The 57,671-nt window shown below is 66.5% G+C and carries 49 protein-coding genes and 2 pseudogenes (3 of these 51 running past the window's edge); 23 read left to right on the plus strand and 28 right to left on the minus strand.

The window, feature by feature from the left end:
• A protein-coding gene (locus tag ABE464_RS07190; protein WP_346471373.1) for an AraC family transcriptional regulator crosses the window boundary here: on the plus strand, positions 1-8 show its end. Its footprint begins 844 nt before the window's first position; only the last 8 of its 852 coding nucleotides appear in the window; its start codon lies off the left edge, out of view; it ends in the stop codon at positions 6-8.
• A protein-coding gene (locus ABE464_RS07195; protein ID WP_346471374.1) for an alpha/beta fold hydrolase crosses the window boundary here: on the plus strand, positions 1-1,087 show its 3' portion. It extends 2 nt beyond the left edge of the window; the window shows 1,087 of its 1,089 coding nt (coding positions 3-1,089); the start codon is cut by the window's left edge — 1 of its three bases falls inside, at position 1; it ends in the stop codon at positions 1,085-1,087. Before ABE464_RS07190 ends, ABE464_RS07195 begins: the two co-directional genes overlap by 10 nt.
• Before the next feature lie 53 nt (positions 1,088-1,140).
• A complete protein-coding gene (locus ABE464_RS07200) occupies positions 1,141-2,019 on the plus strand; it encodes an EamA family transporter (RefSeq protein ID WP_346471375.1) in 879 nt (292 codons plus the stop codon).
• 11 nt (positions 2,020-2,030) lie between these two features.
• Here ABE464_RS07200 and betA read toward each other — a convergent pair whose 3' ends face one another.
• The 7 genes from betA to ABE464_RS07235 all read right to left on the minus strand — a co-directional run bounded on the left by betA (position 2,031) and on the right by ABE464_RS07235 (position 10,644).
• Positions 2,031-3,701, minus strand: a complete 1,671-nt coding sequence (gene betA, locus ABE464_RS07205) for a choline dehydrogenase (protein ID WP_346471376.1) — start codon at positions 3,699-3,701, stop codon at positions 2,031-2,033.
• Between the two features lie 26 nt (positions 3,702-3,727).
• Positions 3,728-5,200, minus strand: a complete 1,473-nt coding sequence (gene betB, locus ABE464_RS07210) for a betaine-aldehyde dehydrogenase (protein ID WP_346471377.1) — start codon at positions 5,198-5,200, stop codon at positions 3,728-3,730.
• A 34-nt stretch (positions 5,201-5,234) separates the two neighbouring features.
• A complete protein-coding gene (gene betT / locus ABE464_RS07215; protein ID WP_346471378.1) occupies positions 5,235-7,214 on the minus strand; it encodes a choline BCCT transporter BetT in 1,980 nt (659 codons plus the stop codon).
• Positions 7,215-7,334: 120 nt separating this feature from the next.
• Positions 7,335-8,102: an endonuclease/exonuclease/phosphatase family protein gene (locus ABE464_RS07220; protein WP_346471379.1), complete on the minus strand. Its 768-nt coding sequence runs from the start codon at positions 8,100-8,102 to the stop codon at positions 7,335-7,337.
• A 20-nt stretch (positions 8,103-8,122) separates the two neighbouring features.
• Positions 8,123-8,950 carry a thiol:disulfide interchange protein DsbA/DsbL gene (locus ABE464_RS07225; RefSeq protein WP_346471381.1) on the minus strand — a complete coding sequence of 276 codons (828 nt, stop codon included), beginning with the start codon at positions 8,948-8,950 and terminating at the stop codon, positions 8,123-8,125.
• 122 nt (positions 8,951-9,072) lie between these two features.
• A complete protein-coding gene (locus ABE464_RS07230; protein ID WP_346471382.1) occupies positions 9,073-9,717 on the minus strand; it encodes a thiol:disulfide interchange protein DsbA/DsbL in 645 nt (214 codons plus the stop codon).
• Positions 9,718-9,846: 129 nt separating this feature from the next.
• The gene (locus tag ABE464_RS07235; RefSeq protein WP_346471383.1) at positions 9,847-10,644 is read right to left on the minus strand and encodes a c-type cytochrome; all 798 of its coding nucleotides are present in this window, start codon (positions 10,642-10,644) and stop codon (positions 9,847-9,849) included.
• A gap of 155 nt (positions 10,645-10,799) precedes the next feature.
• Between ABE464_RS07235 and yihA the strand changes: the two genes are divergently transcribed.
• Entirely contained in the window at positions 10,800-11,423 is a 624-nt protein-coding gene (gene yihA / locus ABE464_RS07240) for a ribosome biogenesis GTP-binding protein YihA/YsxC (RefSeq protein WP_346471384.1), read from the plus strand.
• Positions 11,424-11,490: 67 nt separating this feature from the next.
• Here yihA and ABE464_RS07245 read toward each other — a convergent pair whose 3' ends face one another.
• From ABE464_RS07245 to ABE464_RS07255, 3 genes are all read right to left on the minus strand, one after another.
• The gene (locus ABE464_RS07245; RefSeq protein ID WP_346471385.1) at positions 11,491-12,468 is read right to left on the minus strand and encodes an MBL fold metallo-hydrolase; all 978 of its coding nucleotides are present in this window, start codon (positions 12,466-12,468) and stop codon (positions 11,491-11,493) included.
• Positions 12,469-12,564: 96 nt separating this feature from the next.
• Positions 12,565-13,398 carry a helix-turn-helix domain-containing protein gene (locus ABE464_RS07250; RefSeq protein ID WP_346471386.1) on the minus strand — a complete coding sequence of 278 codons (834 nt, stop codon included), beginning with the start codon at positions 13,396-13,398 and terminating at the stop codon, positions 12,565-12,567.
• A gap of 3 nt (positions 13,399-13,401) precedes the next feature.
• Positions 13,402-14,100, minus strand: coding sequence for a VIT family protein (locus ABE464_RS07255; protein ID WP_346471387.1), 699 nt, complete (start codon positions 14,098-14,100; stop codon positions 13,402-13,404).
• Positions 14,101-14,263: 163 nt separating this feature from the next.
• On the opposite strand from ABE464_RS07255, the gene ABE464_RS07260 reads away from it, so the two are divergent.
• Positions 14,264-15,628, plus strand: a complete 1,365-nt coding sequence (locus tag ABE464_RS07260) for a glutamate--cysteine ligase (RefSeq protein WP_346471388.1) — start codon at positions 14,264-14,266, stop codon at positions 15,626-15,628.
• Positions 15,629-15,865: 237 nt separating this feature from the next.
• Here ABE464_RS07260 and ABE464_RS07265 read toward each other — a convergent pair whose 3' ends face one another.
• Together ABE464_RS07265 and ABE464_RS07270 are read right to left on the minus strand one after the other, a co-directional pair.
• Positions 15,866-17,107: an RHS repeat-associated core domain-containing protein gene (locus tag ABE464_RS07265; RefSeq protein ID WP_346471389.1), complete on the minus strand. Its 1,242-nt coding sequence runs from the start codon at positions 17,105-17,107 to the stop codon at positions 15,866-15,868.
• A gap of 520 nt (positions 17,108-17,627) precedes the next feature.
• Complete coding sequence (locus tag ABE464_RS07270; protein ID WP_313209118.1) at positions 17,628-18,686, minus strand: NAD(P)-dependent alcohol dehydrogenase; 1,059 nt, start codon at positions 18,684-18,686, stop codon at positions 17,628-17,630.
• Between the two features lie 107 nt (positions 18,687-18,793).
• On the opposite strand from ABE464_RS07270, the gene ABE464_RS07275 reads away from it, so the two are divergent.
• From ABE464_RS07275 to fghA, 6 genes are all read left to right on the plus strand, one after another.
• Entirely contained in the window at positions 18,794-19,678 is an 885-nt protein-coding gene (locus ABE464_RS07275; protein WP_346471390.1) for a LysR family transcriptional regulator, read from the plus strand.
• A 125-nt stretch (positions 19,679-19,803) separates the two neighbouring features.
• Positions 19,804-20,190: a hypothetical protein gene (locus ABE464_RS07280; RefSeq protein WP_346471391.1), complete on the plus strand. Its 387-nt coding sequence runs from the start codon at positions 19,804-19,806 to the stop codon at positions 20,188-20,190.
• A gap of 97 nt (positions 20,191-20,287) precedes the next feature.
• Positions 20,288-20,665 carry a hypothetical protein gene (locus tag ABE464_RS07285; protein ID WP_346471392.1) on the plus strand — a complete coding sequence of 126 codons (378 nt, stop codon included), beginning with the start codon at positions 20,288-20,290 and terminating at the stop codon, positions 20,663-20,665.
• Between the two features lie 87 nt (positions 20,666-20,752).
• Positions 20,753-21,028: a metal/formaldehyde-sensitive transcriptional repressor gene (locus ABE464_RS07290; RefSeq protein ID WP_088432391.1), complete on the plus strand. Its 276-nt coding sequence runs from the start codon at positions 20,753-20,755 to the stop codon at positions 21,026-21,028.
• A 55-nt stretch (positions 21,029-21,083) separates the two neighbouring features.
• Positions 21,084-22,193: an S-(hydroxymethyl)glutathione dehydrogenase/class III alcohol dehydrogenase gene (locus tag ABE464_RS07295; RefSeq protein WP_102788236.1), complete on the plus strand. Its 1,110-nt coding sequence runs from the start codon at positions 21,084-21,086 to the stop codon at positions 22,191-22,193.
• Positions 22,194-22,241: 48 nt separating this feature from the next.
• Entirely contained in the window at positions 22,242-23,072 is an 831-nt protein-coding gene (fghA, locus tag ABE464_RS07300) for an S-formylglutathione hydrolase (RefSeq protein ID WP_346471393.1), read from the plus strand.
• A gap of 129 nt (positions 23,073-23,201) precedes the next feature.
• Here the strand turns inward: fghA and ABE464_RS07305 are convergent, their stop codons facing one another.
• From ABE464_RS07305 to ABE464_RS07325, 5 genes are all read right to left on the minus strand, one after another.
• Positions 23,202-23,537, minus strand: a complete 336-nt coding sequence (locus tag ABE464_RS07305) for a hypothetical protein (protein WP_123730213.1) — start codon at positions 23,535-23,537, stop codon at positions 23,202-23,204.
• Between the two features lie 112 nt (positions 23,538-23,649).
• Positions 23,650-24,594 (minus strand): DegV family protein, encoded by a 945-nt coding sequence (locus ABE464_RS07310; protein ID WP_346471394.1) that lies wholly within the window; start codon positions 24,592-24,594, stop codon positions 23,650-23,652.
• An 88-nt stretch (positions 24,595-24,682) separates the two neighbouring features.
• Positions 24,683-25,315 carry a DsbA family protein gene (locus ABE464_RS07315; RefSeq protein ID WP_346471444.1) on the minus strand — a complete coding sequence of 211 codons (633 nt, stop codon included), beginning with the start codon at positions 25,313-25,315 and terminating at the stop codon, positions 24,683-24,685.
• Between the two features lie 73 nt (positions 25,316-25,388).
• Complete coding sequence (locus ABE464_RS07320) at positions 25,389-26,669, minus strand: amidohydrolase family protein (protein WP_346471395.1); 1,281 nt, start codon at positions 26,667-26,669, stop codon at positions 25,389-25,391.
• Positions 26,666-28,072 (minus strand): amidohydrolase, encoded by a 1,407-nt coding sequence (locus ABE464_RS07325; RefSeq protein ID WP_346471396.1) that lies wholly within the window; start codon positions 28,070-28,072, stop codon positions 26,666-26,668. The genes ABE464_RS07320 and ABE464_RS07325 overlap by 4 nt, the downstream gene beginning before the upstream one ends.
• Positions 28,073-28,327: 255 nt before the next feature.
• Here ABE464_RS07325 and ABE464_RS07330 point away from each other — a divergent pair, with 255 nt between their 5' ends.
• From ABE464_RS07330 to ABE464_RS07340, 3 genes and pseudogenes are all read left to right on the plus strand, one after another.
• Positions 28,328-31,924, plus strand: a complete 3,597-nt coding sequence (locus ABE464_RS07330) for an autotransporter domain-containing protein (protein ID WP_346471397.1) — start codon at positions 28,328-28,330, stop codon at positions 31,922-31,924.
• Positions 31,925-31,992: 68 nt separating this feature from the next.
• A pseudogene (locus ABE464_RS07335) lies at positions 31,993-32,769 on the plus strand (AMP nucleosidase).
• A 50-nt stretch (positions 32,770-32,819) separates the two neighbouring features.
• Entirely contained in the window at positions 32,820-33,359 is a 540-nt protein-coding gene (locus ABE464_RS07340) for a DUF924 family protein (RefSeq protein WP_346471398.1), read from the plus strand.
• A gap of 81 nt (positions 33,360-33,440) precedes the next feature.
• Here the strand turns inward: ABE464_RS07340 and grxD are convergent, their stop codons facing one another.
• Entirely contained in the window at positions 33,441-34,367 is a 927-nt protein-coding gene (gene grxD / locus ABE464_RS07345; RefSeq protein WP_346471399.1) for a Grx4 family monothiol glutaredoxin, read from the minus strand.
• A 58-nt stretch (positions 34,368-34,425) separates the two neighbouring features.
• Between grxD and ABE464_RS07350 the strand changes: the two genes are divergently transcribed.
• The gene (locus ABE464_RS07350) at positions 34,426-35,202 is read left to right on the plus strand and encodes a polysaccharide deacetylase family protein (protein WP_346471400.1); all 777 of its coding nucleotides are present in this window, start codon (positions 34,426-34,428) and stop codon (positions 35,200-35,202) included.
• Positions 35,203-35,232: 30 nt separating this feature from the next.
• Here the strand turns inward: ABE464_RS07350 and ABE464_RS07355 are convergent, their stop codons facing one another.
• From ABE464_RS07355 to ABE464_RS07375, 5 genes are all read right to left on the minus strand, one after another.
• Positions 35,233-35,556 (minus strand): hypothetical protein, encoded by a 324-nt coding sequence (locus tag ABE464_RS07355; protein WP_346471402.1) that lies wholly within the window; start codon positions 35,554-35,556, stop codon positions 35,233-35,235.
• 34 nt (positions 35,557-35,590) lie between these two features.
• A complete protein-coding gene (locus ABE464_RS07360) occupies positions 35,591-35,956 on the minus strand; it encodes a hypothetical protein (protein ID WP_346471403.1) in 366 nt (121 codons plus the stop codon).
• A 68-nt stretch (positions 35,957-36,024) separates the two neighbouring features.
• Complete coding sequence (locus ABE464_RS07365; protein ID WP_346471445.1) at positions 36,025-36,708, minus strand: class I SAM-dependent methyltransferase; 684 nt, start codon at positions 36,706-36,708, stop codon at positions 36,025-36,027.
• A gap of 17 nt (positions 36,709-36,725) precedes the next feature.
• On the minus strand, positions 36,726-37,346 hold the full coding sequence (locus tag ABE464_RS07370) for an SGNH/GDSL hydrolase family protein (RefSeq protein WP_346471404.1): 621 nt from the start codon (positions 37,344-37,346) through the stop codon (positions 36,726-36,728).
• Entirely contained in the window at positions 37,346-38,620 is a 1,275-nt protein-coding gene (locus tag ABE464_RS07375) for a pyridoxal phosphate-dependent aminotransferase (RefSeq protein WP_070473632.1), read from the minus strand. Before ABE464_RS07375 ends, ABE464_RS07370 begins: the two co-directional genes overlap by 1 nt.
• A gap of 174 nt (positions 38,621-38,794) precedes the next feature.
• On the opposite strand from ABE464_RS07375, the gene rsgA reads away from it, so the two are divergent.
• The 3 genes from rsgA to ABE464_RS07390 all read left to right on the plus strand — a co-directional run bounded on the left by rsgA (position 38,795) and on the right by ABE464_RS07390 (position 43,653).
• Positions 38,795-39,901: a ribosome small subunit-dependent GTPase A gene (gene rsgA / locus ABE464_RS07380; RefSeq protein ID WP_346471405.1), complete on the plus strand. Its 1,107-nt coding sequence runs from the start codon at positions 38,795-38,797 to the stop codon at positions 39,899-39,901.
• A 29-nt stretch (positions 39,902-39,930) separates the two neighbouring features.
• Complete coding sequence (locus ABE464_RS07385; RefSeq protein WP_346471406.1) at positions 39,931-41,184, plus strand: flavohemoglobin expression-modulating QEGLA motif protein; 1,254 nt, start codon at positions 39,931-39,933, stop codon at positions 41,182-41,184.
• A 177-nt stretch (positions 41,185-41,361) separates the two neighbouring features.
• Entirely contained in the window at positions 41,362-43,653 is a 2,292-nt protein-coding gene (locus tag ABE464_RS07390) for a TonB-dependent receptor (RefSeq protein WP_346471407.1), read from the plus strand.
• A gap of 1,099 nt (positions 43,654-44,752) precedes the next feature.
• On the opposite strand, the gene phbB is transcribed toward ABE464_RS07390, so the two are convergent.
• From phbB to ABE464_RS07405, 3 genes are read right to left on the minus strand one after another with little or no spacing between them, the layout of a single operon-like run.
• Entirely contained in the window at positions 44,753-45,493 is a 741-nt protein-coding gene (gene phbB / locus ABE464_RS07395; protein WP_346471408.1) for an acetoacetyl-CoA reductase, read from the minus strand.
• A gap of 25 nt (positions 45,494-45,518) precedes the next feature.
• Entirely contained in the window at positions 45,519-46,847 is a 1,329-nt protein-coding gene (locus tag ABE464_RS07400) for a CitMHS family transporter (protein ID WP_346471446.1), read from the minus strand.
• A gap of 40 nt (positions 46,848-46,887) precedes the next feature.
• The gene (locus tag ABE464_RS07405; RefSeq protein ID WP_346471409.1) at positions 46,888-48,069 is read right to left on the minus strand and encodes a porin; all 1,182 of its coding nucleotides are present in this window, start codon (positions 48,067-48,069) and stop codon (positions 46,888-46,890) included.
• Between the two features lie 156 nt (positions 48,070-48,225).
• On the opposite strand from ABE464_RS07405, the gene ABE464_RS07410 reads away from it, so the two are divergent.
• The 4 genes and pseudogenes from ABE464_RS07410 to ABE464_RS07425 all read left to right on the plus strand — a co-directional run bounded on the left by ABE464_RS07410 (position 48,226) and on the right by ABE464_RS07425 (position 52,184).
• Positions 48,226-48,924 carry a response regulator transcription factor gene (locus ABE464_RS07410; RefSeq protein WP_346471410.1) on the plus strand — a complete coding sequence of 233 codons (699 nt, stop codon included), beginning with the start codon at positions 48,226-48,228 and terminating at the stop codon, positions 48,922-48,924.
• Entirely contained in the window at positions 48,914-50,296 is a 1,383-nt protein-coding gene (locus tag ABE464_RS07415; RefSeq protein ID WP_346471447.1) for a sensor histidine kinase, read from the plus strand. The genes ABE464_RS07410 and ABE464_RS07415 overlap by 11 nt, the downstream gene beginning before the upstream one ends.
• Positions 50,293-51,342, plus strand: a pseudogene (locus ABE464_RS07420) (ABC transporter substrate-binding protein); the annotation flags it as partial. The gene ABE464_RS07415 and the pseudogene ABE464_RS07420, both read left to right, overlap by 4 nt.
• A 191-nt stretch (positions 51,343-51,533) precedes the next feature.
• Positions 51,534-52,184 carry a response regulator transcription factor gene (locus ABE464_RS07425; RefSeq protein ID WP_346471411.1) on the plus strand — a complete coding sequence of 217 codons (651 nt, stop codon included), beginning with the start codon at positions 51,534-51,536 and terminating at the stop codon, positions 52,182-52,184.
• A gap of 22 nt (positions 52,185-52,206) precedes the next feature.
• Here the strand turns inward: ABE464_RS07425 and ABE464_RS07430 are convergent, their stop codons facing one another.
• On the minus strand, positions 52,207-54,858 hold the full coding sequence (locus ABE464_RS07430) for a PAS-domain containing protein (protein ID WP_346471412.1): 2,652 nt from the start codon (positions 54,856-54,858) through the stop codon (positions 52,207-52,209).
• Between the two features lie 56 nt (positions 54,859-54,914).
• Positions 54,915-56,081 carry a porin gene (locus ABE464_RS07435; protein ID WP_346471413.1) on the minus strand — a complete coding sequence of 389 codons (1,167 nt, stop codon included), beginning with the start codon at positions 56,079-56,081 and terminating at the stop codon, positions 54,915-54,917.
• 261 nt (positions 56,082-56,342) lie between these two features.
• Here ABE464_RS07435 and ABE464_RS07440 point away from each other — a divergent pair, with 261 nt between their 5' ends.
• A protein-coding gene (locus ABE464_RS07440) for a dicarboxylate/amino acid:cation symporter (protein ID WP_346471414.1) crosses the window boundary here: on the plus strand, positions 56,343-57,671 show its 5' portion. Its footprint extends 21 nt past the window's final position; only the first 1,329 of its 1,350 coding nucleotides appear in the window; its start codon is at positions 56,343-56,345; its stop codon lies beyond the right edge, outside the window.

The raw sequence follows: 57,671 nt of genomic DNA on the forward strand, positions 1-57,671 counted from the left end.
GCGAATGACCGCCCGTTGTTGTACCGCGCTGCTGGCGCTCTGCCTGCCCCTGTTTGCCGTTGGGGCCGTGCCGCCCGTGGGAGAGCGACAGGGCGTGGCACACACGCCCAGTGCGGCCGTGCGTGATGCCGACCACCGCGACAGCGTGCGCTACACCGTGTGGTACCCGGCGCACCCCGAGGCACAGGAAACCGCGCTGACGATCGGTCCGCCGGGCGCGCCCCTGTTCGAGGTGGGCACGGCTGCCGCGGATGCCGCCATCGCCGAAGGTCGCTGGCCGGTCCTGCTGCTCTCGCACGGCAACGGTGGCAGCGCCCGGATGATGGGCTGGTTCGGCACCGCGATGGCGCGGGCAGGCTACGTGGTGATCGCGGTGGACCATCCCGGCAACAACGGTGTGGACCCCATGACCGAGGCTGGCAGCATACTGATGTGGAACCGCGTGGATGATCTTGCTGCCGCGCTGGCGGCCGTGCAGGCGGATCCCGCGCTTGCTGCGCAGATCGATACCCAGCGGTTGGGCATTGCGGGATATTCGGCTGGCGGGTTCACCGCGTTGGTCGCCGCAGGGGCACGCCCGGAGGTGCAGCGCCTGCTGGCGTTCTGTCGCACGCACCCCGATGACGGCGTCTGCGCGCCGCAGGCAGAGACTCCGTCACTGACCCTGGCGCGGCGGTTGACCGCCGCAGGGACGCCGGAACTGGCGCCGTGGGTTGCCCAGGCCGGTGACGATCGCGCCATTGCCGGCGTGGGCGCCGTGTTCCTCATCGCGCCGGCGATGGTGCAGGCCTTCGCGCCGGGAGATCTGGCGAAGGTAAGGCAGCCGGTGTCGATCATCGTCGGTGCGGCCGATACGGTGGCCTCGCCGGCCACCAACAGCGACATCGCCGCCACGGCACTGCCGAAGGCGACGCTGACCACCCTGCCAGCCGTCGGGCACTACGACTTTCTGTCCAGCTGCACCGCCCTGGGCCAGACGCGCGTCGGCGCACTCTGCCAGGTGGCGGCCGACAAGCAGGCCACGCACGGGGCCGCGATCTCGGAAGCGACGGCGTTGTTCGATGCTGCGCTGTCGGCCACACGCTGAGTCAGAGCAGAAAAGCAGCGGTATTGCCGCGCCTTCGGCCCTATCCTGTGCGGATGTCGACCTCCCGCCTTTCTACGCTTTTTCCTGCTCTGGCCGTCCTGGGCTCGGTCACCTCGCTGGCCGTGGGCACCTCGTATGCCAAACAGCTGTTCCCGCTGATTGGCGCGCAGGGTACCAGCGCACTGCGCGTGGGCTTCTCGGCGCTGGTGCTGCTGATGGTGTTCCGGCCGTGGCGCTGGACCACCTCCCGCGCGGATGCCGGGGCGATCATCCGCTATGGCATCACGCTCGGGGTGATGAACCTGCTGTTCTACATGGCGCTGCGCACGATCCCGTTCGGCATCGCGGTGGCCATCGAATTCTGCGGACCTCTGGCGGTGGCGATGTGGTCCTCGCGGCGGCCGGTCGACTTTGTGTGGGTGGGCTGCGCGCTTGTCGGGTTGTTGCTGCTGCTGCCGCTCGGCCACGGCGAGCCACTGGATCCGGTCGGGGTGATGTTCGCCCTGGGCGCGGCGGTCTGCTGGGCGATGTACATCATCTTCGGCAAGCGCACCGGCCATCTGCCGGCCGGGCATACGGTATCGCTGGGGCTGTGCGCGGCGGCCCTGGTGGTGGTGCCGGTGGGCGTGGCGCATGCCGGCATGGCCTTGCTGGACCCGAAGATCCTGCTGTTCGGCCTGGGCGTGGCGATCGTCTCCAGCGCGATTCCGATGTCGCTGGAGATGATGGCGCTCAAGCGGCTGCCGAAGGAGACCTTCGGCATCCTGATCAGCATGGAGCCGGCGGTCGCGGCGCTGCTGGCGATGGGCCTGCTGGCCGAGCACCTGACCCCGCTGCAGTGGGCGGCGATCGGCTGCACCGTGGTGGCCTCGGTAGGCAGTACGCTGACCGCGAAACGGGCGGTAGTGCCGTTGCCGGGTGCGCCAGCGTAATCACGCAGGCCTCAGCGCCGGGCCGGTGCATCCCCGGCGACGTAATACGCCGCAGTGCTGCGCGGCAGCGGCGCACGTCCACGAATGCGATCGGCGATCTTCTCGGCGATCATGATCGTGGTGGCGTTGAGGTTGCCGGTGATGATGCGCGGCATGATCGACGCATCGACCACGCGCAGGCTCTCCATGCCATGCACGCGGCCTTGGCCGTCCACCACGCTCATCGCATCGGTGCCCATCGCGCACGAGCAGGACGGGTGGTACGCGGTTTCAGCATGCGCCCGCACGAACGCATCCAGTTCCGCATCGGTCTGGCACTCGGCGCTCGGGCTGATCTCGCGGCCACGGAATTCGTCCAGCGCGGGCTGGGCGATGATCTCCCGCGTGATCCGCAGCGCATCGCGGAATTCCTGCCAGTCCTGATCAGTGGACTGGTAGTTGAACAGGATGGACGGGTGCTCACGCGGGTCCAGTGACCTGGCATGCACGTGGCCGCGGCTGGGCGTGCGCATCGAGCCCACATGCGCCTGGAAGCCGTGTTCCTTGACCGCATTGGTGCCGTTGTAATTGATCGCCACCGGCAGGAAGTGGTACTGGATGTTGGGCCAGTCGAAGTCCTCGCGGGTGCGGATGAAGCCACCGGCCTCGAACTGGTTGCTGGCGCCGATGCCGGTCCCGGCGAACAGCCATTCCGCACCGATCGCCGGCTGGTTCCACCACTGCAGGGCAGGGTACAGCGAGACCGGTTTCTTGCAGGCGTACTGCATGTACACCTCCAGGTGATCCTGCAGGTTCTCGCCAACGCCGGGCAGGTCGTGCACCAGTGGTACGCCGAGCGCAGCCAGCAGCGCGGGCGCGCCCACGCCGGAGCGCTGCAGGATCTGCGGTGAGGCGATCGCACCGGCGCACAGCAGCACCTCGCGGCGCGCATGGGCATCGATCGGCTCGGCGCTGTTGCCGGCCAGGTAGCGCACGCCAACCGCGCGCTTGCCGGCGAACAGGATGCGATCGGTGGTGGCATGCACCACGATCTCCAGCCCCTCGCGGTCCTTGGCCATGTCCAGGTAACCGCGCGCGGTGCTGGAGCGGCGCCCGCGCGGGGTCACCGTGCGGTCCATCGGGCCGAAGCCTTCCTGCTGGTAACCGTTGAGATCATCCGTGCGCGGATAGCCGGCCTGCACGCCCGCCTCGACCATTGCATGGAACAGCACGTTGTTGCCGTTCTTCGGCGTGGCCACGCTGACCGGGCCATCGCCGCCGTGGTAGTCGTTCGGGCCGATGTCGCGGGTTTCCGCCTTGCGGAAGTAGGGCAGCACGTCATGGTAGCTCCAGTCTTCCAGCCCGTCGAAGCTGGCCCACTGGTCGAAGTCCATCGCGTTGCCGCGGATGTAGCACATGCCGTTGATCAGCGAGGAGCCGCCCAGGCCTTTGCCGCGGCCGCATTCCATGCGCCGGTTGTTCATGTACGGCTCCGGCTCGGTTTCATACGCCCAGTTGTAGCGCCGGCCCTGCAGCGGATAGGCCAGTGCAGCCGGCATCTGGGTGCGGAAATCCATCCGGTAATCCGGCCCGCCGGCTTCCAGCAGCAGCACGCTGACACCGGCGTCTTCGGTGAGGCGCGCGGCCAGTGTGTTGCCGGCCGAACCGGCGCCGATGATGATGTAGTCGTACTCGCGCTTCATCGCGGTGTCTCCTGGGTAAGGCCGGTTCAGAACACCGACGCGTAGCGGTCCAGCTCGATCTGGATGGATTTGGTGCGGGTGTAGGCGCGCAGCGTGGCGAGCCCGTTTTCGCGGCCGACGCCGGACTGCTTGTAGCCGCCCACCGGCATCTGCGCAGGCGACTCGCCCCAGCTGTTGACCCAGCAGATGCCGGCCTCGAGCTGGTGGATCACCCGATGCGCACGGGCCAGATCCGGCGTCACCACACCGGCGGCCAGGCCGTAATCGGTGTCGTTGGCGCGGCGCACGGCCTCGTCTTCGTCGTCATAGGCGAGCAGGCTCATCACCGGCCCGAAGATCTCTTCGCGCACGATGCGCATGTCATCGCGGCAATCGCTGAAGATGGTCGGTGCCACATAACAGCCCTTGCCCAGCGCGCCGTCAGTCAGCCGCTCGCCGCCGCAGACCAGTCGCGCACCTTCGGCCTTGCCACTGCCGATGTGCTCAAGCACGCGCTGCATGTGCGCGGCGCTGACCAGCGGGCCGAAGTTGGTGTCCTTGGCCAGCGGGTCACCAATGCGGATGCGCTTGACCCGCTCCAGCAGCTTGGCTTCGAAGGCGGCCAGCGTGCCGCGCGGCACGAACACGCGGGTGCCGTTGGTGCACACCTGGCCGGAGCTGTAGAAGTTGGCCATCATCGCCACGTCGGCGGCCAGGTCCAGATCCGCGTCCTCGCAGATGATCAGCGGCGACTTGCCACCCAACTCCATGGTGACGTCCTTGAGCGTGGAGCTGGAGGCGCTGGCCATCACCTTGCGGCCGGTCGCGGTGCCGCCGGTGAAGGAGATCTTCTCGATCAGGGGATGCTCGGTCAGCGCCGAGCCGACGCCGGCGCCATCGCCCGGCAACACGTTGAACACGCCGTCGGGCAGGCCGGCCTCGGTGAAGATCTCTGCCAGCTTCAGCGCGGTCAACGGCGTGACTTCGCTGGGCTTGAAGATCATGGCGTTGCCGGCGGCCAGCGCGGGGGCGGCCTTCCACAGTGCGATCTGGATCGGATAGTTCCAGGCGCCGATCGCGCCGACCACGCCCAGTGGTTCCTGCCGGGTGTAGAAGAAGCTGCTCTCGCGCAGGGGCACCTGGCTGCCTTCCAGCCCGTGCATGACGCCGGCGTAGTACTCCAGCACGTCCGCGCCGGTGACCACGTCCACGCTGAGCGTCTCGCTCAGGGCCTTGCCGGTGTTGCGCGATTCCAGCTCGGCCAGGGCATCGTTGCGCTCGCGCAGCAGCGCCACCGCCCGCAGCAGGATGCGTGAGCGCTCCACCGTGGTCAGTGCGGCCCACACTTTCTGGCCGGCCTGGGCACTCTCCACGGCAGCGTCGAGATCGTCGCTGTTGGCGCTGTGGACATTGGCGAGCAGCTCGCCGTTGGCCGGGTTGATGACCTCGAAGGTCTTTCCGCCCTGGGAGGGAACGTAGCGGCCGCCAATGTACAGCAGCTGGTCGGGGAGGGTAGGCATGTCGATGACTCCTTTGCAGCGGGAGATCAGTGCGTCAACGCGTGAGATGCAGGAACTGCAGGTGACGCTCGTACTGATCGATGATGTCGTTAATGATCTGCTGGCGGCTGTAGCCGAACAGCTCGTAATCCTGTCCACCTTCATAGAGGTGCACTTCGGCGCGGTAGTAACGCTGGTTGCGGAAGCGCTGCGCGGCGAACGACGGCGTGAGGTAGCCGCGCATGATCACCTGGTAGGTGAAGACCTGTTGCTCGCCGTGATCCACGGTAAGTTCCATCTGGCCCGGTTCGAACTTGGTCTGCACATCCAGGCCCTGCTCGAGCAGCTGCGAAGCGACCGCTTCGATCGCCGGTTTCACGTCGGTGTCCATGAACCGGTACACCTCGTCGCGCACCGGGAAATGCACCGCCTGGGTGATGCGCTGGCGCCAGCCGCGCTGGTGCCGCGATTGCCCGATCAACGGGATCGGCGAATATTGCGAGGCCTTCTTGCGCTGCGACTCTTCGCCCAGCGCACGGGTCAGGCCCCACAGCATCAGCAGCAACACCACCGAGAACGGCAGCGAGGCCAACACCACCGCGGATTTGAGTGCATCCATGCTGCCGGCCAGCAGCAGCCCAGCGGTGACCAGGCCGGTCATCACGCCCCAGAACACCCGCAGCCAGCGCGGGCCGTCGTCTTCCGGATTACCGCCCTGCGAGGACAGCGTGGACAGCACCACCGTGCCGGAATCGGCCGAGGTGACGAAGAAGATGAAGCTGACGATCACCGTGACCGCGATGACGGTGCGGCTCCACGGGTAGCTTTCCAGCAGCGCGTACAGCACGGTTGGCGGATTCTCCACCGCCATCTGCGCCAGGTGCACCTGGTCGTGGTGCAGGATCTGATCCAGCGCACTGTTGCCGAAGATCGACAGCCACGCCAGGGTGAAACCGAGGGGAATCAGCAGCACGCCGAGCACGAACTCGCGGATGGTGCGGCCGCGCGAGATGCGCGCGATGAACAGGCCCACGAACGGTGCCCAGCCGATCCACCAGGCCCAATAGAACACGGTCCAGTTGCCCAGCCAGTCCGGGCGGCCGCCGTAGGCGTACACATCGAAACTCTTGCCGACCACGTTGCCCAGGTAGTCGCCCATGTTCTGGATGAAGGCGTTGAGCAGGTACTGGGTGGGCCCGGCAAACAGCATGAACAGCAGCAGCGAGATCGCCAGCAGCATGTTGATGTTGGACATCCAGCGCACCCCCTTCTCCACGCCGGACACGGCCACAGTGATCGCCGCGCCCATCATCAGCACGATCAGCCCGACCTGCACCCAGGCCGCGTGCGGCACGGGGAACAAGGTGTTCAGGCCCGCGTTGAGATGCAGCACGCCAAAGCCCATGTCCGCGCCGAGGCCGAACACGGTGGCCACGATGCCCAGGGCATCCACGGTGTAGCCGATCGGCCCGTTGATGCGCTTGCCGATCAACGGATACAGCGCCGAGCGCAGCGCCAGTGGAAGATTGTGGCGGTAGGCGAAGTAGGCCAGCGCCATCGCGGCCAGTGCGAACACGCCCCAGCCGTGCAGCCCCCAATGCAGGAACAGCAGCTGCATCGCCTGGCGCGCGCTGGCTTCGCCACTGCCGGTGCCACCCTGCGGCGGCAGCAGGTAGTGCGTCAGCGGCTCGGAGACGCAGAAGAAGAACAGGGTGATGCTGATGCCGGCGGCGAACAGCATGCCGGCCCAGGACAGATAGCTGAACTCCGGCTCGTCATGGTCTGCGCCCAGCTTGACGTTGCCATAGCCGGACAGCGCCACGCCGACCACGAACACCAGATACACGGTCATCGCCAGCAGGTAATACCAGCCCACATTGCGCGAGGCCCAGGTCTGGGCGTCGAGCAGCATGACGCCGGCGTCGATGGGAAACACGGTGACCAGAATGGCGAATGCCGCCACGAGGGTGGCGGCAAGCAGGAACACGGGTCGAAGCGTGCGCACCTCGGGCAGAGGCGGCTCCACGGTACTCATGGGGAGAGGGATACTCTGGTGCCGGTCCGGCGGACGGCGGATTTATCGCACAGGCGCTGTGGACAGCCTGTTTAGATGCTCACGATGCCCGCCGCGCAAGGGCGGCGGGTGGGGCATGGCTCAGCGCAGCGCGCTGGTAGGGACGTCGATCGACATTGCCAGCGCGAGATGATCGGAGAACGCGGCGGGCACGGCTTCGGTGCTGCGTTGCTGCAGACCATCGCTGAGCAGAATGTGGTCGATTGCCCGGTCCGGGCGCCAGCTGGGGAAGGTCGGCACCACGCAGCCCGGCGGTTGCAGCGTGGTCTTCTGGTACAGCACCTGCATTTCCGGCCGTTCGGCAAGGCAGTTGAAGTCGCCCATCAGCACCGCGTTGGGGTGGTCGGCGAGCAGATCGGCAATGAAGGCCAATTGCGACATGCGCGAATTGGTCCCCAACGACAGATGCGCTACAGCGACCGCCAGACCTTGGCTGCCTTCACCGAACTTGGCCAGCAGCACGCCGCGCCCGCCGATCCGGCCGGGCAGGGCGTGGTCCTGGACCTCGACCGGCTCGAGCTTGCTGAGCAGGCCGTTGGCGCTGGAGGCCACCCCGCCCATCCGGCGGTTGGGCTGGTGGCTCCAGTAATTGAAGCCGGCGCGCTCGGCCAGATAGTGGGTCTGGTTGGTGAAGCCCGAGCGCAGGCTGCCAGGGTCTGCCTCCTGCAGGCCGACGATGTCGTGTTCGCGGGCCATCTGCGCGATGGCATCCAGGCTGGTTCGTTTACGCCCGGCCGGCAGTGCATGGGACCAGCTGCGGGTCACATAGTCACTGTAGCGGCGGGTGCTCGAACCGGCCTGGATATTGGCCGTCAGCAGGCGCAGGGTCCGCGTGTGGGGGGAATTCACGACGGTTCGCTATGCCAGGATCAGTTGGCTTTGCCGGCGCGTTCGCGTGCAATCAGGTGATCGGCGATGCGCAGCATGTCCGGGAAGCTCTTGCCCTTGACCAGATACTTGCCATTGACGATCACCGACGGGGTGCCCGAAATCTTGCTGCGCTGGGCGAACTGCTTGGCCGAGTTGGTCTTGGCGTTGATCGCGAAGCTGCCCATGGTGGCGGCGAACTGCTTCGGGTCGGCACCGTGCTTGGCGTAGAAGTTGGCGATGTCCTCGACCGAATCGCGACCGCGCTCGCCCTTCAGGCTCTGCTCGGCGTGGATGGCGGCGTACAGCGCTTCGTGGGTCTTTTCCTGCAGGCCCATGCTCTGTGCCGCGTAGAACGCGCGGCCGTAGTCATCCCAGGTGCCGCCGAACATGGCCGGTACATAGACGAAGTTCACATCGCTCGGCAGGCCGGCCTTCCACGGTCCGATCAGCGGCTGGAACGCGGCGCAGGCCGGGCAGACGTAACCGAAGATCTCAGCGACTTCGATCTTGCCTGCTGCGGGCTGGAACGGCTGGCCGTTCTCGATCACCACATAGTCGGTGCCGGCAACGGGCTCCGGGCCGGTCGGGCGCGAAGAGGCCGGGGCCGGCGCCGGGGTGGTGGCTTCGGCGGCAGCGGTTTCGGCAGCGGCGGTCTCACCGCTGGCGGCCGGGGCCTGCTCGGTCGGGGTCGCCGTTTCAGTAGCCGCGGCGCTGGCCGGGGTGGCCGGTTCGGCCGGGGCGGTGGTGTTGGCGGTACCGTCCTGGGCCTTGCAGGCGGCCAGGATCGGCAGCAGGGCCATGAGCGTAATGGCGAAACGGGTCTTCATCGAGGCATCTCCAGCGGATGAGCATGGTGGGGCCGATGCGGTGAGCACCGGCCAGGGAAGCATGATGACACGCGGAAACGAGCGTCCCGCGTGTACGGTGCGTGATGGTTCAGCGAGCGCTGTTAGAGCGCTTTGCCGCTGCGCGCGCGGGCGATCAGGGCATCTGCATTGCGCAGCATCGACTCGAACGAGTCGCCCTTGACCAGGTACACGCCGTTGACGATCAGCGTCGGCGTGCCCGGCACCTTGGTGCGAAGGGCGAACGCGCGGGCAGCCTTGACCTTGGCGTCCACCGCATCGCTCTTGAGCGCGGCGATGTACTGCGGCGGCGCTACGCCGAAGCCCTGGTAGAACGCGGCCAGTTCGTCCGGTGAGACGTTCTGCATGGGCAGCGAGCCCTTCTCATGCAGCGCATCGAACATCGCGCGGTGGCTGCGCTTGGCAACGCCCAGCTGATCGGCAGCGTAGTAGGCGCGGGCAAACGAATCCCATACGCCACCGAAAGCGGCCGGCACCGGGGTGAAGCGGACATCCTTGGGCAGCTTGGCGGCCCAGGCTTCCAGCTGCGGCTCGAAGTGCGCGCAGTGTGGGCAGGTGTAACCGAACATCTCCACGACTTCGATCTTGCCGGCCAGCGGCGCGAACGGGCCGGCAGCGGCGATGCGGTCGTAATCCCTGCCCTCCACCAGCGGCGTGGGGGTGGCAGCGAGGGTGCTCAACGGGCTCAGGGCCAGCAGCAACAACATCAGGCGGGGCATCAACGTCATCTACATCCATCTCCATACAGAAAAAACGACGCCGGCCCAGTCGCCAGCGTGGCAGTGAACATACCCCGCCAGCCACGGCGGCCGCATCTGTCATCCGACCAAGGGGATGCGCTGCGGTGTGGGCGGTGGTTACGGCGCCTGCGTGGCGCCGGCGACGGTAGCCGCGGCGGCGACGTCATCGGCACGGTTGTGCAGGCCCTGCAGGTAGCTGGCCAAGGCCTGGATCTCCTGCTCGGTCAACGACTTGGCGATCGTGGCCATGATCTGGAAGTGGGCCTTGTCGGTTTCCTGGGTGGTCCCGGCCTGGTACTCCTGCAGCCGGCGCGCGACATACGCCGAATGCTGGCCACTGATATGCGGGTAGGCCGGGCCCGGGTTGCCGGCACCGGTCGGGCCGTGGCAGGCCATGCAGGCCGGAATCCCGCGCTCGGCATCGCCGCCGCGGTACAGCTGCTGGCCGATCTCGAAGAACTTCTTGCCGGCGTACGGACCTTCGGTCACCGCGCCATCGTCGGCGATGCCGGCGGTGGCCTTCTGGGTGGCGAAGTAGGCGCCGATGTCGCGCATGTCCTGCGGGGTGAGGTCCTGCACGAACGGCACCATTGCCGCCGAAGCGCCGGAGGTGCGCTGGCCATTGGCGATCAGGGCCATCTGCTGGGCGCTGTAGCGCTCGCTCTGGCCGGCGATGCTCGGGTACATCTCCACCGTGGAATTGCCATCGGCCGAGTGGCAGGCCGCACAGGCGGCCGCCTTGGTCTGCCCGGCCTTGGGGTCGCCCCAGGTGGTTTTGCTGAAATCGACCTCCAGCGACGCGGTCTTGATCGGCCCGTTGTCCGGCAGGGGCGTGATCGAGGTCTGGGCAACGGCAACGGCGGCGAGCAGCGAGACAGCAAGTGCGGAAACGGCAAGAACGCGAGCATGGCGCATGCGGAAGCTCCGTGTGGACCGGCCTGGCGGTTGCGGGACCGCAACCACGGGGATCGCCCGATTATCAACGCCGTTTCACGCCACGGTCAACGCAGGGTGCAGCAAAACCGAGCGCGGGCAGCGCGGATCGGGCCCGGACATGCGATCCTATACCCATGTCATTGCTCCTCGAACGCGCCCAATACCTGCTTTCGGCCCACAACACCCGGCAATTGCCGGACGACGTGGGCGCGGAAGTCGCCTTTGCCGGTCGCTCAAACGCTGGCAAGTCCAGTGCCCTCAACGCCCTGACCCGCCAGAACAGCCTGGCCCGGGTCTCCAAGACCCCCGGCCGCACCCAGCAGCTGGTGTTCTTCGAGGTCACCCCGGAGGCCAAGCTGGTCGATCTGCCCGGGTACGGCTACGCCAAGGTCCCGCTGGATCTGCAGGCGCACTGGCAGGCCTTCATCGACCAGTACTTCCGTACCCGCGAGGCCCTGCGTGGCCTGGTGGTGGTGATGGACATCCGTCACCCGCTGAAGGACTACGACCGCCAGATGCTTGCCTATGCCGTGCAGCGCGGCCTGCCGGCGCACGCGCTGCTGACCAAGGCCGACAAGCTCGGCCGTGGCCAGCAGGGCATCGCCCTGCAGAAGGTGCGCAAGGAACTGCAATCCTCCTTCGGCGATACCGTCAGCGTGCAGACCTTCTCCGGCCCCGCCCGTCAGGGCGTGGATGAAGCCCGCGGGATCATCGGCGGCTGGCTGGGCCTGAACAAGCCGGCGCCGGAAGCGGCCTGATCCTGGACGTCGCGGCGGTCCAACGGACCGCGCGACGCCGGTAGTGCCGGCCGCTGGCCGGCGCCCATCATTTCGCCGGCAACGGCGCGAATTCGCCCGGCACCCAGGCGAATGCCTCGCCTTCGCGACGCACATGCCCCAGCCCCGGGAAGGGCAGATGTGCGCCCGCGACCCACCAGCCCTGATCCGCCGCCTGCGCCATCATCCGGCGCCGGCTGGCGATCGCCGCCACGCGATCGCTGTCCGCTTCGAATGATGCCTGCGGCTGCGCGAACTGCACCGCGTGGTAATGCACGAGGTCGCCCCACACCAGCAACTGCTGGCCGGCGCCGCCATCGATCTGGTACGACACATGGCCGGCCGTATGACCATGGCTGTCCAGCGCGGTGATGCCCGCGGGCAATGTGTCGCCAAGTGCAAAGCGCTTCAGTTTCCCGCTCGCCTCATACGGCGCCACCGCTTTGCGCGCCAACGCGAAGGCAAAGCGCACGTCCTGCGGCGCGGTCGCTTCGCTGGCCGGGTCCAGCCAGTAGGCGGCATCGGCGGCCGACAGCCACACCGTGGCATTGGGATAGGCAACCGTGTCCTTCGCATCAAGCAGGCCACACAGATGATCCGGGTGGGCGTGGGTCAGCACGACATCATCCACCTCGGCCGGGTCGTAGCCGGCCTTGCGCAGGTTGCCGAGTACCTGGCCAAGTCCGGGGCCAAAGCACTGCGCAGTACCCGTGTCGACCAGCGTCAGGTGATCACCCTGCTGCACGAGGTACGCATTGACCGCCGTCTGCAGGCCTTTGCCATCTTCGGGTACGTAGCGGTGATCGAGCAGGCGGGTGACCGCGCCGGGGGCGATCCCGACCAGCTGCTGCCGACCCAACGCGACAGTGCCATCGAACAACGCGGTGACCTGCAGCGTGCCGATGGTCTGGTGATACACGCCGGGGACCTGCTCGCGCGGGCTGTGCGTGGTGGTGGCCAGTGCGGGGCTGGCGACAACGGCCAACAGCATGGCGGCGGCGAGCGTGCGGACGCGGGGGAAGGGCATGACAGATTCCGGACAGGGCGGCAGCGCCGCGGTGCCTCCATGCTGCGCGTCCTGTTCGCTGCGTTCCGCTCAGAATGCCGCGCGATCCGCTCGCGCTCAGCTGTTGCCGATCGCCGCCGGTTCCAGCCCGTAACGTTCGGCGAAGCGCTTGTTGAAGCTGCCCAGCGAGCGGTAGCCCACGCGCGCGGCCACGGTCTTCAACGGCAGCCGGGTGGTGTAGAGCAGGCCCATCGCATGCGCGAGCCGCGCATCGGTGATCAGTTCGCGCACGCTGGAGTGTTCGCTGGCCAAGCGCCGGCGCAGCGTGGCACCGCTGAGGCCCAGCTGCGCTTCGAAATCGCGTGACTGCCAATCGCGCTCGGGCTGGGCAGCGATCAGATCGCGGATGCGTTCCCCCAGGCTGGGTTCGGGTGGAACCAGCAGGCTGCCGTGCCCGCGCCGGCAGAACGCCACGGCAAGCGAGGCCAAGGCCAGGCGTGCTTCGGTGTAGTGACCCTGTTCCAGCGCCTGCCGCCACTGCAGCAGGGTTGCGCTATGCTCGGCCAGCGGCAGCCTGGCCAGTGCATCACCGGCTTCGGGCAGTGGTTCGTTCCACAGCGCCCGGGCGGCCGTGAGCGCCTCGGCGCACATCGGCACGATCGCGCTGAGATAGAGGCCGCTGTGCGGATCGGGGATGTTGACCACATCGATGCGGCAGCGCCGGGTGATCAGGAACAGATCGCCCGGCGCGAATTCCAGCGACTGCTGCGCGGTGCGCACCTGCTTGCGACCCTGCAGCAGGATCGCGAACTGTGGCTGCGGAATCTCCACCGACGAGGCGCCATGCTCGCGGCGCGCAGTGATGCAGGCGTAGCCATCCGCGCGCTGGCAGTCGGTCAGGCTGGCCAGGGTCGCCAGCAGCGAGCTGGTGGTATCAATGGGTGCGGACATGACTCAGCCTGCCACGTTGAACAGCTGGCCGACCAGTGCGGCGGCGGCCATCGCGATCGCGCCCCAGAAGGTCACGCGCAGCGCGCCACGCACGCGCGAGGCGCCGCCGGCGTGCGCGGCCAGGGTGCCGGTCAGGCACAGCCCCAGCAGCGTCACCACGGTGGTGGCCTGGCCGACGAGAGCATGCGGCGCGAGCAGGGCGGTCAGCACCGGCAACGCGGCGCCACTGACGAAGGCGCCGGCCGAGGCCATGGCCGCCTGCATCGGGCGCGCGCGCAGCTCCTCGGTGATGCCCAGCTCATCGCGGGCGTGCGCACCCAGTGCGTCATGCGCGGTGAGCTGGGTGGCCACTTCATGTGCCAGCTCGGGACTCAGCCCACGATGGCGGTAAATCGCGGCCAGCTCTTCCAGCTCGCTGTGCGGGTCTTCGTGCAGTTCGCGCTTCTCCACTGCCAGGTCGGCCCTCTCGGTGTCGGCCTGGGACTGCACCGAGACATACTCACCCGCGGCCATCGACATCGCGCCGGCCACGGTCCCGGCGATGCCGGTGGCCAGGATCGTCGAGGCCGAGGCGCCGCTGGCAGCGATGCCGACCACCAGGCCAGCCACCGAGACGATGCCGTCATTGGCGCCGAGCACGGCGGCGCGCAGCCAACCGACACGGTCGGAGCGATGGACTTCCGGATGTCGGGATCGGCTCATGGGGTCAGTTTAGGGCCAGGGCAGCGTCAAGCCCATGCCAGTAGGATGCTGAAAACCGTCACGGTGACACGACGGCAGGGGACGCCACGATATAGTGCGCCCTTGCGATGCGGGGGCGTGAACCCCACATCCCCGCCCTGACCAGAATTCTGCGAGCCTCCCCTTGTCGAGCCCCAGCCACGTCGCCGAGACGCCGATCACCGACCGTAATGAACTGGTCGCCACGTTGGCCTCCGGCGAAAAGCCCCAGGCGCAGTGGCGCATCGGCACCGAGCACGAGAAGTTCGGCTTCCGCCTGGATGACCTGCGCCCGCCCACCTTCGACGGTGACCGCGGCATCGAAGCGCTGCTCAACGGCCTGACCCGCTTCGGCTGGGATCCGGTGCAGGAAGAGGGCCGCACCATCGCGCTGCTGCGCGACAACGCCTCGGTGACGCTGGAGCCGGCCGGCCAGCTGGAGTTGTCCGGCGCGGCACTGGAAACCATCCACCAGACCTGCGTGGAAACCGGCACCCATCTCAATGAAGTGGCGCAGGTCGCCGGCGAACTGCAGCTGGGCTTCCTCGGCATGGGTTTCCAGCCGAAGTGGACCCGCGATGAGATGCCGTGGATGCCCAAGGGCCGCTACAAGATCATGCGCGAGTACATGCCCAAGGTCGGCACGCTCGGCTTGGACATGATGACACGCACCTGCACGGTGCAGGTCAACCTGGATTACGCCACTGAAGCGGACATGGTGAAGAAGTTCCGCGTGTCGCTGGCGCTGCAGCCGATCGCCACCGCGCTGTTCGCCGATTCACCGTTCACCGAGGGCGCGCCGAACGGCTACCAGAGCTACCGCTCGCACATCTGGACCGACACCGACAACGATCGCACCGGCATGCTCGACTTCGTGTTCGAAGACGGTTTCGGTTACGAGCGTTACGTGGATTACCTGCTCGATGTGCCGATGTACTTCTCTTACCGCGATGGCAAGTACCACGATGCCAGCGGCCAGAGCTTCCGCGATTTCATGGTCGGTAAGCTGCCGGTGCTGCCGGGCCAGCTGCCCACGCTGCGCGACTGGTCCGACCACATGACCACCGCCTTCCCGGAAGTGCGCCTGAAGAAGTACCTGGAAATGCGCGGCGCCGATGCCGGCCCGTGGAGCCGCCTGTGCGCGCTGCCCGCGTTCTGGGTAGGCCTGCTGTATGACGATGCCGCACTCGATGCCGCGTGGGATCTGGTCCGCGATTTCAGCCTGGTTGAGCGCAACGTTCTGCGCGATGGCGTGCCGAAGCATGGCTTGAAGCTGCCGTTCCGCAACGGCACCGTGCTGGATCTGTCACGCGAAGCGTTGAAGATCGCGGTAGCCGGGCTCAAGCGTCGCGCCGCGCGCAATGCCGACGGTCAGGACGAAAGCAAGTTCCTGGAGGTGCTGCAGGAGATCGTCGATTCCGAGTTGACCCCGGCCGACCGCAAGCTGGCGCTCTTCCACGGCGAGTGGGGCGGCAACATCGATCCAGTGTTCAAGGAATTTGCGTACTGATCGCAAAACCACCGTGGAAGAACGGCGCTCGCCCGGTCCGGGTGAGCGCCGTTTTTCCACGTGACACCTTACGACCAAGGTCGGGAATTTTCGACGCCACCTGGACGTTACGAACTCAGGGGAGGGCAGAGTCCGCCCGAGGCCTTACGGGAGAACGGCACGCTCTTTGCGTGGCCCCACGACAGGCAGACGTGTCAGTTCCAGATCATGTTGCTGCCGTCAGGCCCAGCCATCCAGTCAGGCAGGCCTTACCGCCGACAAGACAGCTTCAATTCCGACGTCTGTACAGATCTCGAGCGCGAGCTCCCGCGCTTCAGAGGCCGTCAGTCGCCCTGCCGTCTTCAATGCTTCGAATGAAAACTCCGGATCAACCGAAATCCTGTTCACGACTTCCTCTTGGATTCGGCGATGCAATTCGATAGCCGGACCTAGCCGAACCCTATCTTCCGCATGTATTGCACTTGAAACCTCGTGGCCGTCCAACGCCTCGTAGTAGTAAAAATTAGAGTACGTGTCGATGAAGCTCTGGGCGTTGACAGCGCCGAGTGCAAATTCTCTGACAAGCCTCGTCATCTGGATGAGTTCTGCCTCGCTATCCATGTTCCACGCACTCCTTACTGATTGCTTTACGGGAAGCCAAGGGGTTCCATCGGCATTGGTTACACCTGGCACATGGCCATGCGGCTGCTGCGCTCGGGGATCGGGATGGGTTGATGGTTTATGTCCTCCATCAATACGCACTCCAGTAGGCTGGCCGTCGGGGCCTTTCGCTTGAACGAAGCGGCCATCTGGAGATCCTTCAATTCTTCCGCCTGGAGGTGTCGGGATCGCGTTTCCCTTGGAATCGACATAGATGGTTCCAGAAGCCTTCTGCTGGCTGGCGACCTTTCGTCCTAGTTGCGCGGCTTCGTCACCGTGCTTCAACACTGCCTTTCCGGCGTCACCGGCCAATGGAATCAGACCAATTGCCGCCCCGGCAATGTTCGCAGGTGTTGGAGCTTGGATTGCCTCAACGATACCTTTGACGTCCCCCAGGACCGGCGTGAAGTCGGCAACCACTGGGAGAATCTGCTGGGCTTGCTCAGCTGTTACAGGATTGTAGAAATCCCTTGGTGCTCCCAACGCTTGACGCCCATCTGGGTCAGTAAAGCGATATGGGTTGCCGTTCGCATATCGGTATCGATTGAATTGCCCCACCGGCTGGTCATACGCCGTCACAGGGTCCACCGACAGGAACCTGCCCAACTGCGGATCCATGTACCGCTGCTGCATGTAGCTGAGCCCCGTGGCCGCATCGCTCACATGCCCCGTATATCCCGGTCCATCCGTGACCTGTCCGCCCACAACAGCGCCATAGGGCTCATAGTCGTAGCGTTTGATCACGTTGCCATTGGCATCAGATTCGGCAACGACCGAACCGAGTGCATCGGTATGGATATAGGTGACGGTCTGAGCGCGTGCAGATGGCACAAGGGTCATGCTGACCAGTAGCACACAGCAGAGCCATGCGCCCACGACACTCAGCTTCCGAAAGAAATTCTCCACTTCTCTGCGGAGAGCAAACGTGCCGCCAGCACTTCCACCGAATCTGCGCATCCTTCCAATCCCTGAAAGAGCCTTGAAGCAAGGCGTGCCATTGATAGCACAGCAATGAGAGGCCTGTGGCTGAACTGCTTCAGCAAGGCCAAAGGTGCCATGGCGGGTCGGATCGTGCGAGAAGCGCCAAGCGCCAAGGGAGTCGGGCCAGGGAGCAGTGGCGAGGCCAGTGGCGACGCGTCAGCGGAAGATGACAATGGGAAGATCGCATCTTGGCAACCGGCAGCTAGGTGTCACAGCTCCGATCGGAGAGGGGGCGCTCCTGGGGCACCGTCCTCGGCCAACTACGCCGAGGACGGTGAAGATCTCCAAATCCCATCATCCGTTCGGTGTCAAGACTGCTCCTCTCAGACGAACAGTATTGCGGTGTCTCCGGGATGTTTCACTTGAACCTGTGGAAGGATCAGGCCGCCTTTTCCAGCGTGCCCATGTCGATGACGAAGCGGTACCGCACATCGTTCTTCGCCATGCGCTCCCAGGCCTCGTTGACGGTCTTGATGTCGATCACTTCCACGTCGCTGACGATGTTGTGCTCGGCACAGAAGTCCATCATTTCCTGCGTCTCAGCCATGCCGCCGATCGCCGAGCCGGTGATGTGCTTGCGGCCGAACATCACCGAAGCGCCCATCAGCGGCGGATCCAGCTCGGTCAGCACGCCGACCAGGCACATGGTGGCATCGCGCTTGAGCAGGGACATGTACGGGTTGGTGTCGTGGCTGACCGGGATGGTGTTGAGCAGGAAGTCGAAGCTGCCCGCATGGGCCTTCATCTGCGCCGGATCACGCGAGACCAGCACTTCATCGGCGCCCAGGCGCTTGGCGTCGGCACCCTTTTCCGGGGTGGTGGTGATCATCACCACGGTGGCGCCCATCGCCTTGGCGAACTTCACGCCCATGTGGCCCAGGCCACCGAGGCCGATCACGCCGACCTTCTGGCCGGGGCCGACCTTCCAGTGGCGCAGCGGCGAATAGGTGGTGATGCCAGCGCACAGCAGCGGCGCGGCGGCCTTGAGGTCGAGCGTTTCGGACACCTTCACCACGAAGCGCTGCTCGACCACGATGTGGTCGGAGTAGCCGCCGAAGGTCGGCTGGCCGCTCTCGCGCTCGGTGCTGTTGTAGGTGAAGGTCGCGCCCTTCTCGCAGTACTGCTCCAGATCTTCATCGCAGGCCGCGCAGTGGCGGCAGGAATCGACCATGCAGCCGACGCCGGCGAAATCGCCGACCTTGAAGCCGGTGACGTTGGCGCCGACCTCGGTCACGCGGCCGATGATCTCGTGGCCGGGCACCATCGGGAACTTGGAACCACCCCAGTCGTCACGGGCCTGATGCAGATCGGAGTGGCAGATGCCACTGAAGAGAATCTCGATGCGCACGTCATCGGGACCGGCCGGGCGGCGTTCGAAGGAGAACGGCACCAGCGGCGCGGTCTGGTCGTGCACCGCATAACCATGGGCGAGGGACATGGGGGAATCCTTGGCAGGTTTGTAGAAAGGCGCTTTACAATACGCCCCGATCCCGTGCACAAAAAGTCAGGATATCGGCATGATTCATCAAGTGAAACGGGATAATCATGGCCACTGACAACCTGACCCATCTGGCCGCCTTCGCCGCCGTGGCCCGCCACCGCAGCTTCCGCAAGGCCGGGGCTGAGCTGGCGCTGTCCACCTCGGCGGTCAGTTATGCGATCCGCGCGCTGGAAGAGCGCCTGGGCGTGGGCCTGTTCCACCGCACCACCCGCAGCGTGGCCCTCACCGAAGCCGGTCAGCGCCTGCTGGAGCGCCTGCAACCCGCGCTTGGGCAGGTGCACGACGCACTGGAAGAAATGAATCACTTCCGTGCGGCACCGGCTGGCCTGTTGCGCATCAACGCCACCCGCGCCGCCGTGCAGACCCAGTTGGGTCCGCGGCTGGCGAAGTTCCTGCTCGCCCATCCGGATGTGCGCCTGGAGCTCGCTCAGGATGATGGTCTGGTGGATATCGTCGCGGGCGGTTATGACGCCGGTGTACGCCTGCACGAATCGGTGCCGGAAGACATGGTGGCCGTGCCGCTGGGGCCGGCGCTGCGCGGCTTGATCGTGGGCGCGCCGGCGTATCTGTCAGGGCGCGAGATACCGCAGCACCCCCGCGATCTGCATCACCATGAGTGCGTGCGCTTCCGCTTCGCCAGCGGCCATCTCTACAAGTGGCAGTTCGAACGCGATGGCCAGGCGCTGGAGATCGACGTGCCCGGGCGGCTCACGCTTGGCGATCAGAACACGATCCTGCAGGCGGTGGTCGATGGGCTGGGATTGGCCTATGTGCTTGAGGATTCCGCGCGGCCGTATCTGGATGACGGCCGGCTGGTCGCGGTGCTGGAAGACTGGAGCGAGCCGTTCGCGGGCTTTGCGGTGTACTACCCGCGGCAGCGGCAGATGTCGTCGGCGCTGCGGGCGTTCATTGATCTGCTGCGGGGGTAGCGCTGTTGGGAGGCGCCTGCACTGGTGACGCGCGCCCCGGTTGAGTAGGCTGTTTTCGACGAGCGCCGGTTTCGCTCTCGCCCCGCAATGCTGATATCGCGGTATGCCAAAAAAGGAGGCGGTACGTGGAAGGGATGCATTATCGAAAGCTGTTCGACCTGATCATTTCCTGGGTGATGGCCTATTTCGTCATCATTGGAACGCTGGTCCTGGTCTGCCTGGCAATGCTCGTCGCCGGGATGGCCAGTGCGAGTGAGGCTGTCATGGTGGCGGCCGGCCTCCTGGCCGTGGCACCCGCCGTCGCGTTGCCCTTTTCCACGCGTGTCGCGAAGTGGTTGCTGCTGCTGGCCTACAGTGGCCTGGCGGCTGCTCTGATGTGGATTGCGTTCTGGCCACGCGCGGGTGTGGCATCGGTGCCACTGATCAAAAGCGCGGTGGTGGCATTCGCCGTTCTGCTGGTGGTCCGGGTGGTGCTGGCGTGGCGAAACGAGGGCCGTGCGCGAAAGCACTGAGGAACGTCTGTGCTGCGCGCGCACTTCGCATCGGCTCAGAGGTATCCGTCCACATCCGGCGTTGGTCCATGACCGGTGCTGATCAACGGTGAAATGGATGCGCAAGCGACGGTTCGTGAACATTCTGGCGATGGTTGGCGGTGTTGCCTTTGCGATTTACGGGGTGCTGATCCTGACCATTGCAGCGACGGGGAATGTCATCGAGGGCCGCGCAGCATTGGCATGTGGCGGAGCCGGGTTGCTGCTGGTGGCGGCCCCGTTGCTTGCCGCCCCATTCTCCGCCCGTGTTGCAAAGGCGTTCGCGTTGCTGGCGTTGGTGTGTTTTGCGGTGCTGGCGGTGCGGCTTGCGTTCTGGCCCCAGTCGACCATCGCGCCGGATCCGCTCGTTCAGACCGCGGTAGTGGCATTTGCGGTGTTGGTTGCCGGCCGCATCTATCTGGCACGCCGCCGCCGACTCCCGGATCATCAGCCCTGATCAGCCTTGGCGCAGAACCTGCCGCAGAGGGGTAATTTCCTGGATGCTGTATACTCACCCCCAGTATAGTTAATTGGCCTTTGCCCCGTGCCCCATTCACCGCAGGAAAAAAAGCGCGTTCTCGCCCGGGTCCGTCGGATCCGTGGCCAGTGCGATGCGCTCGACCGCGCGCTGGAAGCCGGGGCCGAGTGCGCACCGGTGCTGCAGCAGATCGCCGCGATCCGCGGTGCCGTCAACGGGCTGATGTCCGAAGTGATGGAGGCGCATCTGCGCGAAGAGTTCGGACAGCCGGCCCAATCCGATGCGCAGCGCGACGAGCGCGTGCGCGAGATGAGCATGCTGATCCGGTCCTACCTCAAATGAGTGCGCGGACGACCGCGTGCTGTCACATTCTGTTCCCTGCCTTGGAGTGCTCCCCATGAAATCCCGTGCTGCCGTTGCCTTCGCCGCTGGCGAACCGCTGAAGATCGTCGAGATCGACGTCGCCCCGCCGCAGAAGGGCGAAGTGCTGGTCAAGATCACCCACACCGGCGTCTGCCACACCGATGCGTTCACCCTGTCCGGCGATGATCCGGAAGGCCTGTTCCCGGCCGTACTCGGCCATGAAGGCGCGGGCATCGTGGTCGAAGTGGGCGAGGGCGTCACCAGCGTCAAGCCGGGCGACCACGTTATCCCGCTGTACACCGCCGAGTGCGGCGAGTGCCTGTTCTGCAAGAGCGGAAAGACCAACCTGTGCGTGGCCGTGCGTGCCACCCAGGGCAAGGGCGTGATGCCCGATGGCACCACCCGCTTCAGCTACAACGGTGAGCCGATCTACCACTACATGGGCTGCTCGACCTTCAGCGAGTACACCGTGGTGGCCGAAGTCTCGCTGGCCAAGATCAACCCGGAGGCCAATCCGGAGCACGTGTGCCTGCTCGGCTGTGGCGTGACCACCGGCATCGGTGCGGTGCACAACACCGCCAAGGTGCAGGAAGGCGATTCCGTTGCGGTGTTCGGGCTGGGCGGTATCGGCCTGGCGGTCATCCAGGGCGCGCGCCAGGCCAAGGCCGGCCGTATCTTCGCGATCGATACCAACCCGTCCAAGTTCGAACTGGCCAAGCAGTTCGGTGCGACCGACTGCATCAACCCGAAGGACCATGACAAGCCGATCCAGCAGGTCATCGTGGAGATGACCACCTGGGGCGTGGACCATACCTTCGAGTGCATCGGCAACGTCAACGTGATGCGTGCGGCGCTGGAATGCGCGCACCGTGGCTGGGGCCAGTCGGTGGTGATCGGTGTGGCCGGCTCGGGTCAGGAAATCTCGACCCGTCCGTTCCAGCTGGTCACCGGGCGCTCCTGGAAGGGCACCGCCTTCGGTGGCGTCAAGGGCCGCAGCCAGCTGCCGGGCATGGTCGAAGACGCCATGAAGGGCGACATCGAACTGGCGCCGTTCGTGACCCACACGATGGGCCTGGACGAGATCAACGACGCGTTCGATCTGATGCATGAAGGCAAGTCGATCCGCTCGGTCGTGCATTTCTGAGTCACTGCGGGCGGCGCGTGGTCTGCGCCGCCCCTACGGAGAACCATCATGGAACGCATCGAACATCGCGCCGCCTCCGGCGGCTGGCAGGACGTGTACCGCCACACCTCGCAGGTGCTGGGCTGTGACATGAATGTCGCTGTCTACCTGCCGCCGCAGGCCGCCACGCAGAAGCTGCCGGTGCTGTACTGGCTCAGCGGGCTGACCTGCAACGAACAGAACTTCATCACCAAGGCCGGCGCGCAGCGTTATGCCGCCGAACATGGCGTGATCCTGGTCGCGCCGGACACCAGCCCGCGCGGCGATGACGTCGCCGACGCCGAAGGCTACGACCTGGGCAAGGGGGCGGGTTTCTATTTGAACGCCACCGAGCAGCCGTGGGCGGCGCACTACCGCATGTACGACTATGTGGTGGAGGAGCTGCCGGCGTTGATCGAGGCGCATTTCCAGACGACGGGTGCACGCAGCATCAGTGGCCACTCGATGGGGGGGCATGGTGCGCTGGTGATCGCGTTGAAGAATCCGGGGCGCTACAAAAGCGTCTCGGCGTTTTCGCCGATCGTCGCGCCGACCCGCGTGCCGTGGGGCCAGAAGGCGTTCACCGCGTATCTGGGCGAAGATCGCGCCCGCTGGGCGGCGTGGGATGCCAGCGAGCTGGTGGCCACGGCTACCGAGCGCCTGCCGTTGCTGGTCGACCAGGGCAGTGGTGATGAGTTCCTCGACAACCAGTTGCAGCCGCAGTGGCTGCAGGCGGCGTGCACTGCGGCCGGTCATCCGCTGACGCTGCGCCTGCAGCCCGGCTACGACCACAGCTACTACTTCATCAGCAGCTTCATCGGCGAGCACATCGCGCACCACGCCAAAGCCTTGTACGCCTGAGGCATACCGTCTAGCCACCCGCTGGGTAGCGGCCTGGCGTTTCCAGCATCCGGGGTGACGTCCGCCGGGGCAGGACGCTGGTTCAGCGGTGTTCGCGTCGTACCGGCCAGCCAGCACGACGCGATCAGCTCAACGCACGTTGCGCAGTTCCCAGTGACTGCCGGCCAGCATGCGCAGGCGCTGCTTGAACACATCGCTGTCGATGCTGGTGGTGGCGACCAGATTGATGCGCAGATCGTCCTGCGCGCCGGTGACGGTGGCGGACGGATCGGTCGCGCCCCACTGCGGGTCAACGGCATCCGGGTCGTCCTGCTTGGCACGCCAACGGTCGAACAGCACCGTGGTGCGCAGGGCGTTCTGAAGTTCCTCGGCCAGGCCCGCCGCGCCCTGGGCGTGGAAGGACAGATCCGGATCGTTGCCGCGTGCCTTGGCCGGGTCCGGCAGGCTGATGTCATAACTTGGCATGGTTACCTCCTTTGAATGTGGCAAGGCTGGCAGAGACGCGGTGGAATCCGCGTGCAGAACCGGCGGCCATGCCGGGATCGTGGCATGGCCGCTGCGAAGCTGAGCTGTGCCGTCAGCCGCTGAAGGTATGCGGCTCGTCAGCAAACCCGATCGTCACTGCGCCCTTGCCCACGTTGACCATGCCGGTAAGGCTCATCACCGCCTCGAACACAGCCACGCCATGGGCCTGGCAGGTCTCGCGCAACGTCGCGTAGCCAGGCAGGGCCTGCAGGTCGGCCAGCTCACCGCCGTAGCTGATGCACACCGTTGGCGTCATCAGGCCGCGCTTGACCCGCTGGCCGACGAAATCGAACAGCTTCTGCACCGCGTTGTCGAAGCCCTTGATCTTGGCTACCGGTCCGGTCTCGCCGCGGTAGCCATGCAGCACCGGCTTGATGTCCAGCGCACTGCCCAATGCCGCACTGATCAGGCCCACGCTGCGGTCACCCTTGTGCCGCGCACGGGCGCGCATGTAGTACAGATCGCGGGTGATCATGTAGCCGTGCACGTTGTGCGCCAGCAGCTCCAGCCGCTCGCGGATCTGCTGCACGCTCGCGCCGCTGTCGCGCAGGCGCACCGCCTCCACCGCGGTGACGCCTTGGGCAGCGAACAGGTTCTGGGTGTCGAGCACGCGCAGTGCGAACGGCGAGTTGAAGCCCGCCGCCTGCCGCACCGGCTTGTAATCGTTGAGGATCGCGAAGCTGGCCTGCATCGCGTTGTCGTGGATCGGGCTGCGGGTCTTGGTGATCGTCATGCAGAACACATGGTCGTAATCGATCACCAGCTTGCCCAGGAACAGGTCTCGGATCTGGTTGACGCTGAAGGGGATGGTCTCCGCCTCGGCGCCATGCTCGGCCACATGGGCATGCAGAAAGCTCAGTGTCGCCTGTTCGTCGCGATGGTCGGCCAGCACGGCCTCGCCAATGCGGACGGTGATCGGCAGCAGCACGATGTTGTGTTGTTCAATGAAATCCTGCGGCAGATCGCACGCAGAGTCGACCACGATTCCGATGCGCATCCTGTGCCCCTCCGGCAGGTTGTAGGTTCGGAAACGTGAACGCTATCTCAAAACGAGATGTTTTGCCTGACCGGGGAGGCGGCCGACCTCAGCGGCTTCGCTCGACCGCCACCGGCAGGTCCTTGATCCGGGCCCATTCGCCCTGCCCGAGCAGGCCTGGCTCGGCCAGCACCGCCTGCATCAGCGGATGGGCATCGTTGCCCCAGAACAGCTCGCTGCCGATCGCCAGCGTCGGTACGCCGAACACGCCAGCGGCCAAGGCGGCATCGGTATTTCGCCGCAGTGCTTCTTTGACCGACGGCTCGCTGATCGCCGCAGCGACATCGCCGATGTCCAGCATCGCGCCGGGCAGGGCAAGCGCGGCGGCACTGTCGCCGGCGTGACCATCGCGCCAGATCCAGTTGAACAGGATGTCGACCGTTTCGTGGGTGGCCCCGGCGGCCAGACACAGGCGCAGCGCCGCCAGCGGATTGAACGGGTGGCCCGGCGGAAAGCGCAGCGTCACCCCGGCGCTTCGGGCCTGCCACAGCGCCTGCCGATAGGTGAACAGCCGTTTGGCGGGAATCTCGGCCGGGCCCAGGTTGCCGAGGTGATGTAGCACCGCGCCGAAGGCGATCGGTACCGGAACGATGCTTTTGAACTGCGGCAGCGCCTTGAGCTGCTGCCAGTGCAGGTAGGCGAACGGTGAGACGAAATCGAAGTACCAGCGCAGGGCCATGATCGGGTGCTCACGTTGCAGGGAGGCAGTGATGCAGATGGCAGGGCCGCCGCAGGCAGCGGCCCTGTGCACAGGCTCAGCGCGAGTATGCACGCGGTTCGGTGGAGGCTGGTGCCTGGTAGCGGTCGCGCAGCTCGGTCTGGCGCGACCGCATCGGCATGGCGCGGCCCCCCAGCCAGACCTGCTCGGCATAGTGCCCGACATCCAGCGGGTCGCCCTCCCACAGGACCAGATCGGCCAGCTTGCCTGGCTCGATGGTGCCAAGCCGGTCGCCGACGCCCAACGCTTGCGCCGGCACCCGGGTCAGGCCTGCCAGGCCATCGTCCCAGGCCAATCCGTTGGCCACCGCATTGCCGGCCAGCTGGCGCATCTTGCGCGCGTTGTGTGAGGCATCATCGCGCTGGGCGAAGCTGACCGGCACGCCCGCCGCCTTCAGCCGCGCGGCGTTCTGCAGGGTGGCGCCAAGCTGGTCGAAGCTGCTCGGCAGGTTGCCCAGCCCATCAACGAACACCGGCACGCCGGCCTGCGCCAGCTGCGGGGCCAGGCGCCACGCCTCTGCACCGCCGGCGATGGCGATCTTGACCTTCTCGCGGGCGGTCCAGCGCAGCAGTTGGCGGATGTCCGCCGCACGGTCGACCTGCACCACGATGCGGCCCTGGCCGGCCAGGTAGCGCGCCAGCGTGGCGCGACCGGCAGGCGTCAGCAGCGCATGCGGAGAGTCCGCCGGAACGCGCCCACGCGCCTCGCTGACCATCTGTTCCAGCAGCATCCACTGGGCGGCACGCGAGCTGCCGGTCAGCTCGGCGCCGGACGCGCCGAGGCGGATGAACAACGCGTGCGGGCCGACCGGATCGGCGCTGCCGTCCAGCCGCATCACACCGCCCTGGCCGGCGATGAAGCCGCCGCCGGTGTTCGCTCCGAGCATGGTGAAGCCGATGCCATCCAGCCGCGCGACCGGGATCAGCACCGAGTCAGGATTGAAGGCGAGGGTCACATCGAATTCCGGACGCAGCGGCTGGTCTTCCAGCTTGAGCGAGCTGTCCACCGTGGCTGATTCGCCCGAGACTTCCTCGATGCCGATATCGGTGATGCCGCCGAACAGCGCCGGGGTGAGCGGCTTGCCCGCGGCCTCGACCACCGCTACGCCGGCGGGTGCGGACAGGCCGGGGCCGACGGCGCGGATCACGCCGCCCTGGACCAGCACATCGCTGTGCGTCAGGCTGCCGCGTGCGGCGGCGGTGTGCACCGTGGCGTTGCGGATCAGCAGATCCTGCGCCAACAGGGAAGGGGCCACGCAGGCACCGGCAATCAACAGCAGGGCCTGCGGAAGCAGACGCATCGAGACGCGGCGGCTCATGGGCGTGCCTCCTGGCCGAGCATGAAGTCCGACAGCGGCTGCCGCCTCACGTCCTGGCGGTCATAGACCTGGTGACCATCGACGTAAACCTTTTCGGCCAGTGCGTAGGAACTGAAGGGACTGCCGTTCCAGACCACCACGTCACCCATCTTGCCGGCCTCCAGGCTGCCGGTCTGCTTCTCCACACCCAGCGAGCGCGCCGCGTTGGAGGTGAGCCACATCATGGCGCGCTCCGGGGCGATCTCGATGCCAGCGCGGCGTGCGTTGGCGATCACCTTGGCCGCCTCCTGGTTCAAGCGCTGGATCCCCTCGGGCGAATCCGAATGCACGATCGCGCAGCTGTTGGCGGGGCGGTCGACCAGGGCGATGTTGTCCTGGATGCCATCGAAGGCCTCCATCTTGAAGCCCCACCAGTCGGCCCACAGCGCACCACACACGCCTTCCTCGGCGAGCCGGTCAGCCAGCTTGTAGGCCTCCACCGCGTGATGGAAGGCGGCGATCTTGAAGCCGAATTCCTTGGAGAGATCCAGCATCGTAGCCATCTCATCGGCGCGGTAGCAGTGAATGTGCACGCGGATGTCGCCCTGGATGGCGCCGGCCAGCGTATCCAGCTTGAGATCGCGCTTGCCGCCGCTGTCGCCGGCGCTGTCGCCCTTGTCATCGCCACTGAACCAGCGCTTTTTCTTTGGCTGCTTGGGGGTGTTCTTGGCGATGTACTCGCTGGCATCGATGAAGGCCGCGCGGTAACCGGCGACATTGCCCATGCGCGTGCCCGGCGCGGTGCCCTTGCCGCCGTAGACGCGCTTGGGGTTCTCGCCGCAGGCCATCTTCAGGCCCCATGGCGCGCCGGGGAACTTCATGGCCTGGTAGGTCGTTGCGGGCACGTTCTTCAGCGTCACCCCGCGGCCACCGACCAGATTGGCCGAGCCGGGCAGCACCTGCATCGAGGTCACGCCACCGGCCAGTGCCGCGGCAAAGCCGGGATCCTGCGGCCATACCGAGTGCTCGGCCCAGACATTGGCAGTGACCGGTGCGGTCATCTCGTTACCGTCGCTGTGCGCACTGACGCCCGGGCTGGGATACACGCCCAGGTGCGAGTGCACATCGATGATGCCGGGCGTGACCCACTTGCCCTGGCCGTCGACGCGGACCGCATCGGCCGGTGCACTCAGGCCGGTGCCGACTGCTGCGATGCGGCCGCCCTGCAACAGCACATCGGCGTTGTCCAGGCGCACGCCGGTGCCGGTGAGCACCGTGGCGTTGCTGATCAGTACCGGCGCCGAGGCGATCGGCGCGTAGGTGCTGGGATAGGGATCCTGGATGAACCGCGACGCGGCGGGCGCGGGCGCGGACACGATCGACATCAACGCCAGGCCAACGCCGACGCTCAACAACTTATGCATGGTTCTCCCCGAAGCCGCATGGACACAATTCCTCGACGCTATCCGGGAGAGGGGCGGCTTGCCAAGTGACCTTTTGCATAGCGTTATCAAATCAGACTTAACATCTTCACAAGAAACAATTGTGAACTTTTCATGAATTTTTTCGGTTAGGCTCAAGCGGGGCGTTGGAGCGGCCGATAGTCCAGCGGACATGTTTCATGTCCACACCTCGCCCCCATGCCGAAACACGAACCAGACCAAGGAAGTTCTCCGTACATGACCCTGTATTCGAAGTCCCGCGCGGCCTCACGCCGCCTCTCGCCGTCCCTGCTGGCCTCGGCCATCACCGGCACCCTGCTGGCCGCCATCGCCGTCCCGGGCCTGGCCAGCCCGACCAGCGACGTGCTGCAGCGCTACCAGCAGCAGCGCGCCGAACAGTCCGCCGCGTTTGGCCGTGATCTGCAGACCGCTTCGCTGGCCGCCACCTTTGCCATTCCGGCGTCGTCGGCTGGCCCGAATGCTGTCCTTGGCAGCCCGCACGTCAGCGCGGAGGTCGAGAGTCCGATCATGGGCAAGCCGGGCGATGTGGAAAGCTGGCGTAGTGATGAATTTGCAGGTGATTGGGGCCTCGCCGCGATCAATGCCGACTATGCCTATGCACGTGGTCTGACGGGCCAAGGCATCCGCTTGGGTATCTTTGATTCCGGCACCGGACTGGACCACCCGGAGTTCGAGGGCAAGAATCATCGCAGCATCCGCATCGGCGATCTGCTTCCGGACGGCACCCGCTGCACGAACACGACCGCTATTGCCGGTGCCGGCGCATGCTTTGCCAGCGATGGTGATGAGGTGCAGATCACCTACGTCGGGTTCAACGATAACGTTCCGGAGAACATTCGCGACATCATTCGCAATGGTGCTTACGTACAGCCCGGCATTTCCTATGGCACCCACGGTACGCATGTCGGCGGGACCATGGTGGCAAACCGCGATGGCAACGGCATGCACGGCGTGGCGTTCGGTGCAGACCTGACTGCGGCCAAGCTGTTCTTCAACTCAGCCAGTGAGTGGCAGCGGACGGCCACGGGCTATTCCGTGGTCTCGCTGGCTGGCGTCGGACCGGATTCGACGGCCTTCGCCGACATGTATGACCAGATGAACGCGCAGGGTGTTCGCGCGATCAACCACAGCTGGGGGCTGGCGACCGAGCCGGGCGCGGCGCTGATCGATCTGTATTACGGCGACGAGGAAACGCTCGACTACCTGAGCACGTTTGCCGATGGCTCCCGCGCCAATGGCATGATCCAGGTGTGGGCGGCCGGCAACAGCGGCCCGAACGCCAGTCCACAGGCCAGCCCGATCGCCGGCCTGTATGCCACGCTGCCGCGTGCGTTTGCCGACATCGAACAGTATTGGGTGAGCGTGGTCAATGTTGACCAGAACTCACTGCTCAGCAACCGCTCCAACAAATGCGGCCTGAGCGCCAACTGGTGTCTGGCCGCACCGGGCAGCAATATTGCGTCCACCGTGTACGGTAGCGACTCCCAGATCAACGCCGAACTGCTGGTCGACGTCGACGGCAACCTGCTGCTGGACGTCATCTCGCGGATGCCGACGTATGCCTATGGTCTCAACAGCGGCACCTCGATGGCTGCACCCCATGTCACCGGCGCGCTGGCGCTGCTGTTCGAGCGTTTCCCGTACCTGACCAATGCGCAGGTACGCGATGTGATGCTGACGACTGCCGCCGATCTGGGGGCACCCGGCATCGACGAGATTTACGGCTGGGGCCTTCTCGATCTGCGCAAGGCCATCGAAGGCTATGGCCTGCTCCGCGTCGATACCGACGTGGTCATGAACGAGAAGGCTGGCGGCCTGAAGGTGTGGGAAGGCGATGCATGGGACGACTGGACCAATGACATCGGCGGCCCGGGTAAGCTGACCAAGTCCGGCATCGGCTGGCTGCGTCTGAGCGGCGACAACACCTTCAACGGTGCGATCGTGCGCGAGGGCGTGCTGGAGCTGGACGGCGCCAATGCACTGACCGCCTCGGTCGATGTGCAGGGTGGCCAGTTCCTGCTCAACGGCAGCCTGGTGTCCACCACGCTCAACAGCCTGGGTGGTAGCAGTGTCATTTCCACCTCCGGCGTGCTCGATGGCTCGGCACTCAATGTGACCGGAGGTTCGGTCACGTTCAACGGTCTGCAGCAGGACGCTGATACCACCGTCGGCAGCGGCGGCAGCTTCGTGCTCAACGGCCGTCTGGTCGACAGCACGCTGACCTCGGCCGGCACCACCCGCGTCAACGCTGGTGCACTGCTGGATGGTTCGGACCTGCTCGTCACCGCCGGCACCGTGTCCTTCAACGGCGTGCAGCAGGACGGTTCGACCGTCGTCGGCGCCAAGGGCACCCTGAAGGGTGTCGGCACGCTGGGCAGCACGCGCGTTGAAGGCATCATCGCGCCGGGCAACTCGATCGGCACGCTGACCATCAACGGCGATTACGTGCAGACCGCCACCGGCGTCTACCAGGCCGAGCTGGCCCCGGGCAGCCGCAGCGATGTGCTGCGCGTGACCGGTACCGCCACCCTGGGCGGCACGCTGAAGGCATTGCCGGAAGCCGGTGTGTACTACCTCGGCGAGCAGTTCAACTTCCTGCAGGCCGCTGGTGGGGTGAACGGTCAGTTCGCGACCACGGACTTCTCGGCGTTCTCGCCGTTCCTGCAGTTCAACCTGGCCTACACCGCCGGCGGCATGAGCATCGGCGTGGCACGTGGCAACTCGCTGGCCAGCGCTGCGGTCACCGCCAACCAGATCGCCGTGGCGACCAGCGCAGATCGTCTGGGCGTCAACCAAGGTCTGCCGAAGCCGTTGACGCAGCTGTTCGCGGCCCAGGTCGGTGCGGCGCTGGACGCGCTGAGTGGTGAAATCCACGCCGCCACGCCGATGGCGCTGGTGGAAAGCAGCCGTTACCTGCGTGATGCGGCCCTGAGCCGTGCGGTGGGTGTGCGTTCGCCGGCTGCCGGTGATGACGCAGCCGCAGGTGGCGCGTGGGTGCAGGCGATCGGTGGCAGCGGCAAGCTTGATGGCGATGCCAATGCCGCGCGTACCGATTCCAACAGCAACGGTCTGCTGGTCGGTGCCGACCATGTGTTCGGTGGCGGCTGGCAGGTCGGTGCGCTGGTGGGTACCGGCCGTACCGATATCAAGCAGGCGGCCGGTCGCGGCGCCCGTTCGGAAATCGACAACACGCACTTCGGTGCCTATGTGGGCAATCAGTGGGGTGCGTTCGGTCTGCGCGCCGGCCTGGGCTATTCGCGTCACGACGTGGACAGCAAGCGTCAGCTGACCTTTGCCGGCTACCAGGATGCGCTGTCAGCCAAGTACGACGCCACCACCCGTCAGGCCTTCATCGAAGGTGCGTACCGCTTCGGCGGTCGCGAGGCGGGTCTGGAGCCCTACGTGCAGTTCGCCCGCGTTGAAGTGGACGTGGACGGCTTCGCCGAACAGGGTGGCGCAGCTGCTCTGAACGGTCAGGTCGCCGATACGAGCACCAACGTGGCGACCGCCGGTGTGCGCTTCGACAAGGGCCTGAAGACCTCCTGGCAGCAGGAAAGCTGGCTGCACGTCCGCGGTGGCGTCGGCTACCGTCGTGCCTCCGGTGACCGCAGCCAGGTCGCCGATCTGGCCTGGACCGGTGGCAGCAGCTTTGCTGTCAGCGGTGCGGCCATCGCCGACAACGCCGTGGTTGCCGAGCTGGGCCTGTCGGCCTGGTTGAGCCCGCGCAACCAGCTGGAGCTGGGCTACAACGGCACCTTCGGTGACGACGCCCGCGACCGCAGCGTGACCGCGCGCTGGTCCGTGCAGTTCTGATCCAGCGGTACCGGTAAACGGAAAAAGGCGGCCATTGGCCGCCTTTTTCTTGCCTTAGAATCACCGGCATGAAAACCAAACAGGACATCGTCGAAAACTGGCTGCCGCGCTACACCGGCGTGCCCTTGGAACAGTTTGGCCAGCACATCCTGCTGACCAACTTCGGTGGCTACCTCCACACCTTTTCCTAGCTCACCGGCGCTTCCATCCAGGGCGCGGACCGGCCGATGGCCAGCGTCACCAGCGACGACATCACCCTGATCAACTTCGGGATGGGCAGTGCCAACGCGGCCATCATCATGGACCTGCTGTCGGCGGTGATGCCCAAGGCGGTCCTGTTCCTGGGCAAGTGCGGGGGGCTCAAGCGCAAGAACCAGCTGGGCGACCTGATCCTGCCGATCGCCGCGATCCGTGGCGAGGGCACCTCCAGTGACTACCTGCCGCCCGAGGTCCCGGCATTGCCGGCCTTTGCCCTGCAGCGGGCGGTCTCGACCATGATCCGCGACCTGGGCCACGACTACTGGACCGGCACGGTCTACACCACCAACCGACGGGTCTGGGAGCACGACGAGGCCTTCAAGGAAAAGCTTCGGGTGATGCGCTGCATGGCCATCGACATGGAGACGGCCACCCTGTTCGCGGCCGGCTTTGCCAACCACATTCCGATCGGGGCCTTGCTGTTGGTCTCCGACCAGCCGATGATTCCCGATGGGGTGAAAACCGAGGCGTCCGATGCCAAGGTCAGCTCCCAGTTCGTCGAGAACCATATCCAGATCGGTATCGAGGCGCTTAAGCTAATACGGCGCAACGGCAAGTCGGTCCGCCACCTGCGCTTTGACGAGTAACGGCAATGGAACGGGTGGGCGTCTTGGGGCGCCACCTACAGGGGTAGTAAATGGACGTGGCGGCACAAGTAGTGGAATTCTGGCGCGACGCTGGACCGCAGAAGTGGTTCGCGCGTGATGACGCGTTCGACGCGCGCTTCCGCCAGCAGTTCCAGGAAGAACATTTCGCTGCTGCCCGCCGCGCCCGCGAGCATTGGCTGAGCAGTGCCGAAGGCGCGCTCGCCCTGATGATCCTGCTCGATCAGTTCCCGCGCAATTGCTTCCGCGATACCGCGCACTCCTACGCCACCGATGGCCTTGCCCGTCATTACGCCATGCGTGCGGTGGAGGAGGGCCTGGACCTGCAGCTGGTGCCCAAGCTGCGTGCCTTCATCTACCTGCCGTTCGAGCACTCCGAGGATCCGCAGGACCAGGAGCGTTCGGTGGCGATGTTCGATGTGCTGGGCGACAAGGAATACCTGCAGTACGCCGAGCTGCACCGCGACATCATCCGCCGCTTCGGCCGTTTCCCGCACCGTAATGCGGTGCTGGGGCGGATGCCGACCCCGGAGGAGCTGGACTATCTGGCCGAAGGTGGGTTTGCGGGGTAACCGGTGGACGGCGCCACCGGCGCTACGAACAAAAAACGCCGGCAATGCCGGCGTTTTTCGTATCGCGCTGCGGGCTGAAGATCAGTACTTCGGCACGCCGTTGTCCACCTCGTTCGACCAGGCATCGATGCCGCCGGTGATGTTGGACACCTTGGTGAAGCCCAGGGCGCGGAACTGCTCGGCCGCCTGTGCGCTGCGGCCGCCGTGGTGGCACAGGAAGGCCAGCGCGGTGTCCTTGGGCAGGGCTTCCAGACGGGCGCGGTTGTCGCCGTCGAAGGTCTCGAACGGGGCGTTGATCGCCGCGATCGCACGCTCGTCGGCCGGGCGTACGTCCACCACGGTGATGCTGCCGGCACGCAGCTGGTCGTCCGCATCGCGCACGCTCAGTTCCTGCACGGCCTTGGGCGCGTTCGGGTTGTCGATCGCCAGGCCCTTGCCACGGATGTCGTCGACCCAGTCGATGGTGATGCCTTCGGCACGGCGTGCGCTGGCCAGATCGAACTGCACGCGCAGGCCGTTGGACTCGGCGGCGATCGCGTTGTCGTCGTGCGGGGCCAGCTGGAAGTTCGGCTGGAAGCGCGCGTCGATGCCCAACTGCAGCGAAGCACCGGGGGAATCGGCCAGCGCGCCACGCAGCATCTCCACCGCCGCCGGGGTGACGGTGATGCGCGGTGGGGTGCGGTCCGGGGCGGCCAGGCCGAGCACGCTGCTCAGCTCACCGCTGCCGGCCATCTGCAGGATGATGTCGCTGCCACCGACCAGCTCGCCGTCGATGTACAGCTGCGGGATGGTCGGCCAGTCGCCATAGGCCTTGATGCCTTCACGGATCTCGGCGTCGGCCAGTACGTTGACGTGGTCGAACTCAACGCCCAGGTCCTGCAGGGCGCCGACGGCCTTGGCCGAGAAACCGCACTGCGGCATGCTCGGCTGACCCTTCATGAACAGCACGACGCGGTTGGCGTTGAGAATGGATTCGATGCGCGAGCGCAGGGCGGGATCAAGGGACATGACGGTCGGGGTCCGGATATGCGAACCGCCTATTCTACGCGGCATGGCATCATGGGGCATGACCGTACCGGAAACGTTGCATCGCATTCCCCGGCGCCCGTGGCGCTGGGTGCCGTGGCTGGTGCTGTCACAGGCGCTGGTGGTGGGGGTCTGGGTGGTCTGGGGCTGGCGCTGGGGGCTGCCCGTGATGGTGGCCACGCATGCCCTGTTCATGGTGCCGGTGTTCCTGCCCAACAGCCGGTTCTATGCCCCGGTGGTGAGCCGCCTCCCCGGCGATGCCCGCAGGGTCTGGCTGACCATCGATGACGGCCCGTCTGCGGACACCCCGGCGGTGCTGGACCTGCTGGACCGCTACGAGGCGAAGGCAACTTTCTTCCTGGTCGGCGAGCGCGCGCAGGCGCAGCCGGACCTGGTCCGCGCGATGCTGGCCCGTGGGCACAGCCTGGGCAATCACAGCCATCGGCACCCGCAGACGCGCTTCTGGCGGCTCGGGCGGCAGGCGATGGCCGCCGAGATCACACAGTGCCAGCAGGCCCTGACCGCGATCGCGGGCACCCCACCGCGCTGGTACCGCTCGGTGGTCGGGATGACCAACCCGTTCGTGGCCCCCGTGCTGAAGCAGTGGCAGCTGACCCGGGTCGGCTGGAGCGCGCGGGGGTTCGACGGCGTGGCGTGCACGCCCGATCAGGTGGTCGAGCGGATCACACAGGATCTGGCGCCGGGCAGCATCGTGCTGCTGCATGAGGGCGCCGCACATGGCCACAACCTGGCCATCATCGAGGCGGTGCTGCAGGCGGTGCAGGCGCGTGGCCTGCACGCCGGTCTGCCGGACTGACGCCAGGTGGGTGCCCGGCGCAGGCCGGGATCAGCTCAGGGAGCCGATGATCATCAGCAGCACCACACCGAGGATGCTGCCGATCGAGATCACCAGGCCGAGGATCGCAAACACACGGCGGCGGTCCGGCTGCAGCGCACCGGCGACGCCCAGGCCGAAGGCCACCAGCTGCATCAGCGCGGTACACATCAGACCGAGGCCGACCAGGATTGCCGACATGGAGGTCTCCTCCATGCCGCCGGGCGTGGTGGTTTCGATGACGCCGGCCACCACGATCAGGCCGAGCATCAGCATGGCGCCGCCCAGGGCGGTAATGAAGGCGGCAATACCCATGCCGGAATGAGGGGTGTGCATCGGGGCTCCTTGTTGATGCGGTTGAACGGAAAATTCAGTGGGCGAGGGGCTGCGCGCTGGTGGCGTCGGCCGGGGGATGCGAGGCATGCCACTGGTCGCGGATCCAGCCGCCGAGCGAGAGCTGGGCGATCAGCACGCCCAGTGTCACAAGCAGCGCGATGATGCCGAACAGACGGCGCCGGCGTGGCTGCAGCACGCTGCCCAGACCGAGCAGCAGGGCCAGGATGGCCAGCCCGACACTGCTGCCCAGCAGGGCCGCCAGCGACCACGGCAGCTCGCGCATCGCCGCATGCTCGGGGGCATGGGCGTAATGCATGCTCAGCAGCAGCATCACCAGGCCACAGGCGCTGACGATCAGCGCGGCGATGCCAAGCGCGGAATGTCGGGTCTGTCGGGGCATGGGCGGCTCCTTGCCGGAAAGGGGGCGCGAGTATGCGCGTGTGCGGGCAGCGGCGCGAGCCGCGGTGACTACGCCGCGGGCGGACGTTCGCCGACGATCAGCCAGTTATTGAACGGCGTGTTGCCATACAGCGGTGTCATCTGCAGGCGCAGTCCGGCGGTTACCAACGGGCTGCGCAGGCTGCCTGCGTCCGGGTAATGGCGCGGGCGCGTGCCCATCCAGCCGACCAGGTGCGCAAGCATGTCGGTGATCCGCGTGGTGCGATCACGACCACTGTGGTCGGCCAGCGTGGTGCGGATCACCAGCCGTGCGCCGGGTGCCACACGCGCGGCGGCATCGAGCAGCAGTTGCGTCTGGGCGGGGGCGGGCAGGTATTGCAGCACGTCCAGCAACGCGACGTTGCCGTGGTGGGCGGGCAGGGCGGCACTGGCATCCACGCAGGTGAACCGTGCGTGCGGCAGCGCGGCGCGTGCGCTGGCCTGCTCGGCGCGGGCAACCTTGCCAGCGTCGATGTCCACGCCGTGATACGCCAGAGTGTTGCCCTGCTGGCGGAGCACGTGGGCCAGCAGCCCCAGACCGCAGCCGATATCCAGCAACGGGGCCGCGGGTGCATCGTTCAACGCAGCGAGCACGCCCGGATACAGCGGATCGCTGCCAAGCTTGCCGCGGCTGTAGTAGTAATCGCGACGGTTGCCGAACCGCTGCGCCGGCAGGAACGCCGTGGCGATCCGGCGGGCCTGCTCCCTGGCCAGCGGCAGCGTGGCCTCGCTCAGCGGGTGGGCTCCGCCCACTGCACGCGCGTCACTTCGAACGCGCGCTGGTGCCACAGCGTGTACATCGTGGCGGACGGATGCAGACCATCGTCGGCCAGCATGACGCGCTCGCCGCCCAGCTGGCGGCTCAGGTCGGTGATGTCGACAAACGCCACGTCATGCTCGGCACAGATCGCCGCGGCGGCGGCGTTGTAGGCGTCCAGTTCCTGACCGATCTGCACGCGGTCGCGGCCGGCGTCCACGGCATACGGGGTCACGCCCCAGTCCGGGATCGAGAGGACCAGCACGCGCGCGGCACGGTCGCCAGCGAAGGCAAGCGCGCGCTGCAGCAGAGCGGTGAAGCGCGGGCGGTACTCGTCCACGCTGCGCCCACGGTATTGATCGTTGACCCCGATCAGCAGGCTCACCAGCTCGAAAGGCCCCTGCGGTGCGGCGGCATCGATACCAGCCTCGAGCTCATCGGTGGTCCAGCCGGTGGTGGCGATGATGGTCGGGTCGTCCACGTCCACGCCGATATCGCGCAGGGCCGCGGCCAACTGCATCGGCCAGCGCCCGGCGGGCTCGACGCCTTCGCCGATCGTGTAGGAATCGCCCAGCGCCAGGTACGGCAGGCCCATCAGGCCACCGCACTGCGCGGCTTGAGCGGCACCACCTTGGTATTGGCTTCGGCGCGGCGTGCCAGGGCGCGGTCGATGCGGGCGAACACATCGCGCATGACCTCCGGCTCGGGCAGCAGGGTCACGCGGAAGTGGTGGCGGTAAGGCACGTTGAAGCTGGAGCCCGGCACCACCAGCACGCCTTCCTCGTTCATCAGCTCCAGCGCGAAATCATGGTCGTCGAAGCTGCGTGCGGCAGCACCCACCACGGCCGGGAATGCATAGAGCGCGCCAGCCGGGGCCACCAGCGACAGATGCTCGCTGGCGTTGCAGGCCTCGATCACCGCGCGGCGGGTTTCATACAGACGGCCACCCGGCGCGCACAGCGGCGAGATGGTGTCCGGCCCGTTGACGGCCGCATCGATGGCGTACTGGCCCGGCACGTTGGCGCACAGGCGCAGGGCGCTGAGCAGGTCCATCGCTGCACGGAACTCGCCCAGCCGCTCGGCTGCGCCGGACAGCATCGCCCAGCCCACGCGCCAGCCGCAGGCGCGATGCACCTTGCTCAGGCCGCTGAAAGTGATGCACGGATGGTCGCCGGCCAGGGGCGCGACCGCATGGAACTGCGCGTCGTCGTACAGGATCTGGTCGTAGATCTCATCGACCATCAGCAGCAGGTTGTGCTTGGCGGCGATGGCGACGATGCGCTCCAGCAGCTCGCGCGAGTAGCTGGCGCCGCTGGGGTTGTTCGGGTTGATCAGCACGATCGCGCGGGTGCGCGAGGACACCAGCGCCTCAATCTCGACCGGGTCGGGCTGGAAGCCGTTCTCCGGTGCGCAGCGGTAATACACCGGACGACCATCGTTGAGGATCGTCGCGGCCGACCACAGCGGGTAGTCCGGCGAGGGCACCAGCACTTCATCGCCCGGGTTGAGCAGGGCGCGCAGCGACAGGTCGATCAGCTCGCTCACGCCATTGCCGATGAACACCCGGTCCGGGTGCGCATCCGGTGCGCCGCGGCGGGCGTAGGCGGCGGCGATGGCTTCGCGCGCCTCCGGCAGGCCCTGCTGATGGGTATACGGATCGGTACGGCCCATGTCGTCGGCGATCGCGCGCTGCAGATGCTCCGGCGCACGGAACCCGAAGTTGCCCGGGTTACCGATGTTGAGCTTGATCAGCTTGCGGCCCTGGGCCTCCAGCTCCCGCGCTCGTCGCGCCAGTTCGCCCCGGATCTCGTAGCGGACTTCGGACAGGCGCTCGCGGGTGGCGAGCGGCTTCAGCGGGGGCGTGGACATGAACGGGCCGTCATTCAGGCATGGAAACCGCATGGTAGCGGAATTGCTGCGTTGCAGGGCATGCGTTTCCGGCCAAATGCCCGGCGCTGCAAGGCAGTTGCAGATGAAAGGATTTTCGCCCCTCCACGCCAGCGCCGGTTCGCTGCGGCGACGCCGGTCGCCACACCCCTTAGAATGGGCACGATGAGCGAACCCACTGATTACCTTGCCCTGCAGACCATCGGCTGGCCCTGGCCGGGCGGCCCCGAACTACCGGCCTGGCAGGCCCTGTTCGAGCAGTTCCCGCAGGCGCGCCCGGGCCGGGTGATCGAGCAGCATCGCACCGGGTACATCGTTGCCGATGCGCCGGAAGCGGCGATCAAGACCGAATCGCCGCCGGAATGGCAGCGCCCGCGCTTCCCCAGCCACGAGCGCGCGGCAGTCGGCGACTGGGTGCTGCTGGAAGGCATCAAGATCGTGGCCCTGCTGCCGCGGCGCACCGCGATCAAGCGTGGCGCGGCCGGCGAGCATTACCACCAGCAGGTGATCGCGGCCAACATCGATACGGTGTTCATCGTGTGTGGCTTGGATGCGGACTTCAATCCGCGCCGGATCGAGCGCTACCTGCTGCTGGTCGGCGGGGGCGGCGCGCAGCCGGTGGTAGTGCTGACCAAGGCCGACCAGACCGAGTACAGCCAGGATGCCCTGGATGTGCTGGAAGAACTGGCCGCGCAGAACATCCCGCTGCTGGCCATCAACGGCAAGGACCCGGCCAGCGCCTCGGCCCTGCTGCCGTGGCTCGCGGCCGGCCAGACCGTGGTGCTGGTCGGCTCCTCCGGTGCGGGCAAGTCGACCCTGACCAACACGCTGCTCGGCGAGGAGCGGATGAAGACCGCCGATGTGCGCGTCAACGACTCGCGCGGCCGCCACACCACCACGCACCGTGCGCTGATCCCCTTGCCGGCCGGGGCCTGCCTGATCGACACCCCCGGCATGCGCGAGCTCAAGCCGACCGGTGAAGAAGCACTGAGCGAAGGCGGTTTCTCCGATGTGGAGGCGCTGTCGGCGCAATGCCGGTTCCGCGACTGCGCGCACCAGCGTGAGCCGGGCTGTGCGATCCGCGCGGCCATCGATGACGGCACGCTGGATGAAGAGCGCCTGCTCAACTACTTCAAGCTGAAAGAAGAAGTGGCTGCCGCTGCGGCGAAGCTGGCCGTGCGCCAGGCGCAGCAGGCCATCGAGCGCAAGCATGTCGGCAAGGGAGCGCAATGGCGCCCAGGCGGGAAGGGCGGCCGGCGCTGATCTGTCTTGAGTTTTGATACTGTCCGTCCATGGACACGCCAATGACCGTGGATCGCGACGTTGCCCACCACACCGCGCTCGATGCCCAACTGGTCGAGGCGGTGGGCGGGATCAAACTGCTGGGGCTGACCAGCTGGCCGGCCGCGCTGCAGGCGCCCTTCCTGGCCAGCATCGCCCGCGGTCAGCCGGTGCTGCCGCAGGTGGACTATCCCAGGCTCGATTTCACCGATACCCGCCACCGGCTGGCCGCGATCAGCGCCCAATGCGATCCCGACCATCCCATTGGCCTGTACGTGCAGCGCTCGGCGCACAGCTGGGATCAGGCGGCCGGCCTGCTGGAATCGCTGGGTACCGCCGAGGTGGATCGGTACTCGGTGGAATTGTTCGGCGCGCCCGAGCAACCGCTGCCGGGCAACGGCCCCAGCACCCGCGATGCCGCCCGCCACTTCATCCAGATCGCACAGGAACTGGACCATGAGCTGCTTGCGCCCGAAGAACAGGTGCCGGTCTCGGCCACCGCGCTGCAACTGCAGCTGCAAAGCGATCTGGATGCCTTCTTCGAATCGCGGATCATCACGGTGCAGCTCGATCCGGAGCTGATCTCCAAGGCGGCCGCCGGCCCGAACCGGATCCGCCTGCGGACCAGTGCGCGCTTCAGCGCCTACGACCGCGCGCAGCTGTTCCACCACGAGGCGCTGGTGCATTCGCTGACCGCGCTCAACGGCCGCGAGCAGCCGCACCTGCCCAGCCTGGCGCTGTCCTCGCCGCGGGTCACTGCCACCCAGGAAGGACTGGCCACGTTCGCCGAGCAGATCACCGGCAGCATCGACATCGAGCGCCTCAAGCGCATCAGCCTGCGCACCGAGGCCATCGCCATGGCGCGCGAAGGCGCCGATTTCATCGAGGTGTTCCGCTACTTCTGCGAGGCCGGCCAGAACAACGAAGAGAGCTTCGCCTCCGCCCAGCGCGTGTTCCGCGGTGTACCGCCGAGCGGCGGCGCGGCCTTCACCAAGGACACCGTGTACCTGCGCGGGCTGGTCTCCGTGCATACCTTCTTCCGCCACATGCTGGCCGAAGACCGCCTGCAGGTCTGCCGCTGGCTGTTCGCCGGCAAGATGTCGCTGACCGATGCGATCGCCTTCGCGCCACTGTTCGAAGAAGGCATCCTGCGCCCGCCGCGCTGGCTGCCGCACTGGGTCAGCCGCGCGAACGGATTGGCCGGCATGCTCGCGTTCTCGCTGTTCGCCAACCGCATCCGAATGGATCAGCTCGCCCCCGAGTAGTGCCGGCCGGCGGCCGGCAAGCGCGCGCACCTTCCACGTGCGCCCGGCGCGTTAATGAGCACTGCATCGCAATTCATCTGCGATGACCCGCACCGTAAACATCCTTTCATCTTCCGCTCGCATGCTGGTCATGCACCTGCATTGCGCAGGTCATCTTCCCCCATGTAACGGACGACCATGCTTACCCGACCCCTGACGATCGCGGTGGCGCTCGCGCTGTGCGCCGCCAACGCCCACGCTGCCGATGTAGACGCCACTGCCGCTGCCAACGTTGCGCTCAGCGCGCAGACCCTGGACACCGTTTCGGTGATCGGCCAGGGCGAGACCCGCCAGGTGCAGCGCATCACGGCCGTGGACAAGGAAGTGCTGCCGCCGGGTACCAGCGGCCAGAAGATCCTCGACCGCCTGCCGGGCGTCTCCGTGCAGTCCAACGATGCCTTCGGCGCCAATGAAGAATCGCAGACGATCAGCCTGCGCGGCTTCGACAAGAGCCGCCTGGGCTACACGCTGGACGGCATTCCGCTGGGCGACAACAGCTACGGCAACTACAACGGCCTGAGCATCGCCCGTGCGCTGATCGCCGAGAATCTGGCCGGCGCGGAACTGTCGCAGGGCATCGGTTCGCTGGGCGTCGCTTCGACCAGCAACCTCGGCGGCACCATCCAGTACTTCTCGCAGGACCCGTCCACCGAATTCGGTGGCAAGGCCAGCGTCACCGTGGGCGATGACAACCAGCGCCGCGGCTACCTGCGCGTGGACACCGGCGACATCAACGGCTTCTCGGCCTACGTGTCCGGCGTGCACCAGGATTCGGACATGTGGGCCGAGCCGAACCAGAACCAGACCACACGCCAGTTCAACGCCAAGGCGATCTGGAACGTCGGCGACAACCGCTTCGGCGCCTTCGCCGCGACCTCGCGCGTGAGCCAGGCCAACTACGCCTACCTCTCCAAGAGCATGCTCGCGCGTGGCCTCGGCTGGGACTGGAACATCTACGCCCCGGACTGGGATCGCGCCGTCGCTGCCGCCTACTGCGCACCGGGCACCTACAACGCGCAGAAGTGTGCGTTCACCGGTGGCGTCAACAGCATCGATGATGCGTACTACCAGAGCCGCGCACTGCGCGACGACAACCTGTACTCGCTGGATGCCGACCTTGCGCTGGGCGACAACGCCCGCCTGAAGCTGCTCGGCTACCACCACGAGAACCGTGGCCAAGGCCACTGGTGGGCACCGGGCCAGCCGTCCAATCCGGGCACCGCGCAGATGCTGCCGATCTCCATCCGCAGCACCAACTACACCATCAACCGCCAGGGCATCACCGCCGCGCTGAGCTGGCAGTGGGGTATTCATGAACTGGAAGCGGGGCTGTGGTACGAGCGCAATGACCACAACGTCGAGCGCAACTTCTACTACATCACCGGCCCGTTCCTGGATGACGGCTACCTCAACCACCCGGACCGCCGCCTGTTCGACCAGGACTTCGACATCCGCACGCGCCAGTTCTACGTGCAGGACCGCATGCGCTTCCTGGACGACCGCCTGACCGTGGACGTGGGCATCAAGAGCCCGAACACCCGCATGACCGCCAACGCCAAGCCGGGCACCGAAGCCAGCTACGCCTCGGGCACGCTGACCGCCAAGGAATCGGTGCTGCCGCAGGCCGGCATCGGCTTCAAGCTGAGCCCCAACCAGGAAGTGTTCGCCTCGTACTCGGAGAACATCGCCGCCTTCGTCGGTGGTGGCAGCGGCGGCCCGCTGCAGGTCTCGCCGGAATCCTTCGCGGCCAGCGCCGGGCTGGAACCGGAGAAGTCCAAGACGCTGGAAGCCGGCTTCCGTACCTTCGGTGAGAAGTACCAGGCCTCGATCGCCGCCTATCACGTGACGTTCGACAACCGCCTGCTCTCGCTCAATCCCTGCACCAGCATCGAAGTAGGCACCCGCCCGGAGTGCATCACGCGCTTCATCAACGTGGGTTCGGTGAAGAGCCGCGGTGCGGAACTGACATTCATCCTCAAGCCGATGGACGGCCTGCAGTGGTACAACGCGCTTTCGTGGAACAAGACCACCTACGAGGACAACTACACCTCGGGCGGCGCGATCGTGCCGGTGGCCGGCAAGATCACGGTGGATACGCCCGAGCGCATGGCCTCCAGTGAGATCAGCTGGAACCACGATGGTTTCTTTGCCAGCCTGCGTGCGAAGTACACGGGCAAGCGTTACTACACGTACACGAACGATCAGTCGGTGCCCGGGGTGACGACGTTCGATGCGGGCATGGGGTATTCGTTCGGGCCGGGCATGGGGCTGCGCGATATCAAGGTTTCGCTCAATGCGACCAATCTGACCAACAAGCGTTACGCGGGTCAGTTGAGTTCGTTCGCGCCGACGGATCCGACCGGGACGCGCTATGCGATCCACGCGAGTGCGCCGCGTCAGGTGTTCATGACGGTGGCTGCGGAGTTCTGATTTCCGCACGCAAAGGCAGGGGTAGCCACCGACCGTTGGTCGGTGGCTTTGCCGTGTGCACCGCCACTAGCGTCACGCCTAGAGCGCAAAGCCTGAAGCGCAAAGCCTCCCAAATGGCTGGGCCAGGCGCGGGGTGTGTGGGTTCGCGGGACGCGCCGTGAACCCATCCATGGGGGCTCGTGAGCCGCATCCATGCGGCACAACGGTCCCGCCAACCCACACACCCCACGCCTCCGACAGTTGGCTGGTGGCCATGGCAAAGCAACGCAACGCAACGCTGCCGGCGGACAGGTCCGAGGCGAGCAGAGCTGGGTGATCAGGGTAGCCATCGACCGTTGGTCGGTGGCTTTGCTTTGTGCGCTGGCACAGTTCTAAGCCAAGAGCGCTATGTGCGTCTGTTCGCTGGGCTTGGCGTGGGGTGTATGGGTTCGCGGGACGCGCCGTAAACCCATCCATGGGGGCTCGTGAGCCGCATCCATGCGGCACAACGGTCCCGCCAACCCACACACCCCACGCCTCCGACAGTTGGCTGGTGGCCATTGCAAAGCAACGCAATGCAACGCTGCAGACGGACAGGGCCGAGGCGACTCGTGCTGAGGTACCTGAGCTGAGAAAGTTACGCAGATCAATCGAGCCGAGCGAGCCAAGCGGACCAAGCAGGTCAAGCTGGTCAAGCAGGTCAAGCAGGTCAAGCAGGCCGAGCAGGCCAAGCAAGTCAACGAAGCGAACGAATCCATCAAGGCAGGCCAAAGCAACGGCAGCACCAAGCGCCTGCTCTTTCGTTGCGCACCAGCGTCCTGTCAAAGGGTGGGCACGGGTGGGTTGGCGGGACCGTATGCCGCCATGGATGGCGGCATACGAGCTTACATGGACGTACTTGCAGCGGGTCCCGCCAACCCACCCGTGCCTACCCAGCGCGACACGAGCCTGCCCACCGGCTTTTGATCTGTTGTCGCCGTTACCATCGCCATCGCCATCGCACGTAGTCCAGCTTTCCACGAAAGTTCGAATGAGAAGCAAAAAAAAAGCCGCGATGCCAACCAGCATCGCGGCTCACCTCGTGGGGGAGGCCACGCATCACGTCGGATGCGAAAAACCATCAGAACATGTGCAGACCACCATTCACCGCATAATCCGCACCCGTCACATACGCCGCATCATCGGATGCCAACCACGCACACAGACTCGCCACCTCCTCCGGCTTGCCCAAGCGCCGGATCGGCACCGAACCTGCCAGACGATCCAACACGTCCGGCGGAAAACTGCTGATCGACTGACTCGCGATGTACCCCGGCGAAATCGTATTCACCGTTACCCCGCGCGTCGCCACCTCATTGGCCAACGCCCGGCTGAAACCATGCATCGCCGCCTTCGCCGTCGCGAAGTTCACCTGGCCGATCTGGCCCTTGTGCGCACTTACCGAGCCGATGTTCACGATCCGGCCCCAGCCGCGCGTACTCATGCCATCGATCACCTGCTTGGTGATGTTGAACAACGTGTGCAGGTTCGACCCCATCACCGCATTCCAGTCGTCCGGGCTCATCTGACGGAACAGCACATCGCGGCTGCCACCGGCATTGTTGACCAGCACATCGATCTCGCCGACCTCGGCCTTCACCTTGGCAAATGCCGCCACGGTCGAGGACCAGTCCGCCGCGTTGCCTTCCGAGGCGATGAAATCGAAGCCGAGCTCACGCTGCTCGCGCAGCCAGGCGGCCTTGCGCGGGGAGTTCGGTGCGCAGCCGGCAACCACGGTGTGGCCGTTGCGGGCCAGCTTCTGGCAGATGGCAGTGCCGACACTGCCCATGGCGCTGGTGACGTAGGCGATGCGAAGAGTCATGGCGGAACGCTCCTTGGTAGGCGGATCAGGACGCAAGCGGATACAGGCCGAACAGCAGCCCGCCGAACATCAGCAGCAGCGAAATGCCGATGGCCCACTTCAGGGTGAACTTCTGGTGGTCGGCGAACTCCACCTTGGCCAGGCCGACCAGCAGATAGGTCGACGGCACCAGTGGACTGAGCAGATGCACCGGCTGGCCGGCCAGCGAGGCGCGCGCCATCTCGACCGGGGTAATGCCGTAGTTGCCGGCCGCTTCGGACAGGATCGGAAGTACGCCGAAGTAGAAGGCGTCGTTGGACATGAAGAAGGTGAACGGCATCGAGGCCAGCGCAGTGATCACTGCCAGGTAGGGGCCCCAGCTGTCGGGAATGATCGCCAGGAAGCTGTGCGACATCGCCTCGACCATGCCGGTGTTGTTGAGGATGCCGGTGAAAATGCCCGCCGCGAAGATCAGCGAGACTACCGAGAGCACGTTGCCGGCGTGGTTGACCACACGGCGGCGCTGCTCGGCCAGGTTCGGGTAGTTGATGACCAGGGCGATCGCGAAGCCGACCATGAACAGCACCGGCATCGGCAGCAGGCCCATGATCAGCGCGGTCATCAGGGCGATGGTCAGGCCCAGATTGACCCACAACAGCTTCGGGCGCTTGATGTCTTCGGCGTCTTCCACGGTCGGCAGGGTGTTGCCATCATCGGACACACTGTTGTCCATCCAGCTGCCGCCCTGCGGCAGGGTCACCACGCCCAGGCGACGGCGCTCCTTCATGCCCAGGTACCAGGCCAGCACCAGCACGCCGGCGCAGGCGATCACCATCGAGGGAATCAGCGGCACGAACACGTCGGCCGGGTCCACATGCAGCGCGGTAGCCGCACGCGCGGTCGGGCCGCCCCACGGGGTGAGGTTCATCACGCCGCCGGCGAGGATGGTCACGCAGGTCATGTTCAACGCATTCATGCCCAGGCGCTGATACAGCGGCAGCATGGCCGACACGGTGATCATGTACGTGGTCGAGCCGTCACCGTCGAGCGAGATCAGCATCGCCAGGATGGCGGTGCCGAGCACGATCTTCATCGGGTCGCCCTTGACGAAGCGCAGGATGATCCGCACCAGTGGATCGAACAGACCCGCATCGATCATCACGCCGAAGTACAGGATCGCGAACATCAACATCACGCCGGTCGGCGCGATCTTCTTGATGCCTTCCAGCATCATGTCGTCGATGCCGGCCGCGAAGCCGCCGATCAAGGCGAACAGGATCGGAATGGTGATGAGGGCGACCAGCGGCGACAGCCGCTTGCTCATGATCAAGTACATGAATGTAATGACCATGCCAAAGCCGAGGATGCTCAGCATCATCTGCATTCTCCAGAAGAAACGGTGCGGGAAGTAGGAATCAGAAGTCGTACTGCAGGCGGCCGGTGACCGCGCGGGTGCGGTCCACGGTGGCGTCGGCCAGACGGTCGCGGTTGCGGCTTTCGATCAGGTTGAGCATGAAGCGCAGGTTCGGGCGCATGTACCAGTTGCCGCCCAGCGTCCATGCCTCGGTCTGGCCGTCACGCAGGTCGGGCTGGCCGATCAGGTGCTGCTCACCGCGCATCTGGTCATAACGCAGTGCCAGCTCGAAGGCACCGGCCCGGTGCTGGAAATCCTTGACCCGGCCGAAACGCCCGGTCTTGCGATCGTAGACGCGCGATTCGCCGGTGACGAACCAGCTGACCAGGCCGTAGCCGGCCAGGACCGTGCCGCGCTGGCTGCCATCGTCGAAGGTGGCGCCGCTGAACTCGCCCTGCCAGGACAGTGGGCCGTGCACCTGTGCGTACTCCAGCGACCACTTGTTGACGTCGGTATCGCGACCGGCCGAGAAATCGACCAGGGTCAGGCGGCTGTTGTCGGAGAGGTGACCGGCCGGGCGTGGGCGGATGCGCAGGGCAGGCACGCCGTCGGCGCCCGGGTTGTCGTAGCGCTCATGCGCCAGCGACACGCCCAGATGCAGGACATCACCGGCCGTGGCGCCAGGGGCCCAGGTCGCGCGGCCACCGGTGGCACGGCCCTTGACCTGCCACGCATCGATGCTCTCCAGGCTGTAGGCGCTGGCGGCCCAGGTCATGTCGCCGCGCGCGGCCTGCCAGGAGGCGCCGAGGCGATACAGCGGCGCCAGCGTGGTGCCGGCATTGCCGCGCTCCAGGAAGGTGCCGTAGTTCGAACTGGTGCGGTCATCCAGCGAAAAGAACTGCTTGAACTGGCCCACCGTCAGCTTGCCGGCCTCGCCGAAGCTGCGGCTGACGAACACATCCTTGGCTTCGACCCGGTCGCCGGAGACGTCTGCTTCCAGCTTGTAGTCGACGGCGAAGAACTTGCCGGACACGTCAACCCACGCGCGGCGGATCTCGGTGTCGTCCTTGTTCGGGGTGCCGCGGCTGTCGTTGTGGAAATCGGCGAAGTCCAGATGCAGGCGCCCGCCCAGGCTGGCCGTGACCGGGCGGTCGTCAGTGCTGTCGTCGGCGGCCCAGGCAGGTGCGGCCAACAACAGCGTGCAGGCGGCCGGCATGCACCAGCGCAATGCGTTCAGTTCCATGGCCCCTCCCAGGTACCGTGTGTTCGGTGGTGTCGCGTTGGCGCAGCCTAGTGCCGGGATGCTGTCATCCACCTGTCAGCCATTGCTGCACCGCAGCGAAGCGCACGGAGGCGGCCGCACGCGCTAGCATTCGTGCACCTTTCCCGATCCCGACCGATGCGCATCCTGCTGGTGGAAGACAACCCGGACCTGGCCGACGCGATCGTCCGCCGCATGCGCCGCAGTGGGCACGCCGTGGACTGGCAGAGCGATGGGCTGGCGGCGGCAAGCGTGCTGCGTTACCAGAGCTTTGATCTGGTCGTGCTCGATATCGGCCTGCCGAAACTGGATGGCCTGCGCGTGCTGGCCGGCATGCGCGAACGCGGTGACAGCACGCCGGTGCTGATGCTGACCGCGCGCGATGGCATCGAAGACCGTGTGCAGGCGCTGGATGTCGGCGCCGATGATTACCTGGGCAAGCCGTTCGATTTCCGCGAGTTCGAGGCGCGCTGCCGCGTGCTGCTGCGGCGTACCCGCGGCCAGGCCAGCGAGGTGGTGCAGATCGGCGGCTTCCAGTTCGACAACGCTGCACACCGGGTCAGCCTGGATGGCCAGCCGATCGAACTGCCCAACCGCGAGTACCGTCTGCTGGAAATCCTGATGGGGCGGCTGGGGCAGGTGGTCGGCAAGGACGAGATCGGCAACGGCCTGTTCGGCTTTGATGACGAGGCCGGGCCGAACGCGATCGAGCTCTACGTGGGCCGCCTGCGCCGCAAGCTGGCCGAGGCACCGTTGCGCATCGTGACCGTGCGTGGCACCGGCTATCTGCTGGAGGCGCACGATGCAACGGCCATGGGCAGCAGCGATGGCGACTGAGCCGCGCGCGCCCTCTTCGATCCGGCGCACGCTGTGGCTGTATCTCGGTGGCTTGATGGCACTGTTTGCGGTCGCGTTGTTCTTCGGCGCGCGCGACTACGGCCAGCGTGCCGCCAATCGTTCCTATGATCACCTGCTGGTGTCTTCGGCGCTCTCCATCATCGACTCGGTCGCGTTGGTGGATGCACAGTGGCAGGTGGATCTGCCGTACGCCTCGCTTGACCTGCTGGCGATGGCGCCGGAGGACCGCGTGTTCTATCGGGTCTTCGACGCGCGCAACCAGACCGTGACCGGCTACGACGATCTGCCGGCGCCACCGCGCACCCCGACCGATCGCCCGCAGCTGTTCGACGCCCCCTACAGCGGCGAAACCGTGCGCTTCGTGGTGGTCTCGCGACGGGTGTCATCACCGTCGGCCCAGGCCGAAGTACGCGTGCAGGTGGGGCAGACCCGGCGTGCACGCGAGGCGCTGGCGCAGGACATGGTGACCCGCGCGCTGGTGGCGATCGTGGTGCTCTCGCTGCTGTCGCTGGCATTGGTCGCGCTCGGCGTGCACCGTGCGCTGCGGCCGCTGGTGCGGGTCGAACGCGAACTGTCCAAACGCGAGCCGTCCGATCTGCGGCCACTGGACGCAGCCACGCCGCAGGAAATGGACCAGATGGTCGGGGCGCTGAATCACTTCATGGGCCGGCTCTCGACCAGCAACGAAACCCTGCGCGCATTCATGGCCGAAGCCGCGCACCAGATGCGCACGCCGCTCGCCGCGCTTCGCGCTCAGGCGCAATTGGCGCTGGACGACGAAGACCCTGAAGACATGCGCCGCAGCCTGCAGGCGATCGAGCGCAACGCGACCCACATGAGCCGCCTGCTCAACCAGCTGCTCAGCGATGCCAGTGTGATCCATCGCGCGAATCTGCAGCGTTTCGCCCTGGTCGATCTGGCCGAGATCGTGCACCAGGCCCTGCACGAGGCCTTGCCGCAGGCATTGCCTGCACCTCGCGTGCAGTTGGCGGTGACCAGCGATCCGGCGTGGGTCAACGGGGATGCACTGCTGCTGCGCGAAGCGATCAAGAACCTGATCGACAATGCGCTCAAATACGGCGGCGACGGTGTACTGCAGCTGGCGCTGACCACGGATGACAGCCACTGCGTGCTGACCATCGCCGACCATGGCCCCGGGATCGCGGCCGCCGATGCGGAGCGGGTGTTCGAGCGCTTCGCGCGCGGCGAGGGCGCGGCGGCCGGGGGCGCCGGACTCGGGCTGGCAATCGTCAAGCGGGTTGTCGACAGCCATGGCGGCCACATCGATCTGTCCAACCGGGTCGACGGTGGCCTCATCGCCACCATCCGCCTGCCGAGGAGACATGCATGAAACGCTGGTACGGCCTGCTGATGCTGCTGTTCACTGCCGCGGTCGTTGCCGACCCCGGGGACGTGCAGCGCTTCCCGGCGCAGGGGGCGCCGACGGCGCAGCTGCGCATCCACGGCTCGACCGACATCGAAGTGTTCGCCACGGTGATCGCCGATTACCAGCGGCTGCATCCGGGCACGGAGATCGTCTACGAAGACATCATCACCCAGGACATGTATGCGCGTTACCTGCGTGATCGCAGCGGCCCGGCTTCACCGGACATGCTGATCAGCAGTGGCATGGATCTGCAGGCCAAGCTGGTCAACGACGGCCATGCGCTGCCGCACCGCTCGGCGCAGACCGATGCGTTGCCCGCGTGGGCGCAGTGGCGGCACGAGGCATTCGGAATCAGCTACGAGCCGGTCGCGATGGTCTACAACACGCGCATGCTGCCGGCTGCGCGGGTGCCGCACACGCGGCGTCAATTGCTGGAGCTGCTGCGTGCGCCGGATGCGTCGTTGCTGGGCCGGGTGGGGACCTACGATGTGCAGCGCAGCAGTGTCGGCTATCTGCTGGCTACCCAGGATGGCCAGCGCGGCAGCATGGCGGGCGCGCTGCTCGGTGCGCTGGGCGACAACCGGGTGCAGCTGGAGGAGCGCACCGGCGTGCTGCTCGACCGGGTCAGCAGCGGCCAGCTCTCGCTGGTCTACAACGTGCTGGGCTCGTATGCGCAGGCGCGCATCGATGCCGGCGCGCCGCTGGGCATCATCGAGCCGGAGGACTACACCCTGGTGATGCTGCGCACCGCGGTGATCCCGCGAGGAGGAAAGCACCCTGATGAAGCCCGCCGGTTCCTGGATTATCTGCTGTCGCCGCGCGGGCAACAGGTGCTCTCCCGCGAAGCGCGGTTGATGCCGATCCTGCCGGCGGCGGGCCAGCGCCGTGGCGCGTCGCCGGAGCGCAGTTACCGCCCGATCCAGCTCGGCCCGGGGCTGCTGGTGTACCTGGACGGCCTCAAGCGCCGCCAGTTCCTGGACGCTTGGCGCGGCAGCATGCAGCAGGGGCGTCGAGGCCGCTGGCGGCCTCACCGCCCCTGCTGCCCGCGCATTCCACCTCAACCCCGCGCCGTTGGCGCGCCCCCTTCAACACGAAGGGGGCTTTTCTCCAGACGCTCAACGTGTGTAGGCAGGGCTGGGTTGGCACCTCGGGGACGCCGGGGATGCCTCCGCTGGCCGTCCAACCTCATTACAATCGGCGCATGAGTGACATCACCGTTCTGGTCGCCGACGACCACCCGCTGCTCCGTGCTGCGGTCGTGCATTCGCTGCGTCAGGCCTTGCCTCACGTCAATGTGATCGAAGTGGCCAGCGCCGCGACGCTGGAGACCGCGCTCGATCAACATGCGGAGATCGAGCTGGTCCTGCTCGATCTGACCATGCCCGGTGCACGGGGGTTTTCCTCGCTGTTGCATGTGCGTGGCGCGCATCCGGATGTGCCGGTGGTGATCGTGTCCTCCAACGACCACCCGCGGGTGATCCGGCGTGCGCAGCAGTTCGGCGCGGCCGGTTTCATTCCCAAGTCTGCCCCGGCCGAAACCATCGGCCAGGCGGTGGCGGCGGTGCTTGATGGCGGGGTCTGGTTCCCGGCGATGGCACCGGAGCGCTCCGAATCCGATGCGCTGCTCGCCGCGCGCCTGGCCCAGCTCACCCCGCAGCAGTTCCGGGTGTTGTTGTGCCTGGCCGATGGCCTGCTCAACAAGCAGATCGCCTATGAGCTGGGCCTGGCCGAGAACACGGTCAAGGTGCACGTCACCGCGATCCTGAAGAAGCTGGAATGCCACAGCCGTACACAGGCGGCGGTGCTGGTGAAAGCGCTGGAGCCGGAAGGCGATGCTGGCGCCGGGGTCTAGCGAGGGGTCTACCGACGCCGGCTCAGCTGCGGTGGCGTAGCAGCAGTTGCGTCATCAGGGCCCGCAGCGCGGGCGGGCGCACCGGCTTGGACAGGAAGCCCCAACCGTTCTCCGCAGCGTGGGCCTTCAACGCGTCGTCGCGCTCTGCGGTGACCAGGATCACCGGCGGGCGCGCGTGCCACAGGCCGCACAGGTGTTCATACAGGTCCGGGCCGTGCCACTGGCCCATGCGCACGTCCAGCAGCAGGAGCTTGGGCACGTTGAACGCCGAGGCGATCTCCAGCGCGGCGTGTGGTCCATCGGCCAGTTCCACGACACAGCCCCAGCGCTCCAGCAGCGCACGGGTGGCGGCACAGACCCGCGGGTCGTCGTCGATGCTCCAGACCCGGCAGTGGCGCAACGGGCTGTCATCGGCGCTGTCGACCACCGGGGTGACCGCGGGCACCGGTGCGATCACCACGTCCGCAGCCTCACCCAGGGGCAGACTCACTGAAAACACGCTGCCACGCCCCAGCGTCGAACGCAGCCGGATCGGGTGGCCGAGCAGGCGGCCGATCCGTTCCACAATCGCCAGGCCCAGACCGGCGCCACGCTCTTGGTCCACGCCGTCGTCCAAGCGGCGGAACTCTTCGAAGATCTCGCTTTGCAGGCTTTCGGGAATCCCCGGCCCCTGGTCATGCACTTCGATGCGCAGCTGATCGCCGTGGCGGCGGCAGCCGATCAGCACGCGGCCACGTGGGGTGTAACGCAGTGCGTTGGACAGGAAATTCTGCAGGATCCGGCGCAACAGGGCCTCATCGCTGACCACCACCGCGCGCGTGTCCACCCAGCGCAGCTGCAGGCCACGGCTGTCGGCGGCCAAGCCGAATTCACGGGCAAGCGTTTCCAGCAGCGGCGACAATGCGAAGGCGCGCACATGCGTCTTCAGTGCGCCCGATTCCAGTCGCGAGATGTCAAGCAGGCTGTTGAGGATGGCGTCCTGCGCGGCCAGCGCGGCGTCCACATGCTCGCTGAGTTCGCGGGCATCACCCTGCAGCTTGCCGCGCAGCACCGAGACGAACATCCGCGCGGCGTTCAACGGCTGCAGCAGGTCGTGCACGGCCGAGGCCACGAAGCGGGATTTGTAGCGGTTGGCCCGCTCGGCTTCGCGGCGTGCCTCATCCAGATCGCGGGTGCGCTCGGCGACCCGATGTTCCAGCGCATCGGCGAGCGAGCGCAGCTCGCGTGCGGTGTTCTTGTAGGCGGTGATATCGGCGTAGCTGGTGACGAAGCCGCCGTCGGGCAACGGGTTGCCGCGGATTTCCAGCACGGTGCCGTCGTCTTTTTCGCTCTCGCGCATGTGCGGGCGGCCGCTGCGCAGGTGGTTCAGGCGGCGCTCGATTGCTTCGTCGATCGGCCCGGGGCCGAGCAGGCCACGCCGTGCGTTGAAGTGGAAGATCTCTTCGATCGGTCGGCCCACCCGGATCAGCCCGGTGGGGAAGCGGAACAGCTCCAGATAGCGGGCATTCCAGGCCACCAGCTTCTGTTCGTTGTCGATCACCACCACGCCCTGCGGCAGGTGCGCCAGGCTGCGGCTGAGGCCGCTGTCGGCCTGCTGGGCGGCCTGCAGCACGCCGTCCTGGGCGGTGCGCAGCTCCTGTGCGTGCTGCTTGAGCACGCTCTCCAGCTCGCGCCGGCTGCGCTGCCGGTGCGCCGCCAGCCGCCGGCGCTGCTGCACGAACAGGCCCAGGAAACACATGGCCAGCCAGATGCCGCCGGCAGCCAGCGCGGCGCTGCGGCCGACCGCCGTGCTGGCACTGGCGTCATGCAGCAGGTGCAGCTTCCATTGCGGCTCGCTCAGTACCAGGGTCTGCCACAGCACCGGCCGTGGCAGTGCGGGCTGCTCGATGCGCACCATGCGCCCGCCATCGGCCAGTACCTCCACCGTGCGCGCCTGCAGCGGCTGCAGTGACCGATCCGCATACTGGCGGGTGGCCAGCATCTCCTTGCGCTCCTGCGGACCGAGCGGGCGCAGCAGGCGATAGCGCCAGTCGTCGGCATTGGCGAGGAACACCACGTCGTGCGCGTCGGTGGTCAGCACGATGTCGGGGCTCTGCAGCCATTCCTGCTCAAGCGCGCGCAGTTCGATCTTGATCGCGACCACGCCCAGCACGGCGCCGCGGTCGTCATAGAGCGCCTGCGACAGAAAATAGCCAGGCACGGCGGTGGTCATGCCGATGCCGTAGAAGTGCCCGCTGCCGTGCGCCATCGCCTGCTGGAAGTAGGGGCGGTAGCTGTAGTCCTCGCCCACATTGGTGGTCGGCTGGTCCCAGTTGCTGGCCGCCACGGCGATGCCGTGCCTGTCGATCAGCGTCAGGGTCGAGGCACGGGTGACATTGTTGGCCTGGGCCAGTTTGAGATTCAGCCGCTGCCGCTCCGCGGCGGTGAGCGGGTGGGACACGGCCTGGTGCAGGTCCGGGTCCAGCGCCAGCACCTGCGGCAGCGTACCGAAACGATCGATGCGCTGCTGCAGGGTCTGCGCGTACAGGCCCAGCTGGCGCCGGACCTGCTGGCTTTCATCGTCCAGCGCCCGCTGCTGTGCATAGCGTCCGGCCAGCAGCGCGCACAGCGCCGTGCCGCCGATCATCAGGGCGATGATCAGCAGCCAGGGACGATAGCGGGAGACGCGGTACATGCCGTCAGTCTAGGCAGGACACGGCGGACGCGCGTCAACGCGTCCGCCGGGCGGGATCAGAAGTGCATCTGAGCGCGCAGTTCGAAGATTTCCGGCTGGCTGCGCACGCCGCGACGGCTGGCGTCGACCTTCACGTAGTTCGCCTGGAACTTGAAGTGCGAGGTCAGGTACCAGTTGGCACCCAGGGTCCAGTCGTGCTGGCGGCCGCCAAACACATCGGCGTCGTCCAGATCGATGCGGCTGTAACGGGTCACCAGCTCGACTGCGCCGTAGCTGTGCGCCGGCTTCACGTTGGCCACGGCACCGGCGTTGTACGGGCGCGATTCGCCGGTCAGGATCCAGCTCGCCATCGCGTACTGGCCGTTGCCGGTGTAATCCGGCTTGCCATCACGGCTGACCGTGGTCTGCAGCGCTTCACCCTGCAGCGAGAACGGACCGCGGATCCAGATGCCTTCCAGACCGGTGCGCACGATCTTGTCGGCGGTGGTCAGCGCACCGGAGTCGACCAGGCGGATATCGGTCAGGCCGGCTTCCGGGCGTGCCCGCAGGCGGGCGCTGGCCGGGCGCGAGATATCGCGACCATCGCGGTAACCGCGCGGATTCTCCTGCGAATAGGCCAGGCCCAGGTGGACCACGTCGCCAGCGGCCTTGACCGGGGTCCACACCGCACGCACGGCCTGGGTGGTGCCGGGGTTGTCACCCTGCAGATCCTTGCCGCCATAGGCGCCGGCCTGCAGCAGGTACTGCGGGCGTTCCAGCACCCATTCGGCACCGGTGCGGCGGCCTTCGTAGAACGCCTGCACGGGCAGGGCGGTCTCCAGGAAGCTGCCGGCGCGCGAGGAGGTGCCCGCGTCCAGGCCGACCGGGGTCTTCATGTAGCCGAAGCGGAAGCGGCCGATGTCGCTGCCGAAGAAGGCCTTGCTTTCGAAGCGGACGAACACGTCCAGCCAGGTATCGGACTGGAAGTCGTAATAGACCATGGCGTCATACAAGCCCTTCTTCTTCAGGGTCGCGCCGAACTCCTTGCGGCGCACGGCGTCGGCATCTTCAATGCCGCTGTTGCCGGAGAAGTCGTTGAGGTCGTAGGCGATGTTGGCGGTGGCGGCCAGTTCGGTGCCATCGCTGAAGGTGGCCTTGGTCGGCCAGTTGTCCCAATCGGCCGCGGTGGCGGCGAGCGGGGCCGTGGCCAGGGCCAGGGCAATGAACAGGGGTGTAGAGCGCATGGGCGGTAGCTGCAAGTAAGAGTGGGGCAGAACAACAACGGCCGCGAACGGCAAATCTTTGGGAATTTTACCCGTGATCCGCCGCGGGGCCACCCGCCGCCGTGGGGGCGCGGTGCCAGGCCAGTGTAGGCAGTGCGGTCAGCTGAACCGGGGGGCTAGTACCAATAGGTTATCTGCGTTGGCCGGATGCGGGCGTAAAAAGGCCACGCCAGATGCCGCCCAGCGCGGCCGGCATCCTTCGTGACACTGCCGGAGCTTCCCATGCACGTTCCCACCACCGCCCCGCTGGCGGCCAAGCCGCTGCCGTTCTACCGCCAACTGTATTTCCAGGTGGTGGTGGCGATCGTTCTCGGTGCCATCCTCGGCCACTACGAGCCGGCCTTCGCCGAATCGCTCAAGCCGCTGGGCGACGCCTTCATCAAGCTGGTGAAGATGATCATCGCCCCGGTGATCTTCCTGACCATCGTCACCGGTATCGCCGGCATGACCCACCTGCGCACCGTGGGCCGGGTGTTCGCCAAATCGATGGCCTACTTCCTGTTCTTCTCCACGCTGGCCCTGGTGGTCGGCATGGTGGTGGCCCACGTGGTGCAGCCGGGCGCGGGGATGAACATCAACCCGGCCGATCTGGACCAGACCGCGGTCAACGGCTACGTGCAGAAGTCGCATGAGCTGACCCTGGTCGGCTTCGCGCTGGACATCATACCGGCCACCCTGGTCAGCGCCTTCGTCGAAGGCAACATCCTGCAGGTGCTGTTCGTGGCAGTGCTGTTCGGCATCGCGCTGGCCCTGACCGGCGCCAAGGGCCGCCCGGTGCTGACCTTCCTGGAGGCGCTGACCGCCCCGGTGTTCCGTCTGGTCCATATCCTGATGAAGGCGGCCCCGATCGGCGCGTTCGGTGCGATCGCCTTCACCATCGGCAAGTACGGGGTCGGCTCGCTGGTCAACCTGGCCTGGCTGGTCGGCTCGTTCTACCTGACCGCCTTCCTGTTCGTGGCGGTGATCCTAGGTGTGGTCTGCCGCCTGTGCGGATTCTCGGTGTTCAAGCTGGCCCGCTACCTGAAGGCTGAACTGCTGCTGGTGCTGGGCACCTCGTCCTCGGAATCGGCGCTGCCCTCGCTGATGGAAAAGATGGAAAAGGCCGGCTGCAGCAAGTCCGTGGTGGGCCTGGTGGTCCCGACCGGGTACTCGTTCAACCTGGACGGCACCAACATCTACATGACCCTGGCGGCGCTGTTCATCGCCCAGGCGACCAACACCGAACTGACCCTGGGCCACCAGATCGCCCTGCTGCTGGTGGCGATGCTCAGCTCCAAGGGTGCCGCCGGCGTCACCGGAGCCGGCTTCATCACCCTGGCCGCCACCCTGGCGGTGGTGCCGGAAGTCCCGGTGGCCGGCATGGCGCTGATCCTGGGCGTGGACCGCTTCATGAGCGAATGCCGCTCGCTGACCAACTTCATCGGCAATGCCGTGGCCACCGTGGTGGTCTCGCGCTGGGAAAACGCGCTGGATCGCGACCGCCTGGCGATGGTGCTGGACGGCCGCGAAGCCGAGCTGCCGCCGCTGGTCGTCGCCGACCTGCCGGACACG

This window comes from Stenotrophomonas sp. TWI587, from assembly GCF_039674145.1.
Lineage (GTDB): Bacteria > Pseudomonadota > Gammaproteobacteria > Xanthomonadales > Xanthomonadaceae > Stenotrophomonas > Stenotrophomonas maltophilia_AY.

Bases quoted from the DNA above. Each gene is read 5' to 3' on its own strand.
- ABE464_RS07430 (WP_346471412.1), bottom strand. From the start codon at position 54,858: ATGTACCGCGTCTCCCGCTATCGTCCCTGGCTGCTGATCATCGCCCTG.
- ABE464_RS07340 (WP_346471398.1), top strand. From the start codon at position 32,820: ATGGACGTGGCGGCACAAGTAGTGGAATTCTGGCGCGACGCTGGACCG.
- ABE464_RS07230 (WP_346471382.1), bottom strand. From the start codon at position 9,717: ATGACGTTGATGCCCCGCCTGATGTTGTTGCTGCTGGCCCTGAGCCCG.
- ABE464_RS07405 (WP_346471409.1), bottom strand. From the start codon at position 48,069: ATGGAACTGAACGCATTGCGCTGGTGCATGCCGGCCGCCTGCACGCTG.
- grxD (WP_346471399.1), bottom strand. From the start codon at position 34,367: ATGTCCCTTGATCCCGCCCTGCGCTCGCGCATCGAATCCATTCTCAAC.
- ABE464_RS07285 (WP_346471392.1), top strand. From the start codon at position 20,288: ATGCGCAAGCGACGGTTCGTGAACATTCTGGCGATGGTTGGCGGTGTT.
- ABE464_RS07235 (WP_346471383.1), bottom strand. From the start codon at position 10,644: ATGCGCCATGCTCGCGTTCTTGCCGTTTCCGCACTTGCTGTCTCGCTG.
- ABE464_RS07325 (WP_346471396.1), bottom strand. From the start codon at position 28,072: ATGCATAAGTTGTTGAGCGTCGGCGTTGGCCTGGCGTTGATGTCGATC.
- betT (WP_346471378.1), bottom strand. From the start codon at position 7,214: ATGAGTACCGTGGAGCCGCCTCTGCCCGAGGTGCGCACGCTTCGACCC.
- ABE464_RS07320 (WP_346471395.1), bottom strand. From the start codon at position 26,669: ATGAGCCGCCGCGTCTCGATGCGTCTGCTTCCGCAGGCCCTGCTGTTG.
- ABE464_RS07250 (WP_346471386.1), bottom strand. From the start codon at position 13,398: ATGTCCGCACCCATTGATACCACCAGCTCGCTGCTGGCGACCCTGGCC.
- ABE464_RS07370 (WP_346471404.1), bottom strand. From the start codon at position 37,346: ATGGGCCTGCCGTACCTGGCGCTGGGCGATTCCTACACGATCGGCGAA.
- fghA (WP_346471393.1), top strand. From the start codon at position 22,242: ATGGAACGCATCGAACATCGCGCCGCCTCCGGCGGCTGGCAGGACGTG.
- ABE464_RS07255 (WP_346471387.1), bottom strand. From the start codon at position 14,100: ATGAGCCGATCCCGACATCCGGAAGTCCATCGCTCCGACCGTGTCGGT.
- ABE464_RS07375 (WP_070473632.1), bottom strand. From the start codon at position 38,620: ATGTCCACGCCCCCGCTGAAGCCGCTCGCCACCCGCGAGCGCCTGTCC.
- ABE464_RS07355 (WP_346471402.1), bottom strand. From the start codon at position 35,556: ATGCACACCCCTCATTCCGGCATGGGTATTGCCGCCTTCATTACCGCC.
- ABE464_RS07265 (WP_346471389.1), bottom strand. From the start codon at position 17,107: ATGACCCTTGTGCCATCTGCACGCGCTCAGACCGTCACCTATATCCAT.
- ABE464_RS07415 (WP_346471447.1), top strand. From the start codon at position 48,914: ATGGCGACTGAGCCGCGCGCGCCCTCTTCGATCCGGCGCACGCTGTGG.
- ABE464_RS07425 (WP_346471411.1), top strand. From the start codon at position 51,534: ATGAGTGACATCACCGTTCTGGTCGCCGACGACCACCCGCTGCTCCGT.
- ABE464_RS07350 (WP_346471400.1), top strand. From the start codon at position 34,426: ATGACCGTACCGGAAACGTTGCATCGCATTCCCCGGCGCCCGTGGCGC.
- ABE464_RS07225 (WP_346471381.1), bottom strand. From the start codon at position 8,950: ATGAAGACCCGTTTCGCCATTACGCTCATGGCCCTGCTGCCGATCCTG.
- ABE464_RS07330 (WP_346471397.1), top strand. From the start codon at position 28,328: ATGACCCTGTATTCGAAGTCCCGCGCGGCCTCACGCCGCCTCTCGCCG.
- ABE464_RS07245 (WP_346471385.1), bottom strand. From the start codon at position 12,468: ATGCCCTTCCCCCGCGTCCGCACGCTCGCCGCCGCCATGCTGTTGGCC.
- ABE464_RS07200 (WP_346471375.1), top strand. From the start codon at position 1,141: ATGTCGACCTCCCGCCTTTCTACGCTTTTTCCTGCTCTGGCCGTCCTG.
- ABE464_RS07435 (WP_346471413.1), bottom strand. From the start codon at position 56,081: ATGCGCTCTACACCCCTGTTCATTGCCCTGGCCCTGGCCACGGCCCCG.
- betB (WP_346471377.1), bottom strand. From the start codon at position 5,200: ATGCCTACCCTCCCCGACCAGCTGCTGTACATTGGCGGCCGCTACGTT.
- ABE464_RS07275 (WP_346471390.1), top strand. From the start codon at position 18,794: ATGGCCACTGACAACCTGACCCATCTGGCCGCCTTCGCCGCCGTGGCC.
- ABE464_RS07305 (WP_123730213.1), bottom strand. From the start codon at position 23,537: ATGCCAAGTTATGACATCAGCCTGCCGGACCCGGCCAAGGCACGCGGC.
- ABE464_RS07410 (WP_346471410.1), top strand. From the start codon at position 48,226: ATGCGCATCCTGCTGGTGGAAGACAACCCGGACCTGGCCGACGCGATC.
- ABE464_RS07360 (WP_346471403.1), bottom strand. From the start codon at position 35,956: ATGCCCCGACAGACCCGACATTCCGCGCTTGGCATCGCCGCGCTGATC.
- ABE464_RS07385 (WP_346471406.1), top strand. From the start codon at position 39,931: ATGGACACGCCAATGACCGTGGATCGCGACGTTGCCCACCACACCGCG.
- yihA (WP_346471384.1), top strand. From the start codon at position 10,800: ATGTCATTGCTCCTCGAACGCGCCCAATACCTGCTTTCGGCCCACAAC.
- phbB (WP_346471408.1), bottom strand. From the start codon at position 45,493: ATGACTCTTCGCATCGCCTACGTCACCAGCGCCATGGGCAGTGTCGGC.
- betA (WP_346471376.1), bottom strand. From the start codon at position 3,701: ATGAAGCGCGAGTACGACTACATCATCATCGGCGCCGGTTCGGCCGGC.
- ABE464_RS07270 (WP_313209118.1), bottom strand. From the start codon at position 18,686: ATGTCCCTCGCCCATGGTTATGCGGTGCACGACCAGACCGCGCCGCTG.
- ABE464_RS07310 (WP_346471394.1), bottom strand. From the start codon at position 24,594: ATGCGCATCGGAATCGTGGTCGACTCTGCGTGCGATCTGCCGCAGGAT.
- ABE464_RS07400 (WP_346471446.1), bottom strand. From the start codon at position 46,847: ATGCTGAGCATCCTCGGCTTTGGCATGGTCATTACATTCATGTACTTG.
- ABE464_RS07295 (WP_102788236.1), top strand. From the start codon at position 21,084: ATGAAATCCCGTGCTGCCGTTGCCTTCGCCGCTGGCGAACCGCTGAAG.
- ABE464_RS07390 (WP_346471407.1), top strand. From the start codon at position 41,362: ATGCTTACCCGACCCCTGACGATCGCGGTGGCGCTCGCGCTGTGCGCC.
- rsgA (WP_346471405.1), top strand. From the start codon at position 38,795: ATGGGCACGATGAGCGAACCCACTGATTACCTTGCCCTGCAGACCATC.